This window comes from Bifidobacterium pluvialisilvae (assembly GCF_019331695.1).
GTDB classification, from domain to species: Bacteria; Actinomycetota; Actinomycetes; order Actinomycetales; family Bifidobacteriaceae; genus Galliscardovia; species Galliscardovia pluvialisilvae.
This window is the reverse complement of sequence record NZ_JAHBBI010000014.1, coordinates 1-48,137: the sequence shown is the minus strand read 5'-3', so window position 1 is coordinate 48,137 and position 48,137 is coordinate 1. Positions and strand designations below refer to the sequence as shown.

Genomic DNA, 48,137 nt, shown 5'->3' with positions numbered 1-48,137 from the left:
TCCCGTCACTATGTCATCCTGAGCGGAGCCGCTCGCGGCGTAGTCGAAGGATCTTGGACGGGTGGGGGCACGAGATCCTTCGACTTCGGGCTTACGCCCTCCGCTCAGGATGACATAGTGACGGGAAGCGGCGCCCTCCGCTCAGGATGACAGGAGCAGGGCGCGCGGGATATGCGAACGGCCCGCATCCCCGAGACGAGGCGGGGATGCGGGCCGTTGCGGAATCGGTTCGCGTTCACACGTTCAATGCACTTGCCGAACCACTCGACCACTGAATCACAGGTGGGCGCGGAGGTTCTTCAGACGGGCGACGGAGACGGGCTTGCCGACGATCTCCATGGACTCGAACAGCGGCGGGGAGACGCGGCGGCCGGACATGGCCACACGCACCGGGCCGAACGCCAGACGCGGCTTGTAGCCACCCTCCTCGATGAGCGCCTTGTTCAGCGTCTCATGGAGGTTGTCGGTCTTCCAGTCGGCCTCGTCCACGGCGTCGAGTGCCTCGATGGCCTTGTCGAGCACGTCGGGGGCGGACGCCTTGAGCTGCTTGTGCGCGTCGGCGTCGGGCTCGAGGTACTCCTCGGTGGAGAGCAGCGAGCCGACCATGCCGGCGACCTCGCCAAGCAGGCGCACGCGCGACTGCACAAGCGGGGCGGCGGCGGTGAGCACGCTCTTCTCACGGTCGGTGAGGGCGTCCCAGTTGTCGGCGGAGACCACACCGTCGCGGTGCAGGTACGGCACGGAACGGTTGAGGAAGTCCTGCGGCTCGAGCATGCGCACATGCTCGGCGTTGAGGGCGATGGCCTTGTCGATGTCGAAGTGGGCCGGGTTGGCCTTCACGTTGCGGATGTCGAACTTCTCGACCATCTCATCCATGGAGAACACGTCGCGGTCGGCGCTGATCGACCAGCCCAGCAGCGCCAGGTAGTTGAGCAGGCCCTCGCGGATGAAGCCGTGGTCGCGGTGCAGGAACAGGTTGGACTCGGGGTCGCGCTTGGAGAGCTTCTTCTTGCCCTTGCCCATCACGTACGGCATGTGGCCGAACAGCGGCATCTCCTTGGCGATGCCCAGTTCGATGAGGTAGCGGTAGAGCACAATCTGGCGCGGGGTGGAGCTGAGCAGGTCCTCGCCGCGGAGCACCACGTTGATGCGCATCATGGCGTCGTCCACCGGGTTGGTGAGCGTGTACAGCGGGTCGCCGTTCGGACGCACGATCACGTAGTCCGGCACGGAGCCGGCCTTGAACTCGATGCGGCCGCGGATGAGGTCGTCGAAGGCGATGTCCTCGTCGGGCATGCGCAGACGCAGCGCGGGCTTGCGGCCCTCGGCGCGGAACGCCTCCTTCTGCTCCTCGGTGAGGTTGCGGTCGTAGCCGTCGTAGCCGAACGCCTTGGGACGGCCGGCGGCCACGTTGCGGGCCTCGATCTCCTCAGGAGTGGAGTAGGACTCGTAGGCGTAGCCGGCCTCAAGCAGCTTGGCGGCCACGTCCTTGTAGATGTCGGTGCGCTCGGACTGGCGGTACGGGCCGTCGGGGCCACCGACCTCCACGCCCTCGTCCCAGTCGAGGCCGAGCCACTTCAGGGCGTCGAGAATCTGGTTGTAGCTTTCCTCGGAATCACGCTGGGCGTCGGTGTCCTCGATGCGGAACACGAAGGTGCCGTGCGTGTGACGGGCCTCGGCCCAGTTGAACAGGGCGGTGCGGACCATGCCCACATGCGGGGTGCCGGTCGGGGACGGGCAAAAGCGGACACGCACGTTCTCGGGCAGTTCGGGTTTGGTGTTTTCAGCATGCTCTTCAGTCATACGCACTATTGTGCCGCGCCAACGGGACGGCAGACGGCGTTCCGTGCACCTTCTATACTGTGTGGTTGGAAGTTTTGGTTGGAAAATTTCGATTATGTTCCATTCCAGCCCTCGGTTTTCGACCCTCGGCCGTCTCACGCGCAGGCTCCTCACCTTACTGCTCACCGCGACCGGCCGGCATGGCTGCGCACGCGCGCGAGGAGGCAAGGTGACATGACAGAAGCGCTGCAGAAGATCAAACACTACATTCCCACCGTCATCGCGGTGGTCATACTCGTGGCGGCATGGGAGATATGGTGCCGCGTGGGGCACGTCTCCCCCACGATGATCTCGTCGCCGAGCGAGATCGTGGACGCGACCATCGACACGTGGCCCACCCTCTGGCCGGCCACGCTCATCACCGCCTACGAGGGATTCGTGGGATTCGCGCTCGCCGTGCTGTGCGGCATCATCATCGGCATCGTGTTCTATTGCTCGCGTGTGCTCAACGCCGCGTTGTTCCCGCTGCTGGCCGCCGCGCAGACGATGCCGCTGATCACCATCGCCCCGTTGTTCATCATCTGGTTCGGATTCGAGATTTCCGGCAAGATCGCCATCGTGGCCGTGTTCGGACTGTTCCCCATCGCAGTGCAGACGATTCGCGGCCTTGAGGCCGTGCCGCAGTTCTATTCCGACGTGGCGCTCACCTGCGGTGCCACGCCCGCGTGGACGCTTTGGCATGTGAAGCTGCGCGTGGCCGCGAGGCAGATCTACGGCGGCATTCGTATTTCGGCCGCGTATATTTTCGCCACAGCCGCGACCGCGGAGTATCTGGGCGCGCGCAAGGGCCTGGGTATCTGGCTGCAGGCCGCGTACAACTCGTTCCGTACGCCGTTGATCTTCTCGGCCACGTTTGTGATTGTGGCGTTGACGGCGGTGCTGTTGATTATCGTCAACGTAAGCGAGCTGCTGATTCTCGGACCCGCCTCGGAGGACGAGGACCCGGACGCCGAAGAATAAGCGCCGGTAAGCGCCGCGCGTAGGAGTAGATGCGTTGGGGGCGGATGGCTCGGGCGACGGCAAGGTGATGATGCCCTCTTTTGTCATCCTGAGCGATCGCCGTCCCTTCTGTCATCCTGAGCGATCGCCGTCCCTTCTGTCATCCTGAGCGATCGCCGTCCCTTCTGTCATCCTGAGCGAGCGGAGCGAGTCGAAGGATCTTGCCCCCCCCCCCCGGGCACCAAGATCCTTCGACTCCGGGCTACGCCCTCCGCTCAGGATGACAGGAACGGGGTCTTATCGTCTCTCCCCCACCCGGCTGCGCCGGGAGCCCCCTCGTCAGAGGGGGCCGAGGACGTGCGTCCTCGCTTGATAGTGAGCGAAAGCTTGGCAGGAATGATGACCAGCCTCGTCAGAGGGGCCGAGGGACCAGCCGTTAGTCGCGATGGCGGCGGATACGGAGCTGAGTGCGGACGAACATGGCGGTGAAGGCCACGGCGCCGAGGATGACGGCCGCCTCCACGTACCGCATGATGGCGGCGCCGGTCTTGGCGATGGAGGAACCGCCGGGCGTGGTGGGCGTCGCAGTCGGCGTCGGCGTGGGTGTGGTTCCCGGTGTCGGCCCAGGTGTGGAAATCTGCTCGAACTTGGGCGAGACCGTCACCTGGGAGTCCCAGTCTTCGATGTTGGTACTGCCGTTCGTTTCGGGAACGACCACGAAGAACGGGTCGCACGTATACGCCTTGTTCGCGTCGGCCACACCCACGCGTTTGATGAGGTAGAGGGCGTCGTCGAGACTGGGAATCGTGACGTTGCCGTTGGCGTCTGTGGTGAAGTGGACGTCACGGTAGCCGTCGTGCTTGTCGGCGTAGGCGGCGACCTCCTTGGCGGCGGCATTGTACTGCGAGGAGGTGAGCTTGCCCCAGTCGCGGTCGACGTCCTTGAACCATGTGTTCGTCTTGAATCCGGTGATGGCGGTGCGGTCGGCGTTGAATTTCACTTTGGCCACATAGGCCACGGCATAGGTGTCGCCGGCCAGCGGACGTGCCGAGGCGCCGTCGCCGACACGCGCGGATATGGTGATGGATTTGCCGCTTGTGGTCATGGTGGCGTTCGCCGTCGCCCCGAACGGCGCCAGCACGCCCACAATCAGCATCAGCAGGCAGGTCATCGCGCCGCCCGCGGCTGCCGCGATGCGCCGCCCGCGGCCCATGCGAAGGCCGCCGCACCTCGTGATGATGTTATGCACGATGGGTTCCATGCTTTGGTCTCCTTTCGCCACGGTTGGCGTTACGTTGCGGGGTATGGTCGTCGGGCCCGCCGCCGGCCGCCGCACGACGGCGTTTATGAATATGATGCGCCACCCCGCCGCCGACGAGCAACACCGTCAGTCCGATGAGCGGAATGAGGTATTGGGGCGGGATGTGCAGCCCGAACTGGTTCGCCGCCTGCGATTCCATCTCGGGCGTGTAGGGCACGCGGTGGGCGTGCACGAGGAGTCTGTGGGTGTTCACGCCGTAGGGCGTGCACGTGATGAGCGTGGCCTGGTCCTTGCCGGCCGTGATGCCCAGTGACGTGGTGTCGGTGGGCAGCACCGTGCTGATGCCGTCCACTTTATACGCGTAGGTGTCTTTGAGGATGCGGAAGAGGAAGAGGTCGCCCTTCTTCATCTGGTCGAGGTCGGTGAACAGTTTGGCGCTGGGCAGTCCGCGATGACCGGACACGGCCGTATGCGTCGACGCGCCGCCCACCGGGAACGACGTGCCTTCGAGATGGCCGATGCCGACCTGCAGCACTTTTTCCGCGGTGCCATGGTAGATGGGCAGGGTCTCGTGGAGGCGTGGCACGGTGATGTATCCCATCATGCCGTGACCGTCGATGTTGAGGATGGACTGGTATTGCTTGTCGGATGCGGCCGTGTTGACCGCGCCGGCGAGCGCGTTGGTGGACCCGCCGGAAGCCTGCTGCGCAAGATGGGTGTTGTAGTCGCGGGCGGCCTGCAGCACTTTGGCATACTGTTCGTCGCTCATGGCGTTGACGGCGGCGTCGTAGCTGCCTACGGCGCGGCTGGCGTTGCGCATGATGAGCATGTTGCTGATCGTCGGATAGAACAGCACCAGCAGTCCTCCGATGATGACCAGCACCGGCAGTATGTCACGCAGCTTCTTCATGGTTGGGTTTCTGTTGAGTGGATTGGGTAAGGAGGTGTGGGGTGGGGAGAGGTGGTAGGTGGGGAGGTGTCGTCTCTCCCCCAGTCTGCCTACGGCAGCCAGCCCCCTCATCAGAGGGGGCCGAGGGCATACGCCCTCGCTTGACGGCGGGCAGTCCACCGGACTGCCCGCTTAACGGCTCAGCCACCCGACTTTGCCGGGAGCCCCCTCGTCAGAGGAGCCGAGCCTGTTGTCATCCTGAGCGAGCGATCTCCCTTGTTGTCATCCTGAGCGAGCGGAGCGAGTCGAAGGATCTTGCCCCGCCGGGCACCAAGATCCTTCGACTCCGGACTGCGTCCTCCGCTCAGGATGACAAGAGGGGGCTCCGCTCAGGATGACAAGTGCACCTGTCAGGCGCGCTTGCGGCGGATGGCCCAGGCGATGCCGAAGGCGACGATGAGCACGCCGACCACGGTGAACGCGACGGTACCCATGCCACCGGTGCCGGGCAGCGTCACGCCGGATTCGTTCTTCACCGGGATGATGGTCTTCTGGCCCTTGGCATCCTCCACAGCCGACTGATCATAGTTGTCAGCACCGGCGTTGTTGTCGTACGTCACGCTAACGGTGGCCTTGGCGGGATCAGCCTTGCCGTTGTCGCCTTCGATATTGATGCCGATCTTGTTGGCGAGCTTGTTGTACTCCTTCGGGGCTTCAGTCTCTTCGAGCAGGTACTTGCCGTTGGCAAGGCCCTTGAAAGTGAGCTTACCGCTGTTCGGAGTGACGATTTCGGTGGCGGCGGTTTCGCCGGACGTTGCCACACGGTAGACGGCGGCTTCGGTTTCGCTGCCGGCCGACTCCTGCACGACCGGGATTTCGGCGCCGCTGGCATCCTGCAGCTGGAACTTGGCGCCGGCCAGACGCTTGGCGTTGGTGCCGTACGTGCCGGTGTACTTATCGATGGTGAAGCCGTAGGTGTACGTGCGCACGGTGTCCGGCTGGGAGTCGCCGGACTCGGTGTTCTTCGGGTTGGTGGTGTAGTGGATGGAGGCGGAGTTGGTGTTGCCCGTGCCGCCGACGATGGCGTTCTCGTTCAGCGTGGCCTTGTAGGTGACGGTGATGGTCTTGCCGGCATCTTTCAGATGCTTGGCCTTGAAGTCCTTCATGTTGACGTGCAGCATGACGTTGCCATCCTTATCGGCGGCGTCCACAGTAGTGGTGTAGTCGGTGTCCTTCGTCAAGGTGTCGGTGGTCGTGCCATCGGTGATCGTCACTGTCGGCTCGAAGACCGGGTTCTGCGGATCCGTTACATTCTGCACCAGCGTCAATCCCTTGGACAGGGTATCGACAAAGTTGAAGGTGTAGCTGTCGTAGGCAGTCATGTCGGGGATGGTGGAGGTCAGCGTGAAGGTGAGCTGCTGGCCGATTTTCGCGTCGATGGCGTCCTTGTCGTTCACCTTCTTGTCGACGGTAGGCAGCTCGCCCTTGATTTCGACGGACGCCGGCTGCTCATGCACGGAGACGAGCGAAGCGTACTGGCTCTTCGCGTCGATGACGGAAGCGCCGGGCACGGCGACGACGTAGTAGCCGTAATCCAGTCCGGTAAACGAACCGGTATACTTGCCCTCGTTATTGACGGCGTCGGAAATCTTGGCGGCCGGGGTCACAGCGGCGATGTCGTTCCTCTGAGCCCAGATAGCGGCCTTCTGGGCGAAGCTGCGGAGAGCGTCGTCCTTCAGACCCTTCACATAGTCGGAGGAGCACTGGTCGAGGGCGTCGTTGTCGGAGCAGGGTGCGCCACTCGTGCCGTCCGTAGTGGTGGTGAAGAACGTCTTCCAGTTGTCGTCCAGCTTGTAGGTCACGGTCCTGCTGGAGCCACTGCCGGTCACATCGGCATCGAACATCTTGTAGGCGTTGGCGGTCTTGCCGGCGAATTTGGCGTCGCTGGTGCTCACGGTCAGGGTGGCGTTTTCACCAGCCGCGTTGGCGGTGGCGCCGGTGACGGCGGCCAGGCCAAGGGCCGTTGCGGCCGCCGCGACGGTGGCGATGGCCTTCTTCATCAGTGAGTTCATCACTGTTCCTTTCTTCTTGATGGACATGGTGTACAGGTGGAAAATCTTGAGTTGTGGTGCTATGGAGGTGTCGTCTCTCCCCCAGACTGCCTACGGCAGCCAGCCCCCTCGTCAGAGGGGGCTGAGGGCATACGCCCTCGCTTGACGGCGGACAATCCACCGGACTGCCCGTTTAACGGCTCAGCCTCGTCAGAGGGGGCCGAGGGCGTACGCCTTCGCTTGGTCCACATGGATGCGTTGGCAATGCCTCCCTCTGACGAGGGAGGTGGCACGGCGAAGCCGTGACGGAGGGAGAGACCGCGGCCGTCAGACCGCCGTCAACATCGCATCGGGCGAAAGCCGATTTCGTTTTCGTCATGCGGCATGGGCACCTCGCTTTCTGCCGGAGCCACCGGGGCCGCGACCGCCCGAAGCCGAACCGACGCCCGCACCTCCGGCCGAGCCGGCTCCCGCACCACCGGCAACATACCGGTTGCGCAGGTACCAGGCACTGCCGGCGGCCACGAGCAGCACGCCGAGGAGCAGCAGCCACATCACGCCTTCGCCGCCGGTGTTGGGCAGCGGCGAGGAGTTGGTGATGGTCGCCACGTTCTCCTTGGTGTCGTACTGCACGTCCACCGCGTACCCGGCTTCGGCCGGCGTCTTGCTTGACCCGTCGGCAAACGTCATGCCAACCTCGGTGACGGTGTACGTGTAGTACCGCACGATGTCGTCGCCGTTCGCGTCCTTGCCGTCCACGAATGCGACCGGCAGTTTGCGGCTGATGGTCTTGCGCCACGTGTCGCTCCACAGCGACCCATCGCTCGAATCCATGGTCTCCTTCAGCGGCATCATGACCGTGCTGGTGGAGCAGTCTGCCTCGTAGCAGGCGATGGTTTTGGCTTCCACGCGCTTGCCGTCGGCGTCCGTGTAGTAGGCGCGGATCTCCAGTTGGATGGATTTCGGCTTCTCCAACGCGCCGTTCTTCCAGACCTTCTGCAGGGTCAGGTCGGTGGTCTTGCAGCCGTTTTCGCCGCACGGGTCCTGGCCGTCGTCGGGCTCGGGCGTGAACCCGCCGGTGTTGTCGTCCACGGCCTTGTCAAGCATGAGCACGGCCTTGGCGGCGGAGACGTAGACGCCAAGCGACTTCGACGAAGCGGTACCGCCGGCCGTGGCGACGGTCGCGTCCTTGATGCCCACCCAGTCGGTCTTCGCATCGCCGGCCGCGTCGCTGCCGGCGGTGGCGGCGTCGTAGGCGTTGACGGTCTGGTAGTAGTTCACGTCCCAACGGTCGAGTTTGGTCGCGTCGTCGGTCGTCTTGTCCGAAATCTTCGTCGCCGTGCCGTTCACGTCGACGTTCGCCGCGTCGGCCGAGTCATCGGCCGTGCGATACACGCGGTACGTGTTGTAGCGGCCGTCGTCGTCCGGTCCGACGATCTTCTTCGTGCTGTTGAAGTTCCAGTTGGATTTGAGCGTGGTGTTGCCGAACGGGTCGACGAGGCCGCTGGTGCCGCGTATGGTGTCGGCGTAGGTCATGTGGTCGTTCTGCAGCACGCCTTCGGCGTTGAGGCCGGCGAAGCCGCCCGCGTATCCGGTCGGGAGCGAGGCCACGCCGTCGGTCGTCTGCGTGGCGCCGCCGCCGAACACGTCGTACCCGTTCGGCGCGATGCCGGTGACGGAGGAGTTCACGGCCTTGGTGCGGTTGCCCTTGATGAGCTGCACGCTCAGGTTTTCGCGCGTGTTCTCGTCCTGGATGATGCCGTCGTTGTTGCAGGGCAGTTTGATGACGGAGTCGCCGATGGTGATGATGGCCACGTCGGTCTGCTGATTGTTCGTGTCGCTCTTCTTGGAGAGGCTTACGCCGATCTTGAATCCGAAGAGGTTTACGTACAGTACGTCGCCTTTCGAGAGCACCTTGAGGTTGAAGAGGCTGTCCTTGCCGTCGAGCTGGGGGAACCATTTGCCCAAATCGATGACGTCGATCTTGTTGAGATACAGCGCCTTGACGAGCAGGTTCACGATCTGGAGCACCAGATCGACGAGCGGCGAGCTGGCGTCGAGGTCGACGAGGTACGCGTGCGTGGTCTCGCCGACGAAGCCGCCGGCGATCTCGGCGCTGGACGTCTTCTTGAGGTTCGTCACCGTGGAGTCGGCGATGCGCGCGAGGTCGGCGTAGCCGGCGAAGCCGCCTACGACCTCGCGGCCGGTGGCCGAGCCGGTGCCCTTGGTGTTGGTGTACTTCTGGTCGCCGGCGTGGGATGCGTCGACGGTGAAGCCGGCGGCGATGCCCGCGACGGACGAGTGTTCGGCGTGGGAGCCCCAGATGTCGAGCACACCGGCAGTCGCGCCGAGCAGTTTGGAGACGCCGGCGTTGTCGACGTCCACGGTGCCGGCCTTGCCGAGGTGGCCGACGAAGCCGCCCGCGTAGTTGACGCCCTTGACGCTGTTGAGGTTGGTGACGGTGCCGTAGTCGACGGTGCTGTTGATGAGGCCGCCGCCGAAGCCGCCTGCCGCGCCGGTGAAGCGCGTGGAGTCGAGGATGCCCTGCTTGCTGGCGTCGTGGGCGCGGATCTGGATGCCGTCGGCCACGCCGTTGACGCTCGCATGGTGGATGAACGTGCGGAAGGCGTCGAGCGCACTGACGTTGCCGGCCTTGATGAGGTCGAGCAGCAGTCCGGTGCTCTGGTCGGTGGAGCCATTGATTCCGTCGGTGCCGGCCACGGACGCCACGGATGTGGTGTCGGCCTGGCCGAAGAAACCGCCGGCGTACTGGCCGCCGTCGACGCCGCGCAGGCCGCCCACGGTGAGCGTGTCGAGTGCGGAGGTGCCGCCGGTTTCGGTGCCGGCCACGACGGCTTTCATCGATCCGGCGAATCCGCCCGCCGCACGGGCGTACTTGGTCACGCCGCCGACCTTGTAGGAGCCGTCGACGGTGAAGCCCCATGCCTCGCCGCTGCCGCCGTCCTTGACGGACGCCACGGAGGCGCCGCGCACGGTGGAGACCGTGGCGTCGAGCACGGAGACCAGCTTGTTGGGCGTGTTGATAAGGCTGTTGAGCAGCTTCTGCAGCACGCCTTCGGTGGCGTTGGTGTTGGCTTCGGCCATGCCGGCCGCGGTGATGAGACCCGCGTAGCCGCCCACGGTGTTCGTGCCGGAAACGCGGCGCAGGTTGGTCACGTGGGCGCCGGTGGCCTTGGCGCCGGAGTGCGTGGCGGTGAGGGTCCAACGGTCGTCGGCGTTGGCGTCGGTGTTGACGTCGAAAGTCTTGTCGCCCCAGATCTGCGCGCCGGAGGCGTAGCCGACGTAGCCGCCGGCGAAGCCATTCATATGCGTCAGGTCGGTGCCGGTGGCGGTCACGGTCATGCCGCGGCGGTAGCCGGCCACGGACGATGTCTTGGCAACGGGCACGAACACGTTGAGAACCTGCGGCAGCAGTGCACCGAGGTCGGCGCTGATGAGTCCGCCGGCCACGTCAAGGCTGCCGAGTTCGACGGCGCCGCCGGATTCCATGCTTCCCGCGAAGCCGCCTGCGGCACGCATGGCCTTGACCTGCCTGGTGTCCTGCGTCTGGCCGTTGGTGATGACGCCGGCGCGCATGAGGCCCACGTGGCCTCCGGCGATGCCGCCGTCGGCCGTGTTCGCGCCGGAGGCGTACGAGGAGCGTCCGGCCACCACGTTGGTGCCATAGATATAGGTGTCGATGGCCTTGTTCAGTGTTTCCTGATCGGTGATGCTGCCGGCGTTCTTCAGGAGTTCGGCGAATTCCTTGCCGTAGCCGCCGCGGGAGCCGACGGCCTTGGCCCAGGCCTGCCAGGTGGCGTAGTCGAGGTTGCGCAGCGGTCCGGTGACCTGCGTGTTCTCTTCGGTCGGGTAGCTCACCTGCAACGCGCCGAGCAGATTATCGACCTTGACGACGCCGAACAACAGGCTGAGACTGCCGGTCTTGGCGGTGCTGGCCGCATGCATGAAGCCGGTGTAGCCGCCGGCCATCTCCGCGCCGTAGACGGAGCGGATGCGTGCGGCGAACGCCGTGCGCTGGGCGCCCGTGTAATGGTGTTCGCCGTCGTTCTCGTTCTTCCACGAGGCGTTGTTGTTGCCCCAGATGTGGCCGCCTTCGTTGTTGCCCACGTAGCCGCCGGCCACGCCGCGCAGCGTGGCGGCGTCGGAGGCCGCCTGTGCGCGGACCACGCCGCCGCAGGGCACGGCGTCGGTGGAGCTGTTGCGCACGGTGGGCACGAAGTCCTGCATCAGCGAAGCGAGCGTGCCGCTGGTGGAGACGAGTCCGCTGAACAGCGAGGAGTCGTTGAGCACGCTGGCCACGTCGCCGGGGGCGATGCCGCCCGCGTAGCCGCCGGCCGTCACCTGGCCGATGATATGCGAGAAGCTGTGCGCGCTGGAGTCCTGGATGTGGCCACCCTTGACGCTGCCCACGAAGCCGCCTGCCTCGCCGATGGCGTTCTGCGCGTCGCTGGTGTCGCTGGCGATGACCGCATAGCCTGCGGCCGCGCCGGTCACGTCGGAGTGCTCGATGGTGGAGACCACCACCGACAGCACGCTGGCGATCTGGGTGAGCTTGATGTCCTTGAGCACCTTGAGGCCGCCACCCACGGAGGCCGCGGAGCCGATGTCCATGCGGCCGATGTAGCCGCCGGCGAAACGCTTGGCCGTCACCGCGTACGAGCTTTTGGCGGTGTCGAAGTAGGGGCTGCCGTCGGTGCCTTCCAGTGCGCTCGGCTCCTTGACGGTGGTGTGACGCAGCTGCGTGACGTCGGAGTCGGAGACCTGCACGCCGGAGCCGTAGCCGATGTAGCCGCCGGCCGAGCCGGACTGCGAGTCGGTGTCGGCCAGTCGCGAGGCCGTCACCTTGAGTCCCGGATTGTCGGGGTCGGAAATCTTACGGCCACTGGTCTTCTCGACGGTGGTGTCGTCGGAGTGCACGCCCGCGCCCGCAATCACCGGCACGTAGGCGCCGGCCACGCTGACCAGGTCGTTGACATCCAAACCGAGATCGCCCAGACCGCCGAGGATGCTGATGCCGCCGTCGGAGGAGGCGAGCGCACCGGACCGGGCACGGCCGGCGAATCCGCCCGCGTAGGCGCCGCCGTTGACGGTGTCGATGTTGGTCACGGCCCAGCCGCTGCCGCCGGCCGTCTTGGCGTCGTCGATCTTGCCGCTTTGCAGGTCACCGGCGAAGCCTCCGGCCATGTTGGCGGTCACAGTGCCGCCGTTGACGAATGCGACGTCGGCATTGGTGTACTTGGGCACCATGTAGCCGATGGCGGTGATGAGGCCCTCCTTGCCGCCGAGGCTGAGGATGGATTTGAGCGCGCCGTCGTCGTCCTTGGGCAGCACATCGGCGAGGCTGCCGGTCACGGAGACGCCGACGAAGCCGCCCGCGTTGCCGGTGGTGCCGTCGGCGGTCACGGATGCGAGGTTGGTCACGTGCGCGTCGGTGGCCTGGGTGCTGTTCGACTGGGCGACGAAGCCGCCGGCCATGTACTGCGTGGATTCGCCGTCAACGTGCTTGCCGGTGGCGGCGACGTTCATGCCGGTCGGAATGCCGGAGACGGTGACGTCGTCGATGGCGATCTTCACGCCGGCCGCCACGGAGAGCAGGCCCTCGATTTTGATGAGGCCGAGGCCGAGCAGGTCGACGCCGCCGGCGCTGAGCAGGTCGCCGGGGCCGGAGACGCCGATGAAGCCGCCGGCGCGGTTGGTCGCGGTCACGGATTTCACACCGGTGACGGCCACGGCGGCCGAATCCGGCACGGCGGCCTTGTCGTAGGCCGTGGTGGCCTTGCCGATGTTGCCGCCCATGGCGAAGCCGATGCCGCCACCCGCATACTCGCCCTTGGCGGTGACGGTGAGGCCATCGCTCTCGCCGGAGACGGTGGTGCCGCTGACTTCGAACGGCAGGTATTCGCCGAGGCCGACGGTCTGGTTGACGAGGCCGCCGATGGAGGCGGTGCTGAGCTTGCCGGCGATGCCGCCCGCGTACGAGCCGGTGGTGCTCACCGATTTCAGTCCGCCGATGACGTTCGTACGCTCGGTCGGCACAGTGAGCTTCGTATGCTTCCAGAACGAAAGCTTGTTCACATGGGTGGCGTCGGACGCGGCGATCATGGTGCCGTCGCCGCGGCCGATGAGTCCGCCGGCGTAGTCGTTGCCGGATTCCACGGTGATGGAGCCGCTGGTGCGGATGCCAAGCAACGCCGATTCCTCCACACCGACGAGTGTGAGCAGGCTTTGCGCCGTGGCCGGGTCCTTGGTGAGCAGGTCGCCGAGCAGGTTGTTCACGCCGGTGAGCAGGTCGGAGTTCTTCGACTCGCCCGCGCCAAGGTCCGACACCCAGCCGACGGCCGCGACGCCGGTGAATCCGCCTGCGAGCGCCTTGGTGCCCTTGTCGTCCTTGACGCCGCTGGCCTTGACCGTGATGGTGCCGTCGAGCGTGTCGTTGACGGCGTAGCTGTTGGCCATGGCGCCGGCGAAGCCGCCCGCGTAGGTGCCGGCCTGCACGGTCACGTCGGCGTCGACCGACGAGCCGACGGTGGTGCTTTGCGGCTGGGAGAGGCGGATGAGTTCGACGCCGACCTCGCTGAGCGCGCCTTTCATGACGTCGTTGCGCATGAGTCCGGCGAAGCCGCCGACGTAGGCGCCGCCTTTGACGGTGTAGGCGTTGGCGCTGGTCACGCTGGAGTTGGTGATGATGGTGCCGTTCTGGATGCCGACGAAACCGCCCGCATAGTCCTTGCCGGCCGTGCCGATGACGGTGCCTTCGGCGAAGTCCTTGACGGCGCTGCTGCTGATGGTCGGGTTGTAGTAGGCGACGGGGATGAGCGCGTCCGCATCGATGATGTTGCTGTTGAGCAGCAGGGTGATGAGGTCGCCGAGGCCGAGGCCGGGGATGGCGTTGAGGATGTTCGTCAGCAGTTTGACGATGTCGCCGAGCAGATTGGAGACGATGTCGTACTTCGTTTCGCCCTGTGCGTAGCCGACGAAGCCGCCGGTCATGCCGGCAACGTTGGATACGGTCACGCCGGTGCTCTGGCATTTGTCGATGGTCACGGAGCCGATGACGCGCCCGGCGAACGACCCGGTGGCCAACGAGGATGGGTCGGCCTTGCGGATGGTCAGCAGGTTTTCGACGAGTCCGCTGATATCGATCTTGCCGCCGGTGAGCGCCTTCAGCGCCTCGCTGAGCAGGCCGCCGACGATGGTGCCGAGCCCGCCGACGATGGCGCTGATGAGCGTCTTGTCCACGTGCACTTCGGTGCTGTCGTTCCGCACCGACACGTCGTTGAGTTCGATGTTGCTCACGTATGCGGGCGTTACCGCGCCCCGCAACGGGTCGTTCTCGTCGAGCTTGTTGGAGATGGTGCCGAAGAATCCGATGCCGGTGTGGCTGCGTACATCGAGCTGGCCGGTCTGATGCACCTTGACGTTGGAGACGACCGGGCGTGCGGCGGTGTCATTGGTGCTCACACCATCGGCGTTGATGCCGCTCCACAGCGAGCCGGTGGTGTCGCCGCCGGCCACGCCGAGCATGACGCCGGAGAACATGAGCGGCGTCCATGCGGCACCCGACGTCGTGCCGACTTCGGCGTCGGAGGAGGTGTCGATGTCGCGGAACACGATGTAGTTCGCGTCGGAGGTGTAGGCCAGCCCGGTTTTGGCGGTGTACGTGGCGTCGTCGACATTGTGGCGGTTGCCGTCGGCGTCCTTGACGAAGTATTTGGTTCGCGTGGCACCGACCGTGTTCAGCAGGCCGTCATGGTCGGGGAATTCCTTGTCACGCAGCTTGGCGCCGGCCGTAAGATCGGCGTCGCCGGCGTAGGCCAACGATTCCGAGCCCTGATCGGTCCAGGAGGAGTCCGTGGCACACAATACGTGCTCGCATTTCTGCTTGATCTGCCAGACCTTGCCCACAACGGCCTTCTTCGTGCCGATGGCGCGCAGCTGCTGCTCGTCGCCGATGAGGATGTACGTCTTGCCGTTGATGGTCTTGACGACCTGACCGTCGAAGTCACGGCCGGAAAGGGAGTCCGCGGCGGCCTTGGTGGCTCGCTTGGGCGTGGATTTCGCGCTCTTCGACGTGGTCGATTTGTCGGACGTCGCGCCGTTCGTCGTCGCGTCGTTGTTCGCGTTGGCATTGTTGCCGGACGACGTCGATGCCGCGCCATCGGACGTCGAGTCCTTGGACGTGGGATTATTTGCCGTGGAATCCGACGTCGAGGAGCCTTTCGACGTCGAGCCGCCCGTCGTGTTCGCGCTCGACGATTCGGACGGGGCCGTAGTCTTGCCGGTCGTCGACGAATCGGATGTCGATGAATCGGACGATGACGTGGCGCCGGCGGACGGCGACGTCGTCACCGTATTGGCACTGGCGGCGCTGACGATGGCGTTATCGAACGCGGCATCGGCCGCGGAATACGTCGCGTTGATCGACGACGAACCGATCGTCGACACGCCCGACGTCGTGACGCCGTCCGACGTGACGGTGACGGAGCCGGAACCGGTGGCCGCGTTCGACGCGGGCACCATCACGAACGCGGGCACGATGACGGCGAGCGTCGCCGCTACGGCCTTGCGCCACGTATGACATAGCCCCCTATTGTTGGAAGCATCGTCATCGTTCTTGATTACGAGGGTATGCAAGGGCGTCCGACATGCGTTCCCATCACATGACGGATTATCGACCCGCCCGGCCATATCGCGCATAATACGGCGGATACGCTGCTTCACATTCGTCCTTTCTCTTGCATACGGACCGTATACAGGAAAACTCGTTGTTAACCCCGTAATTCAGACCTTCATCACCATTGTCAAGGCTATATCGACAACCATGACGTTTCTGTCGTCTTAGTGGAGCGCTCACATTCGCCATATATCACCGCGACACGCATGCCCCCATTCCCGGATACACGGGGTTAACGCATGATGACTTTTCGTACGCCATCCCATAAACGCCAACGGATGCATACCGTTTTCACCGACATCGTGGGAGAATGAAGGTGGATCATCCAGTGCATCCACCGACGGGACGCCCAGCCGCGCCCTGTGCGAATGCTCGATAGAAGGGACGAGAATGACCGATTCGAATACTCCGGGCGGATATGCTCCCAATGACGGGGACACAAAGCCGAATGCCACGAACGCCACGAACCCGTTGGATCAGAACGCCGGCACGACGCCGGAATCCAACGCCGGCGAAAGCGTGAACGACGCCACGCAGCTGGGCCACTACAACCAGACGGGTGCGGCACCGGCATACGGCGGCACGGCACCGGAGACCCCGGCATACGGCCAGCAGCCCGCATATGGCACAACCCCCGCCTATGGTTCGGCGACATCCCCCGCCGGCGGATACGGGGCCTCCGCCTACGGCACGGACCCGAACGCCGCGCAGAACGGATATCAGGGATACGAGGCTCCGGCGGCCTCCGCCTACGGCAGCGCGGCACCGGCATACGGCCAGGGCCAGCAGCCCGCCTACGAGGCGCCGCAGTACGGACAGCCGGCGCCCGCATACGATGCGTCGTCAGCCTACGGTTCGGCACCGGCCGCACCCTCCTATGACGCGCAGCAGCAGTACGGACAGCAGGCGTATGCGCAACAGCAGTACGCGCAGCCGGCGTACGGACAGCCGGCCTACGGTCAGCAGCAGTACGCGCAGCCGCAGCAGCCGGGCGTCGACCCCTATGGCCAGCAGCAGGCGCAGGGCTATGGCGCACCCGCATACGGTTATGGCCAGCAGCCCGCACAGCCCGCATACGGGGAGGCGCAGAACCCGTACGGCGGCTACGGGCAGCAGACGGCAGCCCCGGCATACGGCCAGGGCGCCACCGAACCGGCGGCACAGACCCCGGCCACACCGGAGACACCGGCACCGGCACCGGCCGACTTCGCCCACGTGCCCTTCCCCTCCGGGCAGACGACGATTCCCGAACCCTCCCCGGTGACGCCCGCGTACGGCCAGAGCACCGAGCCCGGGCAGGCCACGGACGCCGCCCCGCAGAGCGCGAACGCCGAGTCCACGGCCGATTCCGCCGCCGCCGAACCCACGACAGCGTCCGCGGCGCAGTCCGAACAGCAGGACGGCTACCAGTCGCCGGCATACGGCCAGAGCGAGCCGGCCTCGGACTCGTACGGCCAGGCGCAGCAGCCGGGCACCGACCCCTACGGTCAGCAGCCACAAGGCTACGGTGAGCAGCCGGCGGCCGCCTACGGTGCGGCACCGGCATACGGCGAAGCGCAGAACCCGTATGGCACTCCCGGTTCCGACCCCTACGGCAATGACCCCTATGGCGCCGCCCCGCAGGGCGGATACGAGCAGCAGATGCCGCAGTACGGCGAGGCCCCGGCCATGCCCGCCCCGCCGCAGGGCTACGGCGCGCCCGCGGCCACCGGCGGCGCCATCCCGCTCGATCAGAACGGCGAGCCGCCGCTGTGGGCCCCGTGGTACGGCATCACCTTCCCCAACGCGTTCATCCGCGTGTTCAAGAAGTACGCCACGTTCCACGGCCGCGCCTCCCGCGGCGAATACTGGTGGTGGATTCTCGCCAGCGTGGTCGTGAGCCTGCTGTTCAGCATCCTGTCCGCCGCCACGCGTAACAACGGCATCGTCTCCCTGCTCGAACTCGTCTGGAGCTTCGGCACGCTGGTGCCGGGCATCGCGGTCGGCGTGCGTCGTCTGCACGATACGAACCGCACCGGATGGCTCCTGCTGTTGCCATACGGCATCGAGTTCCTTGGCATCATCCTGGCGGTCGGCGGCCTCTTCGCCGGCGTCTTCAGCGCCACCGCCAACTCCTCCGGCGGCCTTGGCGGCAGCATCGCGGTAATCGTCCTCGGCGCGTTGGTCTGCATCGCCGGCTCGATCGTCATGATCGTGCTGCTGGCGGGCAAGAGCAAGCCGGAAGGCGCCCGCTTCGACCAGCCTCAGGCGTAAGTCGATATTCAACGACAATCGCGCATCAACAGCGAGGGCCGGTCTCCAAGGGAATTCCCCGGAGACCGGCCCTCCCGCTATTCACGGCCCTCCCGCTATTCACGCCTCCCCCGGTTTTGTGGGTCTAACCATTCGGATTTGTGGGTCTGTTGGGTCTGGTCTAACCACTCAGGTTTGTGGGTCTGATGGGTCTGGTCTAACCACTCAGGTTTGTGGGTCTGGCGCATACACGAGGACGGCCCAAACGACCTCCTCACGAACGAATAGACCCACAAAACCAATCAACCACTCGAATCCGTGGGTCCCAGCTTGGTCTGTGGGTCCGACCACTCGAGTCTGTGGGTCTGATGCCGGAGTTTGTGGGCCTATCCAAACATATGACAGGTCGGCCATTCGGGTTTGTGGGTCTACCTGTTCATCAGGAAAATATGTGGGTCCAGCCTATTCAATAACCGTGGGTAAATCCGTTCATTAACGGGCTTGTGGGTCTGGCATATACACGAGGACGGCAAAAACGGCCTCCTCACGAACGAATAGACCCACAAACCCAATCGAACGAACCAACAGACCCACAACGCCAATCAGGCAAACCAGTAGACCCACAAACCCAACAACAGCAAAACGGGCAGCGGCAACAACAAAACGGGCAGACCCACAAACCGGGGCCTGCCAATCGAATCAGCCCACAAAACCAAGGTCACATGGCTTCAGCAGGACACGAGGGTGATTGATGAACTACAGCTCGACCTTTTCCTTGCCGGGGTCGTCCTTGATGTGGGCGAACTTGGCGGCGAGCGCGGCCTTGCTGCGTTTCTCGTCCTCCTCCTTCGCCTGCTTCTTCGCCTCGACCGGATCCCACAGCACGTCGTCATGGTGCTTCTTCCACTCCGGCTTGGAAATCTCCAGCAGCTTGTCGACGAATGCGGCGGCGTTGGCGTCGTCGTCCGGGCCGGCGACGGCGAGCGCACGCAGCGCCTCGAGCTCTTCGGCGGTCACGAACACACGCGGCACGCCCAGACGCTCATCGAACTCGTTGAAGTACAGCACGGCGGGCAGCGCGGCCTTCGCCACGGCGCCGGCGCCATCGGCGTTGGCGCTCACCACGGCCAGCACGTCGGCGAATGCGGCGGCACCGAGCGCGAACCGGCCGGCCGTGTCATCGGCCGCCAGTGCGGTACCGGCGGTTTCGGCCGCGTCGATTATCGTACGGACGGCGTCGTCCGTGGCCGCGTTCCACACGTTGCCGAGCAGTTCGGCCGAGGTGACGATATGCGCGGCGTCACCGTCATCGGAGAAATCAACGGTTTCGTCATACGAGTCGTTGGCGGCGAGCAGTGCGTCGACGATGCTCTGCGGACGTCCGGGAATCTCGTCCGCGCCCTCGTACACGTATTCGGCGTCGGGGACGGTCACGTCCTCGCCGGTCAGCACCAGCGCGAACTGACGCGTGGTACGCACCTGGAACGATTCGGCGTACTTCACGTCGTTGTCGATGTGCATGTGGTCGGTCAGCGGCCACAGGTCGGTCAGTTCCTTGCTCGCTTCGACGGCAGCGGCGACGGCAGGCAGCTGCTTCAGCGCGGCTGCGGACGAAATCCATGCGGTATTGCTCATACTCCCAGTATGGGCTCACCGCAAGAGAAAACCGCGCGAAATCGCCTTTTTCGTGACCAACATCACGAAACATAGTCGTCACTCCACGTCACGATACGCCGTCGTCACGATACGCCGCCCTGACCGGCCCGTACCGCCCCAAGTGTCCGTGTCCCCGCATGCCGCCCCGAGCCCCATGTCATCCTGAGCGGAGTCGTGGAACGGCGGAGTCGAAGGATCTTGAATCGGATGATGTGCCAGATCCTTCGACTCCGGCCTACGGCCTACGCTCAGGATGACAGCGACCCGAAGGCGCCCGCCAGCCGTCAAGGCGTCGACTACCCCTCAGTCACGCTGCGCGTGCCAGCTCCCCTGACAGCCGAGGGAATCCGACAGTCGACCGATGCCAGTGCCGGCTCCCCTGACAAGGGGAGCGGGGGGAGCTTGACCTCCGCGTCACTCCACGTTGGCGGCGGGGTCGGCGTAGGCGATGGCGAGCAGCTCATGCGTGCCGGCGTCGAATGTGATGGACGTGACCGACGCCAACGCCGTATGACGGTTGAACATCCAATGCTCGGCATGGCCTTTCTCCAGCAGATGGCGCAGCGACCAGATCGGCGACTCGTGGCTCACCACGATGATCTGTCCGCCGGCGTATTCGTCGACCTTCTCGTAGGCGAAGTCGCTCATGCGGGCGCCGATGTGCGCGTAGCTCTCACCCCACGTGGGCTTGTGCAGGTCGCGGATGAGCTTGAGATTCCTGCGATGCCAGAACGCGCCGTCGCCATGGCCGATGCGTTTGCCGCGGAATTCGTTGCCGGCCTCGATCAGCCGCTCGTCGGTATGCAGTTCCAGCGGCGGCTCGTCACGTTCGGCACGTACGGAATTCAAGGCCTTGAGGATTTCGCCGGCGGTCTCGCGCGTGCGGTCGAGCGGCGAGGAATACACGGCGGCCGCCTGGTTGATTCCCGAATGCGCGGCGATGTACCGCGCGGTCGCCTGGGCCATGCGCACGCCGCGTTCGGAAAGATGGAAGTTCGGCAGACGTTCGTACAGCACATGCTCGGGATTGTAGACCTCGCCGTGGCGGACAAAATGAATTGTGGTTGCGGGCATCGTCGCGCGGACTCCTTCATGATGGTCGGTCGTCGTTTGCTGGTTCCAGTGTAGTCGGTGCGCCGCGCGGGCGGAGATTGCGGCTCCGCTCAGGAGGATGGCGGCGTCGGAGATTGGGGAGATGCCGCGTGTCGGGGCGCGGACTGCTATAGTCTGTCATCGTCGCATAACCGACCGAACGGTCAGTACCGGTCGTCGGAGCGGCGCGACACGATAATCCCCAACCTTATCCACGAATCCACAACCGATCCACACGTCACGGACGACGTCGCGCATCGCATCAATCCGGACACACGGACGATGGGCCGTCGTCACGAGCAGTCATAAAGGAGGAGAAAACCACATGTCATCATCGAACACACCGACGTCGAAGACGTCATTCATCCAGGCAGTCAAAGACGTGAACCATCGTGTATTCGGCGGCTATGCGGAGCTTCTCCGACTGCCGCACACCGCGCGCTACGCCGTCGGATCGGTGATCGCCTGCATGCCGTTCCCCATGGTCGGCATGACCATCACCATTTCCGTGCAGACGTATTACGGCAGCTACGGTCTGGCGGGCGCACTCACCGCCGTGCAGGCCATCGCGCTGGCGATTCTCACGCCGCTGCTCGGCCGGCTCGTCGACAAGTTCGGCCAGCGGCAGGTGTCGATCCCGACCATCATCATCTGGATCGTCGCGGCCATCGCACTGGTCACGTGCATCACGCATCGGGTGCCGTCATGGATCCTGTACTGCATCACGCCGTTCCTCGCATGCATTCCGCCGTGGGGCGCGATGAGCCGCGCGCGCTGGACGCATCAGCTGCGCGGCGACAGCGAGAAGATCAACCGGGCGTTGTCGCTGTCTGGCGTATTCGACGAATGCATGTGGGTCATCGGCAATCCGCTGGCATCGATCCTCGCGGTGATCTCAGGCGTGCTCGCGTTCTCGTTCACCGGCGTATGCGTGGTGGTGGGCGCGCTCATGTTCCTCACCGAGCTGACCACCGAGCCGCCGTCGCAGACACAGCTGGCTCGGGAGGCCGGGCTCACCCGCCGCGAATACCGCGAGCGCGAGGCGGCCAAGGCGGTGCTGGTGCAAGGCGGCGACGCGGCGAAAGCCAAGGACTCCATCTGGGGGCCGGGCCTGCTGGCCGTGTGTGTGACCTGGTTCGGTCTGGGCGCGTTCCAGAGCGCCACCGCCATCTCCATCATCGCGTTCGCCAAGGAGCAGGACATGGCGCAGTTCACGGGCTTCGTGTTCGCGTGCTTCTCGTTCAGCTCGCTGTGCGGCGCGCTCGTCTACGGTGCGAAGAACTGGAGCATTCCGCTGTGGAAGCGTTTCTACTTCTGCCTGGCGGTGGTGAACATCGGCATCAGCTGCTTTGTGCTGGCCAACCATCTGTGGGTCATCATGATCATCTATCTGCTGTGCGGCGTATGCCAGGCGCCCACATGGATCAACGGCAACCAAATTATGCTGCATCTCGTGCCGCCTTCGCGGTTCACTGAGGGCGTGGCGTGGATGGCCGCGATGAACTCCATCGGCGCCTCGTTCGGTTCGGCGGTGGCCGGCCAGTTCATCGACCGCTACGGCTCCCATGGCGGCTTCATGACGGTGACGGTGCTGGCGCTGGCCTCGCTCGCCATCGCGTTCGTGGGCTTCCGGCAGATCAAATCCAGCACGGAGACGCCGATTCTCGCCGAAGTGACGGTGTGAGGCGTTCACTCTTTTTCGGATGGCGAAAAGAGTGAATTGCAATCAACCAAAAACGAGCGCGCATGTTCTCTATTGCGCGCTCGTTGCGGTGTATCATGTGCGTTCGCACAAACCGTGATTCACTCTTTGCGATCCTTCAAAAAGAGTGAATCGACGACCGGCGGCGCCCTGGACTACCGGTGGCAACCGCCCGGCCATTCCCCTACTTCCACCCGAACGGCGCGTGCTCGATGGACCACATGCCGAGGCGGTGCGCCACGCTGCGCTCCCGCTTCGCGGCCAGTTCCGCCTCGGAAAGCTTCTCGCCCTCGCGGCGCAGACGGTTCATCGCGTTCGTATGCGTGTCGTCGAGCAGCCACTTGCGGATCACGAAGTTCCACACCATCACCACCACCGTGGCGACGAGCTTGCCGATGTTCGTCCACAGAATGTACTGCGTATGCATCGTGTACATGGAATCATGCGGCATCCACGACGTGCTGATCCACACGATCACCTCGTTCATGATCCATCCGATGAACGACGAGACGAAGAAGATGGTGATCTCCATCCACCGCGCCATGTCGGCGCGATGCTTGAACACGAACTTCATGCTCGCCAGATAGTTGAAAATCAACGATACGAAGAACGAGATCGACGTGGCCAGGATGTTGTGCATATGCGTCAGCAGCAGCAGGTTCATCAGACCGTAGTCGATGACGAACGCGATGCCGCCCACCAGACCGAACTTCATCAGCTGCGCAAAGAGTTTTCTCACTCGCCCCATTAAACCCCCGCCGGCGGCAGGCGGGCGGGGCGTGCGTAAACCCGCCCATCATCTTTACGAACGGCGTCATGCCCGGCGACCGCGGCCGCACGGCAATCGTCGCACCCGGCGCCCACGACCACACCCACGACCATACGAAAATCATGGGCCGACGACTACGCTGGGAACCGGCAAACGCATAACCCTAACGCAAGGAGATACCATGCCGGTCATTCACACGCACGCAAGCACGACCATCAGCCGCGAGCAGCGCGAGGAGCTCAAGTCGCTGTACGGCCAGGCGATCACCGCCGTGCCGGGCAAGACGGAAGGGTGGCTGATGTGCCCGTTCGAGGACAACATGCCGATCTATTTCGGCGGCGACGACGCCAAGCCGGCCGCCTACGTGGAGGTGAACGTGTTCGGCGATTCCGTACCGCGTGAAAGCTGGGAGGATCTGACCCGCAGCATCAGCGACGCATTGGACAAGGTGCTGGGCATTCCGTCGAACCGCGTGTACATCCGCGAGACCGCCACGACGAACTGGGGTTGGAGCGGCCGCAACTTCTGACGGCGAATCTGAAATAGATTCCGTACCGATACGTACGATACGTACGTATTTTCCTGTACGGTTACGACCTCCACGACCCACAAACCCGTTCCCAAAGGGTTTGTGGGTCCAACACAACGGGCTTGCGGACGCGAACGGATTCGTGGGCCTGACGGAACGGATTCGTGGGCTTAACGTAACGGATTCGTGGGCCTGACGGAACGGATTCGTGGGCTTGGCGGAACGGATTCGTGGGTCTAATGGAACGGATTCGTGGGTCCAGCGGTTTCATCCCATTGAACTTGTGGGTCTAGCGAATCATCCAACCGAGTTTGTGGGTCTAGGCCATTCACCAACTGCAGGTCAAACCGTTCATAAACGGGTTTGTGGGTCCACGACATACACGAGGACCCTCAAAAACCCTTCCTCGTGAACGGAACGACCCACTTTCCGATTCCGGCAACACTCCAGACCCACAAAGCCCCCAACGAGAATTCGCGAGACCCACAAATCTGGCTGGATGGATTGCGAGACCCACAAATCCCAACATCCAAGGCACGTATCAGCAGCTGAACCAACAGCGCACAGCGGCAGCAGCGGCGCACAGCAGTAACAGCGCTCAGCTACACCAACACTCGACGGCAACGGCGCACGATAGCAGTAACAGCGTGCAGCAACAACACCGGCACGAGGCAGTAACAACAGCGCGCAGCTATACCAACACACGGCAGCAACAACGGCACACAGCTACACCAACACACAGCAGCAGCGGCACACAGCAACAACACACAGCAGCGGCAACGGCACGCAGCAGCAAAAACAACAACGAAAACCCCGCCTGCAATGCGAACGAACGTAACAAACGAACGAACGCATCACGGGCGGGGTTTTTGGCTTAAGCTCAGGTTGGTTTACTAACGCGCCAAATATGTCGAACGTGCCGCATCAGTCGGCACCATTCGTCATCACTCGGCGGCAACCACCTTGACGGTGAAGTTGGCGGAGATCTCCGGGTGGAGCTTCACGACGGCGGCGAAATCGCCGGTGGTCTTGATGGTCTCCACGGTGATGGACTTGGCCTCGACGGCGTTGCCCTTCTCGGAGAGCGCCTTGGCGATGGCCTCGGCGGAGACGGCACCGAACAGCTTGCCGGACTCGGACACCTTGGCGGCGATCTCGACGACGGAGCCTTCGATGGCGTTCTTGGCGGCCACGGCGTCCTCGCGGGTGGCGAGGGCGGCGGCGCGGCGGGCGCGCTGCATCTGCGCGATCTGGGCGGCGGCACCCTTGCTCCACGCGAAGGCGAGGCCCTGCGGGATCAGGTAGTTGCGGGCGTAACCGCGCTTGACTTCGACGACGTCGCCGGAGTGGCCCAGCTCGCCGACGGTGGTGGTGAGAATAACCTTGGTTTCCTTAGCCATTGTCAAGTCCTCCTATCAGCGACCGGAAGTGGCGTACGGCAGCAGAGCCATCTCGCGGGCGTTCTTGATGGCCTTGGCGAGCTCGCGCTGCTCCTGGACGGTGACGCCGGTGATACGGCGGGAACGGATCTTGCCGCGATCGGAAATGAACTTGCGCAGCAGGGCGACGTCCTTGTAGTCGATTTCGGTAACCTTGGCAGCCTTCAGCGGGTTCGGCTTCTTCTTGAACGGCTTCACCGGCGGCTGCGGCCTCTTGCGTGACATATGCACTCCTTATAAATATTGCAAACTGATGACCCAGCGTTGGTCTGATGTCTCAGTTGATTCAGTTCCACGGCCGTCACTTCCCGACGCGGCAGCGTTCCGCTTGCCGCCGTCGGTCATGACGACCGGTTTTCACGATTTTCGATTCCTGTTGGTTGCGTGGCTGTCCGGCCGGCAATCGGGCCGGGCGGACGTCGTCGGAGGGACCGACGATCGGACGATCAGAAGTCCGGCTCGTCGCTGTTGCCGCCGAATTCGTCGTTCGTTCCGAAGTTTCCATACGAACCGGCGTCACCACCCGTGGAACCCCACGGATCGTTGGCGGGGGCAGACGACTGCTGGGGAGCGGCCGGGGCGGATGCGCCGCCCTGATAGCCTCCCTGGTATCCGCCGTTGCCACCCTGGTAGCTGCCGCCACCGGAGTAGCCACCCTGCGCGGGGGCCGCGTTGGTGTTGCGCGCGGCGCCGGCGAATCCGCCACGGGAGGCGCCGCCACCCTGGTATCCGCCATTGCCGCCGTTGTTGTTGCGCGTCACCTGTGCGGTGTTGCGGGAGAGCGCGGGACCGATCTCATCGACACGAAGCTCCACGACGGAACGGTTGGAGCCGTCCTGCGCGGTGTAGGAACGCTGCACCAGACGACCCTGCGCGATCACGCGCATGCCCTTGGACAGCGAGGCCTGGATGTTGGAGGCCATGGGATTGTAGTTCGAATCCCAGGCGGAGCAGCGGAGGAACAACGCGTCGCCATCCTCCCACTGACCCGAGTTTCGATTGTAGGTGCGGGGCGTCGAGGCGATGGTGAAATTGACCACCGTGGCGCCGCTCGGAATCTGACGAAGCTCCGGATCGGCCGTGAGGTTGCCCACGACCGTGATAACGGTATCTCCTGCCATTACAAGGCCTTCCCTCGGGGAATCGATAAGTAGTAAGACGGTGATTTCGGGCTAGGCCCGAAGGATCACTTGGCGTCCTTACGAAGAATCTTCGTACGGATGATGGACTCGTTGAGGTTCAGCAGACGATCCAGCTCGGCGCTGGTGGCAGGCTCAGCGGTGTAGTTCACGACGGCGTAGTTGCCCTCGTTCTTGCCATCGATCTCGTAGGCAAGCTTGCGGCGGCCCCAGATGTCGATGTCCTCGACGGAACCCTTCTCATCGGTGACAACCTTCAGGAACTGGTCGACGAGCTTCTTCACGGCTCGCTCATCAAGCTCAGGATTTGCAATGAGCATCAGTTCATACTTATGCGCAGACATCACCCACCTCCTTCGGACTTAAAGGCCATGGACGTTCCATGACAGGAGTGTGTAAGCGCGTGCCCAAAATGGGCAACTCTCTAAAAATACACATAGCCGTGGACTAGGCGACGGCCGCGCGCCCACCCCCGCCGCCCCTCCGTCAGCTTGCGCGCGGATCGCCGAACCAGGCGTCGTAGAGGATCGAGAAGTTGCGGTTGCCGTAGCTGGAGCATGAGTCGCCCTCGCCGAGCCCGGCCTGCAGCGCCCTGACGTTCGGCTGGTACGGCGTGTAGATGTACAGCAGCGCGGTGGCGTCGTTCTCTATCCACACGTTGGCGCCGCCGCAGCTGGACTGCGGGTGGTACTGCACGTAGTTGAGCTGGCCGGCGTGGAAGTTGTACATGCTTTCGTGCGCCTGATAGTACTTGAACCGCCGCGCCGCGCCGTACACCTGGTTGAAGAAGCCGCCGTGCTTGGGGTCGCATGGGCCGTCGTCGGGGCAGGAGAGACCGAGCGCCGCCTTGTAGCGCGCCTCGCTGGGCGTGGTGGTGCTCACGAGCCCCTGCTCCTTCTCCAGCATGACGAGCAGCACCTTCTGGCTGATGCCGCAGCTGCGGGCCGCGCCGTCGATGACCTGCGCGGCGGACTGCTGCTGGCCGCCCTTGTACCCGTCGCAGAGCCTGTCGGCCTTCTCGTCGAGCGTGGTGACGGTGTAGTTCTTCAGACACAGGTCGCCGGAGCATTTGGCGCCGTGCTTGTCGAGGAACTGCTGCACCTCATACGTGCCCATGGATTTCGTGTTGAAGAACTGCGTGTCGGAGATGATGTTGCCGGGGTCGAAATCGTATTGACGCACGTATTTCGCCTGCCGGTTCTTCGCCAGGGTGATGCTCATCTGCTTGTAGACGACGACGCCCATCCCGAACACGAACACGGCCGCGATGACGGCGGCGACCACGGTGACCACGAATTTCTTGACCGACCGCACGCGTTTGCCGCCGCGGCGCATCCAACGCCCGAACGCCGTGCGTGGCTTTCGTGACGACGGCTTACGCGGCGTTTTCGACGTCTTCGACGCCGATTTTGCCGATTTCGACGTCGGTTTGGCCGTCGATTTGGCCACGCCGGTCTTCACGGCCGGCTTTCTCCGACGTTGCGCGCCGGCCATCGGTTTGGTTGCTTCATGAGACTTCATACGTTCCTAACTCCCCCACCCTACGGTATACCGCGCGTATTGCGGGCCGCCGTGCACTGAGCGGAGGGCGTATTCCTGACCAATTCCGGCATGGTAGCGGCCGAACCATACCGTATGCCGGATGTCGGCTGAACTCTTCAGAGTATTTTCATACCGTCACGGTCAGGCGGGAGGCGGAGTCCTCGTTGATGCGGGTCACGCTGATGCGTTCGGCGATCTGGTCCTTGAGCCGTCCGACGTGGGAGATCACGCCGATGTCGCGCGTGCGGCTGATGGAGCGCAGCACGGCGAGCACGTCGTCGAGATAGTCGTCGGACAGCGAGCCGAATCCTTCGTCGATGAACAGCGTGTCCATGGATATGCCGCCGTTCTCGGCCTGGATGATGTCGGCGAGCGCCAACGACAACGCGAGGGAGACGAAGAACGTCTCGCCGCCGGAGAGCGTGGTCGCTTCGGTGGATTGTTCGCTGCGGCGGTCGAACACTTCGATGGGCAGGCCGGTTTTGGCGGCGCGGCCTTCGTGCGTGCCGAGACGGAGTTCGTAGACGCCGCCGCGGATGTCCTTGAGGATTTCGTTGGCGCGGTCGAGCACGTCGCGGAATCGTTCGGTGACGGCGTAGGTGACGAGCGAGAGGCCGTCGTTGGCGAGGGAGCCGGCCTTGCCGCCGGCGAGCAGCGCCATGTCGCGCACGGGCGCGTAGTCGGCGCTGGCCTTGGCCCAATCGCGCAGCTGCGTGGCGAGTGTGGCGGCTCGACGGCGACGTGTGTCGTCGAGGCTGCGCGCCTGCTCCTCCATGCGGATGGCGGTTTCGTGGGTCTGTTCGGCGGCGGCGACACGGTCGGCGGCGGCGGTTTCGTCGAGCGCGGCGATGGCGGCGAGGAAGCCGGCCCTGTCCGTCGTGGTGGGGGCGTCGGCCGCGTCATGCCCGGTACCCGGTTCGGCGCCCGGCCCGACGGTCGCATCATGGGCGCCCTCCCCAAGCAGCCGCTCCGCGACCGGCGTCCGTGCAAGCCCGTCGAGTTCACGGCGGATGCGCGTCAGGTCGGCCTCGGCGATGCTGACTTGTGCGTCGTAGTCGTCAAGAATCTGCTGGAGCCGCGTGGCTTCCTGTTCCGGCAGCATCGAAAGCCGGGCTTCGTCGACGTCGGCGAACCCGTTGGCCGCGGCGAGTCGGTCACGGTTGGCGATGGCGGTGGCGAATTGCTTGCCGAGCGTACGCAACGTCGCTTCGGCTTCGGCCGTCTGCCGTTCCCATGTGGCTCGCTGGTCGAGCCTGTCGCCGAGCCGGTCGGCGATGGTCCGCTGCCGTTCGCATTCGTCGATGGCCTGCTGCGCCTGCTGCTCCCGCAGTTCCACGACGTCCAGCGTGACCGGGCGGCCGGTCGTGTCGTCGAGGCAGAGCTCCGCCGCCGCATCGGCGAGACGGCGCGCGTTCTCGGCGTTGTTGCGAGCGATTTCCAGCTGCTGCCGGGCTTGGGTGTCGGCCTGTTCGGCGTCGCGGATGGCGAACAGCCGCTCGGCGAGCGCCTTGTGCCGGTCGGCAAGCGCCTCGGATTCCGTGATTCGCTGCTGCAGCTCGTTCACGGCGGACTGCGCCTGTTCGACGCTGAGCCCGCCGGCGAGCGCGCTTTCCGTCTCGATGGTCTTGCGCTGCACGAGCACGCTGCTCTTCGCGGCTTCGAAGGCCTTCAGGGCGTCACTTACGGCGGTGTCGAATTGGTCGAGTCGGGTTTCATCCGGCGCGTCGGCGGGCGCGACGGTCGGGGTCGGATGTTCCAGGGCGCCGCAGACCGGGCACGGGTGGCCGTCTTCCAGCAGACGCGCGAATGCCGCGGCGCCGGCGGCGCGGTAGGCGGCCTGCGCCCGCTTGTATGCGGCTTCGGCTTCGTGATGGCCACGGCCGGCGAGCAGTGCGGCGTCTTCGAGTTCGTGGAGTTTGCGTTCGGCGGTGTCGCGACGGCGGGCATGGTCGAGCCGGTTGTTCGCCTCGTCGAGTCGTTCGTTGAGTTGTGCGGCGGCGGCCTCCTGACGGATGACGTCCTGCAGCTGCTCATTCACCGCCTCGGAGGTTTCCAGGGCGGCGAGTGCGGCCGCCGCGGCCGTGACCTGTCGTTCGCGTTGGCTGACGGCCGCGACGGCGGTTTCGGCCTGCTTGCGGGCGGCGTCGGCTTTGCCGATGCGTTCGCGCAGCGTACGTGCGGAGTCCAATGCGGCTTCGGCCACGGGCCGTTCGGCCGCCTTGCGCAACGCCGCCTCCCGTGCTTCGGTCATCGTTTCGGCGGAGTCGTATCGGGCGAGCTGCTCCTTGCACTCCTCCAGCCGTCGCTCCTGTTTGCCGCGTTGCACGCTGAGCGCCGCACATTCGCGTTGCGCCTGGACGACGGGGCCGGCCTTGCGAGAGCGTTCCAGCCTGTCGCGGTTCTTGCGCATCTCCTCGGCGCGGGCGGCGAGCCGGTCATTGCGTTCGGCGGCCGTCCGTTCGTCAGCGGCCAGTGACCGCAGCCGTTGCACGGTGTCCAATCGTTCGCGCGCGACGGCGAGGTCGGAGGCCGCCGTTCGCACGGTGTCGCCGCAGTGCCGCAGTACGGCGTCGGAGGTTTCGTTGGTCTGCCGTAACCGTTCTCCGATGGTGGCGACGATGTCGTCGGCGCCCATCGCCGGTTCGGCGAGGTCGCCGTCGTCGGTCAGGCACCATGCGGCGTCATCCCCAGAGATATTGTCGTCATCCGCACCGGCGGCATCCGTTTCGTCGCCGACGTTATCCCCAGGCGTGTCCGCATTGTCCACATCGTCGCCGTCAACGTCGATCGAATCATCGATGTCATCCGCTTCGTCGCCATCGTTCGTTTCGTCATCCGCGACGCCGCATTGCACGGCGAGTTCGGCGATGCGTTCGGCGTTGTCCTTCGCTTCGACGATCGCACCGACGGCGTTCCGTCGTCGCGCATCCACATCGGCGGAACGTTTCTTTCGCATGTCATCAAGTATCTTTTGAATCTGTTCGTAGATGTCCGCAGAGAACAGGTCCTTGATGAGTTTCGTTCGCTCCTCGGGCTTGCATTTGAGGAAGCCGGAGAACTGTCCCTGCGCGAGCATCACGGTTTTGGAGAACTGGTCGCGGTTGAGATGCAGCAGTCGGATGATCTCGGCGCCGGTGTCGCGCGCCTGCGTGGCCAACGCCTCGCCGTGGCCGCCGGCTTCGGCGTAGTCGAAATACCGGTCGGCGCTGCCATCGCCGCCGTCCGCCCCGGCACGCGTCCGACGTACGAGATCGGCGAAGCCGGCGTCGAGCTTCCATAGCGCACCCTTGGCGTTCACCGTGACCGTGCCCGTGCCGCGCAGTTTTTGCCGGTCGTACTGCGGTTGACGGCGTACGCGATAGTATGCGCCGTCGATTTCGAAAATCAGGTCGACGAACGACGGCGTCTGTTGCGTATCCAGGAATCGCGAGCGCAGACGGTCCTTGCTGGCGTCGTCCACGGAAACGGCGCCGTACAGCGCGAAGCTGATGCAGTCGAGGATGGTCGACTTGCCGGAGCCGGTCTCGCCTTCGATGAGGAAGATATGCGACCGGTTCAACGCGGCGAAATCAATGGAGTATTCGTTCTCATACGGGCCGATGCCCATGAATCGCATGCCGATCAGTCGCACGGTTCCTGCTCCTTCTTCGCCTGTTCGACGGCGGCGCGCAATACGGCGGCCTCCGCGTCGGTGGGGTCGCGATGCAATGTGTATCGTACGAATCCGTCGATTACCTCGAGTTCGTTGCGGCTCTGACGGAGGTCGGCCATCGTGCGGCCGCCGTCGGCGTCGCGACGTCGTCGGATCTCGAATTTCTTCTCCAAAGGATGACGGTAGGCGGCGTCGAGACGCCGATACATGTCGTGCGGGTAGGCGTCGCATACGACGGTGATGGACACCCAATCGTCGGCGTAGCGTTCGGCGAGGTCGCCGAGCAGCCGTTCCGGCGTATCGCGCAATTGGACGAGCGCGGGCTGGCCGGATTCCACGGGCAGCGTGCGTATGGTCAGGTTGGTTGTGCCGGCGGCGTCGGCGGTGCCATCCGCACCGGCGGCGTCATCCATGCCGGCGGTGTCGATGACGACGACGCTTTTGCCGTTGCCCTCCTTCGGCGGCGTGCAGGCCTCGGAGAACGAGTAGGCCAGCAGCGATCCGGCGTAGCGGGCGACGGTGGCGCGGGAGGCGGAAGCCGAAGCGACGCCAGGGCCTGCGTCCGGGACATCCTGCGCGACGGCGGACGGTGCCGAATCGTACGACGTCGCGTCGGCAGGCTTCACATCGGCAGGCTTCGGAATGCGCACCTGCTGGGCGCGATGGAGATGGCCGAGCGCCAGATAGTCGATGCCGCTGCCGGCGAACACGGCGGCCGGCACGCTGTCGACACCGCCGACGGTGATGTTGCGTTCGGAGTCGCTGGGCGTGGCGCCGGAGACGAACGCGTGGGCCATGAGGATGGCGCGGACCGTGGGGTCGACGGCGCGGCGTTCGGCAAGGTCGGCTTCGATGAGCGTCATCGCGGCGGTCATCACGCCCTCGTGCGAGCGTGGGATCGGCGTGTCGTCGGGCATCATCGACTGCAATGCAGGGCGTGCGACGTCGGGGTCGAGGTACGGCAGGGTATATACGAGCAGGGTTTCGGGCCTGGCCGTTGCGGCGGCGCGGGGGGCCGGCCGGGTGACGACCACCGGCGTGGCTATGTCGTCGATGGCGCAGCGCAGGTGCAGGTTGTCGCGCATCATGTGCGCGCCGAAGCCGAGTTTGCGCGCCGAATCATGGTTGCCGGGCGTGACGATCACGTCCACGGCGGGATTGCCGTCATCGTCGGTGACGGCGGTGAGCCGGGTGAGCGCGTCGTCGAGGATGTCCACGGAGGAGGCCGACGGCATCGGCGTATCGTAGACGTCGCCGGAAACGCAGACGACGTCGATATGTTCGCGGCGGACGACGTCGACAAGACAGTCCAACGCCTTGCGCTGGTATTCGGCGAGGTCGGCGCCCTTGAGCCGGCGGCCGATATGCCAGTCGGAAGTATGCAGAACCCTCATACCTTCAAGCATAACGAGGGCATCATGGGAGAAAAGGCGAGTTGCGGGTGTTCGATACGCGGCAATACGGTTTTTCCGGCAAGAAATCGTTGAAATCGCAATGGGCGTCCGCCGAGTATCCGAATAGCAAACACCCACAACTCGCAATTTCGGGGTAAACCACCCGGCGATTACCCGAAAATCACTCGATGATGAGGGCCAATCCGGCGAGCGCCACGTCGTTGGTCACGATCGGCACGGTCTCACGTTCGGCGGTTTCGATGACCCAACGTCGTGATGCGGATTCCTCCGTCGATTCTTCATGGAATTGATATGAACATGGGGGAAGCAACCGTACGACATCCAGTCGGCAACCAACTGTGCAGCGATGCCGTACGGCGCAATCCCTATACTACGTCAGGAAACGCCGAACTACGTAGTTTTTGAGAGAAATGAAAAACTACATATGAGCGAGCGCCACACTCCCCCATGTCATCCTGAGCTAGCGCCACACTCCCCCATGTCATCCTGAGCGAGCGCAGCGAGTCGAAGGATCTCCCCCGCCCTACAATGAAGCCGTATCCCATGGAATCGCTTCAAGGAGGAACCATGACGGACAATGCGACCAAAACCGCGGTGGTGACGGGAGCGTCAAGCGGCATCGGCGCCGCGACCGTGCGCACGCTGACGGCCGAGGGCTGGGCGGTGTTCGCACTGGCCCGTCGCGAGGAGAAGCTCGCCGCGCTGGCGGAGGAGACCGGCTGCACGCCGGTCGTCGCCGACATCACCGACGAAGGGTCCACGTCGGCGGCGGTCGAGACGATTCTGGCGGCCGGCCCGGTCAAGGCGCTGGTGAACTGCGCGGGCGGCGCCGTCGGCAAGGATCCGGTGGCCGTCGCGAGCCTCGACGACTGGCGCGCCATGTACGAACTGAACGTGCTGGGCACGCTGCGCATCACGCAGAAGCTGCTGCCGGCGTTGAAGGAGTCGGCCGGCTCGGTGCTGGTCATCTCGTCCACGGCGGGCATCGAACCGTATGAAGGCGGCGCCGGATACTGCGCGTCGAAGTCCGCGGAGCGGATCATGGCGCGCGTGCTGCGCCTGGAGATGATCGGCGAGCCCGTACGCGTCATCGACATCGCGCCGGGCATGGTGAAGACCGACGAGTTCTCGGTCAAGCGGTTCCATGGCGACAAGGCGAAGGCCGCGGCCGTGTATGCGGGCGTGCCCGATCCGCTCAGCGCCGAGGACGTGGCCGAATGCGTGCGCTGGGCGCTCGACCAGCCCGACACGGTCGATGTGGACAGCATCGTCGTCCGCCCGCGCGCCGAGGGCTCCTACACCAAGGTGTATCGCGAGCGCTGAGGAGAGGGGCCGCGGCCCCGTAATCCGCCTCCGGCCACCTCAGTCGTCCGCCCGCTGCGCCTTCCACACGGTGTAGGCGGCGAGAGTGATGCCGTCCATGATGTTGCCGGCGGCTATCATGTCGTCGATCTCGCCGGTGGTCATCCATGCAAGCTTGGAGTCCCCGCCTTCGCCAAGGCGGGACTGCGCGCGCTCGACCTCGGCCAGCTGGCCGGCGTCCACACGCACCTCGACCACGGCCACCGAGCCGCGGATCTTGCACGTGTCGGTGTGGACCAGCTGCAGCAGCCGGCGTCCCGACGACGCCAGACCGGCCTCGGTCTCGAGCTCGCGTTCGGCGGTGCGGCTCGCCACCTCACCGGCCACGCCCATGCTGCGCGGGAACTCCCATTCGAACGAGTCGGTGGCTATACGCCAGTGGCGGGCCAACAGCAGCCGGCCGTCATCACGCACCGCCACGCAGACGACGCTCGGCTGCCCGCCGCGCACCTGCGCGAACAGGATCGGATGCGTGGCGGCATCCCCATCCTCCGCCGTGGCGGGCACGCCGTCGCCGCCCGCGCCCGCCGGCCGCCCCTCGACGCTCACGTCGGCCTGGATCACGGTGAACTGGGATTCGTCGCCGCCTTGGAACACGACCCGCTCGTCATGCACGACGAGTCCGGATTCCAATCCCGACCTAATGGCGGCCACATCGTCGGGCGCATTGTCGGGCGCATTGTCGGGCGCGGCCGTCCGAGCGGCCGGCACGGTCGCGGTGCCGTCGTCATCAGTCATCTTTACCTCCGGATATCACATTCGGAATTCGGAACACATATACACAATAATGACAATCTACCCCCGTACCCCCGAATACGGCAAGGCGGCCTCTCCGACGCCGCCGATGTGTCATACTGGGATGGCAACCGGCAAGGAGGGGCCATGCCAAAAATCGTCGATCACGCCGCACGACGGCAGGCGATCGTCGAGGCGTATCTCGATTTGGTGAGGAAGCAGGGCATCGGTTCGACGTCGTCACGTTCGCTCGCCGCGCAGCTCGGCATCTCGAACAGTCTGCTGTGGCGGTATTTCAACGATATGAATCAGCTGCTCGTGCAGTCCTACCACACCATCATCCAGAACGTGGACGACCGCATCATGTTCGCCATCGCCGGGCATCGGGGCGTCGACGCCATACGCCGCATGGTCCATGAGCTGCTGCCGTTGGACGACGTCTCGCGCGCGGAGGCGCGGATCGTCGTGAGCTTCTGGGGGCTGGAGGTGACCAAGGGCACCCGTCTCTCCCCGTCCGCGCACGAGACCGAGGCCTGGTCGTCGATCCTGGAGACGCTGCTGCGGCAGGCCGCCGAGGTCGGGGAGATCGCGCATGCCGACGACCGGACGCTGCGCGACACCGCATTCGCCATCATGGCGCTGACCAACAACGCGCAGATCGGATACGCCACGAAGGACGACGACGCCGTCGCCGTCCGGACCGAACATGTTATCGGCCGCATGCTCACCGCGGAGTGAAGGCACATGGAAAGCGGCCGATTGTAAGTCGGCTGCAGCGGCGGTGTCGGCGGCATGACGTCGCGCGTTCGTGACGCGCATCGTTAGTGAGCACTTGCTCATTATTATTTCCGCAACGTTTCCGCCAGACGCACGGGACATTTCCCCATCCACCGACGCCGGCACCCCCGAAACATGGACGAAAACGGCCGGCAATTAAAAAGAGCATCCGCTCTTTTATATTGATGGACATCACCAGCCAAGGAAACCGTCGAACACGACACCGACCGCACAACGGCCGCGGCGATTCCCACCCGCCACAGCTGCCGCAGCCCCCAGCCAAAGCAGTTCCACCCCGATAAGGGCCATGCCCGATCGGCAATCGGAAGGAACCATGATGACCACCACAATCAACCAGTCCATATGCAAACCACCCACCGCCGGCACGGCCGGCGCAACGGCCTCCACGCGGCCCGAACTCGCCGGCTCGCTCGGCACGGGGGCCATCGTGTTCATGGTGGTGGCCGCCGCCGCGCCGCTCACCGTGCTCGGCGGCGGCACCCCGGTGGGCATCCTGCTGGGCAACGGCGCTGGATTCCCCTCGACCTTCATCATCGCGGGCCTCGCGCTGGCGCTCTTCTCCGTCGGGCTTTCGGCCATGGCGCGATACGTGCCCCGCAGCGGCGCGTTCTTCGCCTACATCTCGCAGGGGCTCAACCCCACGTGGGGACTGGCCGCGGCGATGCTGGCCATGGTCACCTACACGGCCATCCAACTTTCCGTATACTGCCTGATCGGCCTGCAGCTGCAAACGGGCATCGAGGCGGTCACCGGCGCCAATCTTCCCTGGTGGGCGTATTCGTTCCTGATGGTCGCCATCGTGGCGTTCCTCGGCTACCGCCGCATCGACATGAGCTCCAAGGTGCTCGGGCCGCTGCTCGTCGCCGAGATCGGCGTGGTCGTCATCCTCTCCGCGGTGATCCTCGCACGCGGCGGCGCGCACGGCATCGACCCGGCGGCCTCCTTCTCCCCCGCCGCCGTGGCCTCCGGCGCGCCCGGCGTGGCGCTGATGTTCTCCATCGCGGGGTTCATCGGCTTCGAGTCCACGGCGGTCTACCGCAGCGAGGCCCGGGACCCCGACCGCACGATTCCCCGGGCGACGTACATCGCCGTGGCCTTCGTCACCGTACTGTACGCGTTCTCGTCGTTCGCCCTCGTCAGCGCATGGGGATCCGACCGTGTGCAGCAGGTAGCCGGGGAGACCCTGGCCAAGGGCAACATGCTGCAAGTCACCGCGCAGGCCTACATCGGCCCCTGGTATGCGGCCGTCATCAGCCTCCTGCTCATCACCAGCCTGTTCGCCTGCGTGCTTTCGTTCCACAACGTGCTCGCCCGCTATATGTTCTCGCTGAGCACGCACGGGGTGCTGCCGCGGGGCCTGGGCACCGTGCACGCACGGCACGGGTCGCCCTCCCGGGCGTCGCTGGCGCAGTCCGCGACCGCCGCCGGCATCGTGCTCGTCATCGCCCTGCTCGGCGCCGACCCGTACGCCCAGGGGTTCACCTGGCTCTCCGGCATGGCCACCGTGGGGTTCGTGACCCTCATGGTGCTCACCTGCCTGGCCGTGGTGACGTTCTTCATCCGCCACGACATCGACGTGAGCCTGTGGAGCTCCGGCATCGCACCGGGCCTCGGGGCCGTGGCGCTGACCACGTTCCTGTACTTCATCATCAGCAACTTCCCCACGCTGGTGGGCGACGCCGACTCCGGTGGCCACACCGCCGCCGGTCCCCTGACCTACACGCTGCTCGGCATCCTGGCCGCATCGCTGCTCGCCGGCGCCGCGCGGGCGCTGCTCCTGCGGCGCAAGGACCCCACCGCATACCACAACCTGGTGGACGCCGACGCATAGACGGCGCCCGATTCCCGACCCATCACCGACCAACCAACAGCAACCACCACAACCAACCACCACACAGAAAGGCACAGCCATGACCAACGTCAAGGACGTCTACCCCAACTTCATCACCCTCGGCGAGGCGCTGGACCTCAGCGAGGACAAGGTCCGCGAGCTCCAGCTCGCCCACATGAACAAGGTGCGCACCCAGATGGGCCTCGCCGCCGGCCTCACCTTCGACATCAAGAAGGCCGAGGGATGCCACATCTGGGACGCCGAGGGCAACAAGCGCCTCGACTTCATCGGCGACGTCGGCGTGTACCTGCTGGGCCACAACAACCCGTTCATCGTCAACGGCGTCAAGCGCTTCCTCGACACCCACCCGCTGAGCATGGACCCGATGGCCCTGAAGCCGGTGACCGCCGCGTTCGCCAACAACATGGCGCAAATCACCCCCGAGCTCACCCGCACCATGACCAACGGAGGCGGCGGCGCCGAAGCCGTGGAGGCGGCGCTGAAGATGTGCCGCATCGCCGCGGGACGCACCAAGAAGGGCAAGACCCGCGTGGTCTCCACGCTCAACGCCTTCCACGGCAAGACGCTCGGCGCGGTGAACGCCGGCGGCAAGGACACCTGGCGCCGCTGGCAGGCCCCGATGCCCGGCCACACCTACGTGCCGTACGGCGACGCCGACGCGCTCGAGACCGAGCTGAGCAAGGGCGACGTGATCATGTTCATCGCCGAGCCGATCCAGGGCGAAGGCGGCGTGGTGGTGCCGCCGGACGACTACTTCTACAAGGTGCGCGAACTGTGCGACCGGTACGACACCTACATGGTGCTCGACGAGGTGCAGGCCGGCTCCTGCCGCACCGGCTACATCTGGGCGCACAAGTACTACAAGGACCTCGTACCCGACGCCTTCACCTTCGCCAAGGCGATCTCCGACGGCGTGCTGCCCGTCTCCGGCCTGCAGGCCAAGGAGGAGCTGTACATGGCCGCCTACGGTTCCGAGGAAAGCGCCATGATGCACACCGCCACCTACCAGGACAACAACATCTCCGCCTGCGTGGCGCTGCTCTCCCTGCAGTACATGATCGAGAACGACGTGCCTGCCAAGGTGCGCGCCGGCTCCAAGGTGATCTTCGCCGGCCTGAACAAGATCCGCGACCGCTTCCCCGACGTGCTCGAGGAGGTGCGCGGTCGCGGCTACATGATCGGCCTGAAGTTCGGCGCCGACAAGGACGGCGTCGGCTTCGCGCCCCGCGTCGGCACGATCCTGGCCCAGAAGCACCTGGTGCACACCATGACTTCAATCAACAACGACACGATTCTGCGTGTATACCCGAACGTGACCACCACCAACGAGGACTTCGCATGGTTCCTCGACGCGCTGGAGCAGACGCTTGAGGAGGTCACCGCCACGTCCGGCATCGCCACCACCAAGGCCGCCTGACGGCCCATTCCGTCCGGTCGTCCACCGAATCCACCGCATAATCCGGTTGTTCGCCGTTTTCACCGCATAACAGGCCGTTTTCCCGGCGTGTCGCGGTGAAAACAGTGAGTGACCGGATTTGGTGCATAACGGCAACCAAAAATCCCCAAATAAATCCCCATTTTCGGGCTTGTCCACGCCGGAATGTGGTTATAATATTTAGCTGTTATTCGTAAGCAGTGGCGCCCTCTAACTCCGTTGCTTATGAGGAACACGTGGATCGCGGTTTCCGTGCCCCACACGAAACCGAAGATGCACACCCCTAATACATAAGGAGAGCCGTTTTGGCAACCAAGATTCGTCTGAAGCGCCTGGGCAAGAAGCACTACGCCTTCTACCGTGTCGTCGTTATGGATTCCCGCAAGGCCCGTAACGGCAAGACCATTGAGGAGATCGGCATCTACGATCCCAACAAGCAGCCCTCGCTCATCCAGATCAAGTCTGACCGCGCTCAGTACTGGCTCGGTGTCGGCGCCCAGCCGACCGAGGCCGTCTTCAAGCTGCTCAACATCACCGGTGACTGGCAGAAGTTCAAGGGCCTGCCCGGTGCCGAAGGCACGCTGAAGGTCGCCGCCGAAGGCCCGGATGCGGAAGCCCGCGTGGCCGCCGCCGCCGATGAGGCCCAGAAGCTCAAGGCCGCCAAGGCCGAAGCCGAAGCCAAGGCCAAGGCCGAGAAGGAAGCCGAGGAGGCCGCTGCGGCCGCCGAAGCCGAGGCCCCCGCCGAGGAAGCCACCGAGGAGAAGGCTGAGTAATCATGCTTGCTGAAGCCGTCGAACATCTGATCAAGAACATCGTCGATTTCCCGGACGACGTGTCCGTCAAGTCCCACGAGAACAACCGCGGCGAACTGCTTCGCGTGCGGGTGAACCCGGAGGACATCGGCCGCGTCATCGGTCGTGGCGGACGCACCGCGAACGCCATCCGCACCGTGGTGCAGGCCCTGGCCGACCACAAGGTCCGCGTCGACATCATGGACGTGCGCTGAACGACGTTTCATAGGATTCGCAGGAATCTCGCACATCCATCGCGTCTTGGTCGTCCGGTAACATCGGAGCAATGACGATGGCAGATACACAGCACGATACAGACCCTCAGCAGCGTGAGCTGCTGAGGGTCTGTCGTATCGGCAGGGCGCAGGGCCTGAAGGGCGAGGTCAACGTGCGCGCGTTCACCGACGATCCGGAGGAGCGGTTCGCCCCCGGCTCCGTATTGCTGACCGGCGACGGCCGCGAATTCGAGGTCGTGAAGTCCCGCAAGTTCAAGGAACGGTGGATACTCCTGTTCAAGGGCGTGACCGACCGCAACGCGTCGGAGGCCCTGAACGGCACGATGCTGTACGTCGAGCCCACGTACGCCGACGATGATTCCGACGAGGACGACGGGTTCTACGCCGAGGAGCTCATCGGCCTCGAGGCGAGAATCTACGCGAATGGTGGTGCCGATGATGACGACGCCGGTGACGCCGGTTCCCACGATGATGACTCTACCGACGCGTATGTGATCGCCGGCAGGGTCACGGACGTGACGGAGTCCCCCGCGCAGTGGCTGCTGACGGTCACCGAGCCGAGCGGCGCGGAATCGTTGGTCCCGTTCGTCGAGGAGATCGTCCCCGAGGTCGATTTGGACGAGGGATATCTCGTGCTCGACCCGCCGAACGGCCTGTTGCAGGACCGGTAGCAGTTCACGAATCGGCAGATACACGAAAATATAGCGCTCACATCACCCGTATCCGCCGATTCGTGAACCCGGAAACTTCGTATGCGATACGCTGGGACCTATGCATATCGACATCGTTTCCGTATTCCCCGAATACTTCGACGTACTGAAGCTCAGTCTGCTGGGCAAGGCCCAACAACGCGGATTATTGACCGTCACCGCACGCAACCTGCGCGACTGGACGCACGACGTGCATCATTCCGTGGATGACACCCCGGTCGGCGGCGGCGCGGGCATGGTGATGAAGCCGGAGATCTGGGCTAAATGCCTCGACGACCTCATGGGTCTGAAACCGGTCGATTTCAGCGCCGAGGGCGAGCCGATCCTTTCCCGAGACTTCCATCTCGTCCCCCGGCCGGGCAACGCGCCGGCCGCCACCCCCGCCGGCGAGCCCGTGCCGGACGCCACGACCGCCGAGGAGCGTGCCGACGCCGCGGCCGCGGAGAAACGCGATGCCGCAGGCCAGCTGCTCAAGGAGACGAAGGATCCCGACGAACTGGTCGCCGCACTGGATTCGCTGTTCGACGAAGCCCCCGGATACAACGTGCCCATCGACCATCCGGCAGCCACCGGACCCTCCACGGACACGACCGCCGCCGGCGGCGACGTCGACCCCAACGACCCTGACATGCAGGCCAGGCCGATCCTCATCTTCCCGAATCCGTCGGCGCCGCTGTTCACGCAGGCCGACGCCACGGACCTCTCCCACGCCAAGCGATTGATTTTCGGCTGTGGCCGGTATGAGGGCATCGACGCGCGCGTGCCGGAATACTATGCGCGGCAAGGCGTCGAAGTGCGCGAATACTCCATCGGCGATTATGTGCTCAACGGCGGCGAAGTGGCCGTGTCGGCGATGATCGAGGCGATTGTGCGCCTGCTGCCGGGGTTCATGGGCAACCCCGAATCCATCGTGGAGGAATCCTATACGGGGGAACCGCTGCTGGAGCACCGCCAGTTCACGCGGCCGACCGCATGGCGCGGCATCGCCGTCTCCGACGTGCTGACCAGCGGCGACCATGGCAGGGTCGACCGGTTCCGCCGCGACGAGGCACTGGAACGCACGTCGCGCATCCGCCCCGATCTCATCGAGCAGCTCGACTGCAAGGCGCTGAGCAAGGCCGACCGCAAGACGCTGATGATGCTCGGCTGGGAGGTCTCGGGCCATCATCCGCGCAAGCTGCCGCCGGAGCATCTGCCGGTGCGGTACTTCTAAGAAGGACCACATCCGGCGGCCCCGCCAGCGGGTGCAGCGAACCCTGCCCCGATACCGCCAGCGGGAGCAGATCTTCGACCACTTGATATTGTCATCCTGAGCGAGCGCAGCCCTCTGATATTGTCATCCTGAGCGAGCGCAGCCCTCTGATATTGTCATCCTGAGCGAGCGAAGCGAGTCGAAGGATCTCCCCGCCAGCACACACCGCGAATCCGCTACTCCTCCAGTCGGCGTTCGAAATAGAACACGGCGGTCTCGCCGTATTTGCGCGCCTGGGTGATCTCCCATCCTTCCGGAACGGTCGGGTCGTCGGAGCGCGCCGACCGTTCCAGCATGATCACGCCACGCGGGTCGACCATGCCGGTGGTCACCAGCGTCTGCGTCAACGCGTTGCAGTCATCGGTGCTGAAGGCGTACGGCGGGTCGATGAGCACCAGATCGAACGATTCGCCGCGCATGGCGCCCCGCGAGGCATCGTCCGCCGCGCCGACGCCGACGTATCTCTCGGCCTTCGCCCTGACGACGCGGGCGCCCATGCCGGACTCCCACGCCTTCGACGACTTGAGTCGTGCGAACGATTTGCCGAGCATGGCGGCGGCCGGTCCGGCGGACTCCACCGCCACCAGCGACCTCGCCCCGCGCGACAACGCCTCGATGCCGAGCGCGCCGGTGCCGGCGAACAGGTCGAGCACGCGCGCGTCGGGGAGAATATTGATGGCCGTCAGATGGGAGAAGATGGCCTCTTTCGTACGGTCGGTGGTCGGCCGGGTGCCGCTTTTCGGCGTCGTGATCTCAAAACCCTTGAATCGTCCCGCAATAATACGCATAGACTCCATTATGCACGGTATGGGCGGTCAGGTACTGGTGATGAACTGCTCGTTGCCGCGGGTGAAGTCGAGCACGGCGCCGGCGAGTTCGACCTCGCCGTGCAGGTCGGGGTCGGCGTCGAGCAGCGCCTGCGCCCGTTTGCGCGCGTCGGCGATCATGTCGGCGTCCTTGACCACGCGCAGCAGCTTCAGCGACGAGCGTCCGCCGGACTGCGCGTCGCCCAGCACGTCGCCGGCGCCACGCAGTTCGATGTCGGCCTGGGCGATGTCCGCGCCGTCGGTGGACGTGCGGATGACCTCCAACCGCTGTGCGGCCAGCGAACCGGGTTCGGCCCGCGAGATCAGGAACGCCCAGCTGTTCGTGCCGCCTCGGCCCACACGTCCGCGCAGCTGATGCAACTGCGAAAGTCCGAACCGGTCGGCGTCGAAGATCACGATGCAGCTGGCCTGCGGCACGTCCACGCCGACCTCGATGACGGTGGTCGCCACCAATACCGGCGTGCATCCGGACGAGAAATCGTCCATCACCCGGCGTTTGGTCTCGTCGTCGTCGCGGCCGGTGAGCGTGGCCAGTTCGATGCCCTGGAACTGCGGCAGCGCGGCCAATCGTGCGGCGATCTCCTCCACGGAATGCAGCGGCGGTTTCGGCGTGGCCGAGCCGTCGCCGGCGTCGGATGGGTCGTCGAACGGATCGTCGATCATCAGACCGTATTCCTCATCCCGTCGCGACGAACGTCTCGCCATCATGCGCGATGATTTCGCGCCCGACCGGCGTCGTCCGCCACGCGCGCCGCCGCCTTCGACGGCGATTTCGGCGGCGGTCTCCTCATCCTCGGGATTCTCGTCGATGCGCGGGCAGACGATGTACGCCCGCTCCCCCGCGTCCACGCGCGCGCGGATGTGCGCGAACATGCGCGCCATCGTATGGCCGTCGGCCTCGGGCACCACGATGGTGCGGATCGGCTTGCGTCCGCCCGGCAGTTCGGTCAGCCAGGAGATGTCGAGGTCGCCGAACCATGTCATGGCGGCGGTGCGTGGAATCGGCGTGGCCGTCATGACCAGCAGATGCGGCGCGCGTTCGGATTTGCGTCGCAGTGTCTCGCGCTGCTCCACGCCGAACCGGTGCTGTTCGTCGATGACGGCGAGCGCGAGGTTCGGCGCCTGGAACGACTTGGAGAACGCGGCATGCGTGGCGACGACGATGCATGGCGTGCCGCTGGCCGCCGTGCCCAATACGCGGCGTCGTGCCGCGAGTTTCATGCCGCCGGTGAGCAGGAGAACGTCCACGTCGCCGCCGACCATGCGGTTGATGCTGGCGTAATGCTGTTCGGCGAGGACCTGCGTGGGGGCGACGAGCACGGCCTGATGTCCGGCGTCGACGGCCTGCAGCATGGCGGCCACGGCCACGACGGTCTTGCCGGAACCGACCTCGCCCTGCAACAGCCGCTGCATGGGCGCCGGCTTGGTCATGTCGGCGGCGATGTCGTCGATGACCTTGCGTTGGCCGTCGGTCAGTTGGAATGGCAGGGATTTTATGAATTTCTGCAGTCTCGTCTCGCCGGCGTCGACGTCGAACACGTCCATGCCGGTCGGCTGCGGGCAGGGGTAGGCGTCGATGGTGGTGGCCTGCCGGCGCACGGCGAGCAGCGCGGTCTGCGCGACGAACGCCTCCTCGAATCGCATCGTGCGGATGCCCGCATGGAACCGTTTGACCGAATCGGGATGATGGATGGCGAGGAACGCCTCGGCGCGATGCATGAGCCGTTCGCCCGTGCGCACGGATTCGGGCAGGATGTCGGGGATGGCGCGCGCGAGGGACGCCGGATCCACGGGCGTGGCGGGAACGGCGCCGGGGGCGGAGGCGGGAACGGACGGCGGCATCGGCGCAGCGGGAACGGACGCCGTTCCCCCGTCGGTGTCCGAAGCCGTATCGGACGCGGCCTCGCCGGCCGCATCGTCCGCCATCATGTGTAGGAATCCGAGAATCGATTCGTGGATGTGGTCGGTCGAGATTCGCGAACTGGCATGGTATACGGGCTGCGGCCGCGAGACCTTGGCCAATGCCGCCGCCACGGAGTCGATTTCCGCAGGCCGGCCGTCGGGCCCGTATACGACGACCACGTCGGGATGCGTGAACTGCAGGTTGTTGTTGAACACCGTCGGATCGCCGGCGATCACGACCACGGAATCCGCGCGCAGGCGGGAACTCATCCAGTCGGCGTACCCCTTGTTGTGGGAGAAGAACACGAGTCTCGCCATGCCGGGGGCCGTATGCGCGTATCGTGCAGCGGCGTTTGTATCGGCGAATGACGACGACGGTTCGGTGAGGGCGGTGCGCGGCGAGGGCCCTACGAAGTCGGCGTCGTCGAGCACGGCCTCGACGCGGAATCCACGGCGGGCGTTCATCGGCATGACGCGCAGTTCGCGCACGGTCGCCACGAATGCCGCCTTGACGCCGATGGTGATGCTGCGGATGGGCGTGACGGGAACGGGGTCCGTCACACGGAACGGATAATAGGTCAGCGCGTCGCCGACCGTGACCACGCCCAGCGATTTCAACGCTCCGACACGCCGCTTGTTCGTCATCAGCGACGAAACGGCGGTATCCAGGGCAATAGTCATACGCCCCATTGTGACCGCTCGCGTGGACCGTCGGCTCACATCGACGCGGTGTTGTGGGTCTAATCGATCGCCACGGCCGGATTCGTGGGTCCAATCGATTGTGACAGCCGGATTCACGGGTCTGATTGGTCGCCGTAGCCGGATTTGTAGGTCTACCCAGTCTCACGGCCAGATTTGTGGGTCTAATCGGTCGGCGAGCCGAATTCGAGGTCCAATCGATTGTGACAGCCATATTTAGCCACGCAGCCAGATTCGTGGGTCCAATCGCGGTCGGCAAGCATCTGTAGACCCACTCAGCCGCCATAGCCGGATTTGTGGGTCCACCCAGTCATCACAGCCGAATTTGTGGGTCCAATCGGTCGGCGAGCCGAATTCGAGGTCCAATCGGCCGCGCAGCCAAATCTGTGGGCCCAATTTACCGTCGCAGCCAGATCTCACTGACGGCCTGTCCCCCGATGGACCGGATTTGTGGGTCTAACAGGACGCCATAGTCAGATTTGTGGGTCCAAAAAGTCGAGGAAAATCGAAAGTGGGTCTATCCGTTCATGAGGAGCCGATTTTCGGTCTCTTCACGTATACCCTAGACCCACAAACCGATTAATGAACGGTCAGACCCACGGTTATTGAACGTCCCAGACCCACAAACCCGACCGAATGAGCGAGAGGACCCACAAACCCAACTGAGTGGACGAGGGGACCCACAAATCTGATCGATACGACCCACAAACCCAATCGGAATGACCCACATTGCGTCGGCGCTCCGGCAAGCAAGCGGAATCACCAACGTCAGTGAACCATTAGACCCACAAACCGCATTACCGAACGAATCAAATCAACGGACGAATCACACCGCTAAACGAGCCGAATCAACGAACGGACCGAAACCGAATGAACCGCATTACCGGACGAATCAAACTACCGAACGAATCACACCACTGAACAGGCCGAAATCGAACAAGCCAAAACCCAACGAACCGAGACACCGGACGATATGGGCAATAAAAAAAAATCCCGCGAGCCGGAACTCACGGGATCATACGATAATGCGGGTCTACCGCTGCACTACGCAAACGCGAATCAGGCGACGCGCTGGACCTTGCCGGCCTTGATGCAGGAGGTGCACACGCGAAGGCGAACGTTCTCGCCATCGATGCTGGTGCGAACCGGCTGCAGGTTCGGCATGAAACGACGCTTGTTACGACGGTGCGAGTGAGAGACGGAATAACCGACCTGCGGGCCCTTGCCGCAGACTGCACAACGAGCTGCCATGATGACTCCTCTTACTGTTTGTTCAAGTCTTTCCCGTGTCCCCGTCGGGATGCCCCGGCCTGAACACACAACTTCACGATATTAGCGGGAAATACGGGATTTCGCAAGTGAAGCGGGTATTATAGCGGGTTTTTCACGGAATCGTTGCATGGATCTGAGTGGTTTGGGCGTGGGAAAATTCACGAATCACCAGATACCCGTCAAAAACAGGGAATTTCGGGACGCATCTAGCGATTCGTGAATTGATGGGGCCCTCAGAACGTATGCGGGAATTCATGAATCGACCGGTACCTGCCAAAATCGAAGAATTTCGGGGTGTATTTGACGATTCATGAATGGGCCTCACGAAAACGCCGCGACGATCGGCGCGCCGAACGTCATCAGCGCGGTCAGCGCCACGAACACGATCATGCCGGGATTGCCGAGGACCACGCGGACGCGGTTGCCCGGCGCCAGGTCCTGTTCGGCGGGTTTGATGAAGAACTCCCGGCGTTTGCGGATGAGCATCACCAGGCCGGCGATGGATAGGCCGATTATCGCGAGAAAATAGGCGCCGATGATGGCGAGCCCTGGACCGGACCGGGAGATCGCGTCCATGATGGCGTTGGAATCGTCGGTGTTGAGATTGTCGAACGCGGAGAGGTCGGCGCCGCTCACGATCAGCGGGCCGACGACGCCGCCGACGAAATTCGTGGCGGCGTGCATGGCGATGGTGTACTGGACCTTGCCCGTGCGCGTATAGATGTAGGCCCAGAGCAGACCCCAACCGAACGTGTAGAACGTCTGGTACGTGTTCGTGTGCATGAGGCAGAACAGCAGGCCCGACATGAATATGGCGAGTTTTTCGCCGTAGACGCGCAGACGGTCGATGAGCATCTTGCGGAAGATGAGCTCCTCGAAGCAGGGGGCGAGGATGACGGCGACCACGGATTCCACGGCGAAGTCGAATGGCACGAATTCGCTGCTGCCGGTGGACATGGCGTCGTCGAGGACGTTGCCGTATTTGCCGAGCGACAGCAGGTTGGAGACCAGCTGCCCGACGATGTTGCCACCGAACATGATGGGGAAGCCCATGAGGAAGATGAGCAGCCAGCGTCCGATGCGCATGTGTGCGTCGGGTTCGTCGGGACGGGGCTGCGGCGGGTGTTTCGGCACGAAATGGAAGATGAGCAGGCACAGGGGCACGCCGACGCCGTACTGGGCGAGGGACGAGAGGACCATGCTGATGGAGCCGGGCTTGTCGGTGAGGCCGGGGCTGACGATGTCGGCTATGGCGCCGATGATGACGGCCGCGACGGTGGTGGCGGCGAGGAACGTGAACAGTGCCCATGCGGTGCGGTTGCAGGTTTTCCGGGCGGTGCGCAGGTTGACGGCGGGGAAGAAGCGCAGTGGTTTGGCGAAGGTCGCCGGCGCGGGGACGGCGATGGGCTGGGGTGCGGGGAC

The 48,137-nt window shown here is 64.5% G+C and carries 32 protein-coding genes; 12 read left to right on the top strand and 20 right to left on the bottom strand.

What is annotated here, in order from left to right; genetic code table 11:
* Nucleotides 1-276 precede the first annotated feature (276 nt).
* Nucleotides 277-1,803: a glutamate--tRNA ligase gene (gene gltX / locus KIH77_RS09795; RefSeq protein WP_219101412.1), complete on the bottom strand. Its 1,527-nt coding sequence runs from the start codon at nucleotides 1,801-1,803 to the stop codon at nucleotides 277-279.
* 213 nt (nucleotides 1,804-2,016) lie between these two features.
* Between gltX and KIH77_RS09790 the strand changes: the two genes are divergently transcribed.
* A complete protein-coding gene (locus KIH77_RS09790; RefSeq protein WP_219101410.1) occupies nucleotides 2,017-2,802 on the top strand; it encodes an ABC transporter permease in 786 nt (261 codons plus the stop codon).
* Between the two features lie 415 nt (nucleotides 2,803-3,217).
* Here the strand turns inward: KIH77_RS09790 and KIH77_RS09785 are convergent, their stop codons facing one another.
* From KIH77_RS09785 to KIH77_RS09770, 4 genes are all read right to left on the bottom strand, one after another.
* A complete protein-coding gene (locus KIH77_RS09785; protein ID WP_219101408.1) occupies nucleotides 3,218-4,042 on the bottom strand; it encodes a hypothetical protein in 825 nt (274 codons plus the stop codon).
* The gene (locus KIH77_RS09780) at nucleotides 4,023-4,952 is read right to left on the bottom strand and encodes a class C sortase (protein WP_219101406.1); all 930 of its coding nucleotides are present in this window, start codon (nucleotides 4,950-4,952) and stop codon (nucleotides 4,023-4,025) included. The genes KIH77_RS09785 and KIH77_RS09780 overlap by 20 nt, the downstream gene beginning before the upstream one ends.
* Before the next feature lie 389 nt (nucleotides 4,953-5,341).
* Nucleotides 5,342-7,003: a SpaH/EbpB family LPXTG-anchored major pilin gene (locus KIH77_RS09775; protein ID WP_219101404.1), complete on the bottom strand. Its 1,662-nt coding sequence runs from the start codon at nucleotides 7,001-7,003 to the stop codon at nucleotides 5,342-5,344.
* A 354-nt stretch (nucleotides 7,004-7,357) separates the two neighbouring features.
* Nucleotides 7,358-15,637 (bottom strand): LPXTG cell wall anchor domain-containing protein, encoded by an 8,280-nt coding sequence (locus KIH77_RS09770; protein WP_219101402.1) that lies wholly within the window; start codon nucleotides 15,635-15,637, stop codon nucleotides 7,358-7,360.
* A gap of 430 nt (nucleotides 15,638-16,067) precedes the next feature.
* On the opposite strand from KIH77_RS09770, the gene KIH77_RS09765 reads away from it, so the two are divergent.
* The gene (locus tag KIH77_RS09765; protein WP_219101400.1) at nucleotides 16,068-17,930 is read left to right on the top strand and encodes a DUF805 domain-containing protein; all 1,863 of its coding nucleotides are present in this window, start codon (nucleotides 16,068-16,070) and stop codon (nucleotides 17,928-17,930) included.
* Nucleotides 17,931-18,665: 735 nt separating this feature from the next.
* Here the strand turns inward: KIH77_RS09765 and KIH77_RS09760 are convergent.
* Both KIH77_RS09760 and KIH77_RS09755 read right to left on the bottom strand, forming a co-directional pair.
* A complete protein-coding gene (locus KIH77_RS09760) occupies nucleotides 18,666-19,544 on the bottom strand; it encodes a hypothetical protein (protein ID WP_219101398.1) in 879 nt (292 codons plus the stop codon).
* Between the two features lie 435 nt (nucleotides 19,545-19,979).
* A complete protein-coding gene (locus KIH77_RS09755) occupies nucleotides 19,980-20,639 on the bottom strand; it encodes a histidine phosphatase family protein (RefSeq protein WP_219101396.1) in 660 nt (219 codons plus the stop codon).
* Between the two features lie 343 nt (nucleotides 20,640-20,982).
* Here KIH77_RS09755 and KIH77_RS09750 point away from each other — a divergent pair, with 343 nt between their 5' ends.
* Nucleotides 20,983-22,341 (top strand): MFS transporter, encoded by a 1,359-nt coding sequence (locus tag KIH77_RS09750; RefSeq protein WP_219101394.1) that lies wholly within the window; start codon nucleotides 20,983-20,985, stop codon nucleotides 22,339-22,341.
* 202 nt (nucleotides 22,342-22,543) lie between these two features.
* Here KIH77_RS09750 and KIH77_RS09745 read toward each other — a convergent pair whose 3' ends face one another.
* On the bottom strand, nucleotides 22,544-23,098 hold the full coding sequence (locus KIH77_RS09745) for a GtrA family protein (RefSeq protein WP_308283360.1): 555 nt from the start codon (nucleotides 23,096-23,098) through the stop codon (nucleotides 22,544-22,546).
* Between the two features lie 211 nt (nucleotides 23,099-23,309).
* Between KIH77_RS09745 and KIH77_RS09740 the strand changes: the two genes are divergently transcribed.
* A complete protein-coding gene (locus KIH77_RS09740; RefSeq protein ID WP_219101392.1) occupies nucleotides 23,310-23,657 on the top strand; it encodes a tautomerase family protein in 348 nt (115 codons plus the stop codon).
* 944 nt (nucleotides 23,658-24,601) lie between these two features.
* Here the strand turns inward: KIH77_RS09740 and rplI are convergent.
* The 7 genes from rplI to KIH77_RS09705 form a co-directional block, all read right to left on the bottom strand.
* On the bottom strand, nucleotides 24,602-25,057 hold the full coding sequence (gene rplI, locus KIH77_RS09735; RefSeq protein ID WP_219101390.1) for a 50S ribosomal protein L9: 456 nt from the start codon (nucleotides 25,055-25,057) through the stop codon (nucleotides 24,602-24,604).
* 15 nt (nucleotides 25,058-25,072) lie between these two features.
* Nucleotides 25,073-25,321, bottom strand: coding sequence for a 30S ribosomal protein S18 (gene rpsR / locus KIH77_RS09730; protein WP_093961239.1), 249 nt, complete (start codon nucleotides 25,319-25,321; stop codon nucleotides 25,073-25,075).
* A gap of 221 nt (nucleotides 25,322-25,542) precedes the next feature.
* Nucleotides 25,543-26,217 (bottom strand): single-stranded DNA-binding protein, encoded by a 675-nt coding sequence (locus KIH77_RS09725; protein ID WP_219101388.1) that lies wholly within the window; start codon nucleotides 26,215-26,217, stop codon nucleotides 25,543-25,545.
* Nucleotides 26,218-26,282: 65 nt separating this feature from the next.
* Nucleotides 26,283-26,579 (bottom strand): 30S ribosomal protein S6, encoded by a 297-nt coding sequence (rpsF, locus tag KIH77_RS09720; RefSeq protein ID WP_219101386.1) that lies wholly within the window; start codon nucleotides 26,577-26,579, stop codon nucleotides 26,283-26,285.
* 142 nt (nucleotides 26,580-26,721) lie between these two features.
* Nucleotides 26,722-27,756, bottom strand: a complete 1,035-nt coding sequence (locus KIH77_RS09715) for a LasA N-terminal domain-containing protein (protein ID WP_236024615.1) — start codon at nucleotides 27,754-27,756, stop codon at nucleotides 26,722-26,724.
* Between the two features lie 148 nt (nucleotides 27,757-27,904).
* Nucleotides 27,905-31,408: an AAA family ATPase gene (locus tag KIH77_RS09710; protein WP_219101384.1), complete on the bottom strand. Its 3,504-nt coding sequence runs from the start codon at nucleotides 31,406-31,408 to the stop codon at nucleotides 27,905-27,907.
* Nucleotides 31,399-32,823, bottom strand: coding sequence for a metallophosphoesterase family protein (locus KIH77_RS09705; RefSeq protein WP_219101382.1), 1,425 nt, complete (start codon nucleotides 32,821-32,823; stop codon nucleotides 31,399-31,401). Before KIH77_RS09705 ends, KIH77_RS09710 begins: the two co-directional genes overlap by 10 nt.
* Before the next feature lie 588 nt (nucleotides 32,824-33,411).
* Here KIH77_RS09705 and KIH77_RS09700 point away from each other — a divergent pair.
* Complete coding sequence (locus KIH77_RS09700) at nucleotides 33,412-34,167, top strand: SDR family oxidoreductase (protein WP_219101380.1); 756 nt, start codon at nucleotides 33,412-33,414, stop codon at nucleotides 34,165-34,167.
* Nucleotides 34,168-34,206: 39 nt separating this feature from the next.
* Here KIH77_RS09700 and KIH77_RS09695 read toward each other — a convergent pair whose 3' ends face one another.
* Nucleotides 34,207-34,944 (bottom strand): NUDIX hydrolase, encoded by a 738-nt coding sequence (locus KIH77_RS09695; RefSeq protein ID WP_219101379.1) that lies wholly within the window; start codon nucleotides 34,942-34,944, stop codon nucleotides 34,207-34,209.
* A gap of 144 nt (nucleotides 34,945-35,088) precedes the next feature.
* Between KIH77_RS09695 and KIH77_RS09690 the strand changes: the two genes are divergently transcribed.
* From KIH77_RS09690 to trmD, 7 genes are all read left to right on the top strand, one after another.
* Nucleotides 35,089-35,679: a TetR/AcrR family transcriptional regulator gene (locus KIH77_RS09690; protein WP_219101377.1), complete on the top strand. Its 591-nt coding sequence runs from the start codon at nucleotides 35,089-35,091 to the stop codon at nucleotides 35,677-35,679.
* A 373-nt stretch (nucleotides 35,680-36,052) separates the two neighbouring features.
* A complete protein-coding gene (locus KIH77_RS09685; protein ID WP_219101375.1) occupies nucleotides 36,053-37,570 on the top strand; it encodes an APC family permease in 1,518 nt (505 codons plus the stop codon).
* Between the two features lie 79 nt (nucleotides 37,571-37,649).
* Nucleotides 37,650-39,008 carry an aspartate aminotransferase family protein gene (locus KIH77_RS09680; RefSeq protein ID WP_219101373.1) on the top strand — a complete coding sequence of 453 codons (1,359 nt, stop codon included), beginning with the start codon at nucleotides 37,650-37,652 and terminating at the stop codon, nucleotides 39,006-39,008.
* 323 nt (nucleotides 39,009-39,331) lie between these two features.
* Nucleotides 39,332-39,799, top strand: coding sequence for a 30S ribosomal protein S16 (gene rpsP / locus KIH77_RS09675; protein ID WP_219101371.1), 468 nt, complete (start codon nucleotides 39,332-39,334; stop codon nucleotides 39,797-39,799).
* A gap of 2 nt (nucleotides 39,800-39,801) precedes the next feature.
* Nucleotides 39,802-40,032 carry an RNA-binding protein gene (locus KIH77_RS09670; RefSeq protein WP_100510527.1) on the top strand — a complete coding sequence of 77 codons (231 nt, stop codon included), beginning with the start codon at nucleotides 39,802-39,804 and terminating at the stop codon, nucleotides 40,030-40,032.
* 77 nt (nucleotides 40,033-40,109) lie between these two features.
* Complete coding sequence (rimM, locus tag KIH77_RS09665; RefSeq protein ID WP_219101369.1) at nucleotides 40,110-40,724, top strand: ribosome maturation factor RimM; 615 nt, start codon at nucleotides 40,110-40,112, stop codon at nucleotides 40,722-40,724.
* 100 nt (nucleotides 40,725-40,824) lie between these two features.
* Complete coding sequence (gene trmD / locus KIH77_RS09660) at nucleotides 40,825-41,976, top strand: tRNA (guanine(37)-N(1))-methyltransferase (protein WP_219101367.1); 1,152 nt, start codon at nucleotides 40,825-40,827, stop codon at nucleotides 41,974-41,976.
* A 215-nt stretch (nucleotides 41,977-42,191) separates the two neighbouring features.
* Here the strand turns inward: trmD and rsmD are convergent, their stop codons facing one another.
* The 4 genes from rsmD to KIH77_RS09640 all read right to left on the bottom strand — a co-directional run.
* Nucleotides 42,192-42,803 carry a 16S rRNA (guanine(966)-N(2))-methyltransferase RsmD gene (rsmD, locus tag KIH77_RS09655; RefSeq protein ID WP_219101365.1) on the bottom strand — a complete coding sequence of 204 codons (612 nt, stop codon included), beginning with the start codon at nucleotides 42,801-42,803 and terminating at the stop codon, nucleotides 42,192-42,194.
* A 27-nt stretch (nucleotides 42,804-42,830) separates the two neighbouring features.
* Nucleotides 42,831-45,425: an ATP-dependent DNA helicase RecG gene (locus KIH77_RS09650; RefSeq protein WP_219101363.1), complete on the bottom strand. Its 2,595-nt coding sequence runs from the start codon at nucleotides 45,423-45,425 to the stop codon at nucleotides 42,831-42,833.
* A 1,077-nt stretch (nucleotides 45,426-46,502) separates the two neighbouring features.
* Entirely contained in the window at nucleotides 46,503-46,694 is a 192-nt protein-coding gene (gene rpmB / locus KIH77_RS09645) for a 50S ribosomal protein L28 (RefSeq protein ID WP_219101361.1), read from the bottom strand.
* A 342-nt stretch (nucleotides 46,695-47,036) separates the two neighbouring features.
* The coding region (locus KIH77_RS09640; protein ID WP_219101359.1) for a CPBP family intramembrane glutamic endopeptidase at nucleotides 47,037-48,137 on the bottom strand (1,101 nt) is incomplete at its 5' end.

Bases quoted from the DNA above. Each gene is read 5' to 3' on its own strand.
- gltX (WP_219101412.1), bottom strand. From the start codon at position 1,803: ATGACTGAAGAGCATGCTGAAAACACCAAACCCGAACTGCCCGAGAAC.
- KIH77_RS09790 (WP_219101410.1), top strand. From the start codon at position 2,017: ATGACAGAAGCGCTGCAGAAGATCAAACACTACATTCCCACCGTCATC.
- KIH77_RS09785 (WP_219101408.1), bottom strand. From the start codon at position 4,042: ATGGAACCCATCGTGCATAACATCATCACGAGGTGCGGCGGCCTTCGC.
- KIH77_RS09780 (WP_219101406.1), bottom strand. From the start codon at position 4,952: ATGAAGAAGCTGCGTGACATACTGCCGGTGCTGGTCATCATCGGAGGA.
- KIH77_RS09775 (WP_219101404.1), bottom strand. From the start codon at position 7,003: ATGAACTCACTGATGAAGAAGGCCATCGCCACCGTCGCGGCGGCCGCA.
- KIH77_RS09765 (WP_219101400.1), top strand. From the start codon at position 16,068: ATGACCGATTCGAATACTCCGGGCGGATATGCTCCCAATGACGGGGAC.
- KIH77_RS09760 (WP_219101398.1), bottom strand. From the start codon at position 19,544: ATGAGCAATACCGCATGGATTTCGTCCGCAGCCGCGCTGAAGCAGCTG.
- KIH77_RS09755 (WP_219101396.1), bottom strand. From the start codon at position 20,639: ATGCCCGCAACCACAATTCATTTTGTCCGCCACGGCGAGGTCTACAAT.
- KIH77_RS09750 (WP_219101394.1), top strand. From the start codon at position 20,983: ATGTCATCATCGAACACACCGACGTCGAAGACGTCATTCATCCAGGCA.
- KIH77_RS09740 (WP_219101392.1), top strand. From the start codon at position 23,310: ATGCCGGTCATTCACACGCACGCAAGCACGACCATCAGCCGCGAGCAG.
- rplI (WP_219101390.1), bottom strand. From the start codon at position 25,057: ATGGCTAAGGAAACCAAGGTTATTCTCACCACCACCGTCGGCGAGCTG.
- rpsR (WP_093961239.1), bottom strand. From the start codon at position 25,321: ATGTCACGCAAGAGGCCGCAGCCGCCGGTGAAGCCGTTCAAGAAGAAG.
- KIH77_RS09725 (WP_219101388.1), bottom strand. From the start codon at position 26,217: ATGGCAGGAGATACCGTTATCACGGTCGTGGGCAACCTCACGGCCGAT.
- rpsF (WP_219101386.1), bottom strand. From the start codon at position 26,579: ATGTCTGCGCATAAGTATGAACTGATGCTCATTGCAAATCCTGAGCTT.
- KIH77_RS09715 (WP_236024615.1), bottom strand. From the start codon at position 27,756: ATGAAGTCTCATGAAGCAACCAAACCGATGGCCGGCGCGCAACGTCGG.
- KIH77_RS09705 (WP_219101382.1), bottom strand. From the start codon at position 32,823: ATGAGGGTTCTGCATACTTCCGACTGGCATATCGGCCGCCGGCTCAAG.
- KIH77_RS09700 (WP_219101380.1), top strand. From the start codon at position 33,412: ATGACGGACAATGCGACCAAAACCGCGGTGGTGACGGGAGCGTCAAGC.
- KIH77_RS09695 (WP_219101379.1), bottom strand. From the start codon at position 34,944: ATGACTGATGACGACGGCACCGCGACCGTGCCGGCCGCTCGGACGGCC.
- KIH77_RS09690 (WP_219101377.1), top strand. From the start codon at position 35,089: ATGCCAAAAATCGTCGATCACGCCGCACGACGGCAGGCGATCGTCGAG.
- KIH77_RS09685 (WP_219101375.1), top strand. From the start codon at position 36,053: ATGATGACCACCACAATCAACCAGTCCATATGCAAACCACCCACCGCC.
- KIH77_RS09680 (WP_219101373.1), top strand. From the start codon at position 37,650: ATGACCAACGTCAAGGACGTCTACCCCAACTTCATCACCCTCGGCGAG.
- KIH77_RS09670 (WP_100510527.1), top strand. From the start codon at position 39,802: ATGCTTGCTGAAGCCGTCGAACATCTGATCAAGAACATCGTCGATTTC.
- rimM (WP_219101369.1), top strand. From the start codon at position 40,110: ATGGCAGATACACAGCACGATACAGACCCTCAGCAGCGTGAGCTGCTG.
- trmD (WP_219101367.1), top strand. From the start codon at position 40,825: ATGCATATCGACATCGTTTCCGTATTCCCCGAATACTTCGACGTACTG.
- rsmD (WP_219101365.1), bottom strand. From the start codon at position 42,803: ATGCGTATTATTGCGGGACGATTCAAGGGTTTTGAGATCACGACGCCG.
- KIH77_RS09650 (WP_219101363.1), bottom strand. From the start codon at position 45,425: ATGACTATTGCCCTGGATACCGCCGTTTCGTCGCTGATGACGAACAAG.
- rpmB (WP_219101361.1), bottom strand. From the start codon at position 46,694: ATGGCAGCTCGTTGTGCAGTCTGCGGCAAGGGCCCGCAGGTCGGTTAT.